Below are 55,686 nucleotides of genomic sequence, written 5' to 3'. Positions count from 1 at the left end.
ATGACCCAAAGGCGGCTGCGCGACAGATCGGTCATGGCTGCACCCCGACCGGCGCTGCCGGATCGGCCAAGGGGCCGTCGGAGGTGATGACATGGGCGGTGTCCGGCACGGTTTCATTGCCGTGGTGTCGCAGCACGCGCAGGAATTCCAACCGCTCGTAATCCGCCGCCAGCCGCACGCGCAGCCGCCCGCCCGGATCAGCGGCGACTTGACCGATCAGGATGCCCGCCGGGAACACGCCGCCATCGCCAGAGCTGATTACCCGGTCGCCGGGGCGGACCAGCTCGCGGTTCTCGATGAAGTCCAAGGGCGGCGCGGCGCTGTTGTCGCCCGCCACGATGGCGCGTTGGCCCGAAGGCTGGATCGTCGCGGGAATGCGGCTTGAGGCATCGGTCAGCAGGATCACCCGCGCGGTGTTCTTGCCCACGCCCGCGATGCGGCCCACAAGGCCGATGCCGTCCATCGTGGCCCAGCCTTCGACCAGCCCGTCGCGCGCACCGACGTTCAGAAGCACCGATTGTCGATAGGGCGAGCCGCTGTCGGCCAGCACCGTGCCGGTGATGAAGGTCAGCCGCGGGTCGAGCCGCACGTTGTTGAGGTCCAGAAGCCGGGCGTTCTCTTGCTCTAGCTGAAGCGCGGCCTCTTTCCACGCCTGCATCTGCCGCAGTTCCGAGCGCAGCTCGCGGTTCTGTTCGCTCAGGCGCTGGTAGCTTTGGAAGTCGCGCAGCAGGTTGATGGTGCCGGTGACCGGGGCCATGGCCCAGTCGAGATTGGGCACGAAACGATCCGTCACTTGCGCGCGAAAGCGTTCAACGCGGGGGCTGTCGATGCGCCAAAGCAGGAAGATGCCGGTCAGCGCCAATACCAACACGACCAGCAGCAGCCGCCGCAGCGGGCCGGTGAAATCGCTGGAACTGGAACGGTCCTTGGCCATCTGTGCCGAAACTCCCACCCGGTCAGGCGGGGCGTCTTCGCCGCGTGCCGGGTCTGGCTAACTTGCCAGTGTTAACTGTCGTAGTCGATCGCGTGGCGCAGCTGTTTCTCGTATTCCAGCGCCTTGCCGGTGCCGAGGGCCACGCAGTTGAGCGGCTCATCCGCGACCGAGATCGCGAGGCCCGTCTGTTCGCGCAGCGCCAGATCGAGATCACCCAGCAGCGCGCCGCCGCCCGTGAGCATGACGCCCCGGTCGACGATGTCGGCGGCCAGATCAGGCGGCGTGGTCTCCAGCGCGGTCATCACCGCCTCGCAGATCTGCTGCACCGGTTCGGCCAGCGCCTCGGCGATCTGGGCTTGCGTGACTTCGATCTCTTTCGGCACGCCATTCAACAGGTCGCGGCCACGGATCTGCATCGAGGTGCCGCGCCCGTCGTCGGGCATCCGCGCCGTGCCGATGGAGGTCTTCACCCGCTCGGCCGTCGTCTCCCCGATCAACAGGTTCTGCTGGCGGCGCAGGTAGCTGATGATGCCCTCGTCCATCCGGTCACCGCCGACGCGGACCGAGCGGGCATAAACGATGTCGCCCAGCGACAGCACCGCCACTTCGGTGGTGCCGCCGCCGATGTCGACGACCATGTTACCAGTCGGGTCGGTGATCGGCATGCCCGCGCCGATGGCCGCGGCGATAGGCTCTGCAATCAGGCCGGCGCGGCGCGCGCCCGCCGACAGCACCGACTGGCGGATCGCGCGTTTCTCAACCGGAGTCGCCCCATGCGGCACGCAGACGATGATCTTGGGCTTCGAGAAGGTCGAGCGCTTGTGCACCTTGCGGATGAAGTGCTTGATCATCTCTTCGGCGGTGTCGAAATCCGCGATGACACCTTCGCGCATCGGGCGGATCGCCTCGATGCTGCCCGGGGTGCGGCCCAGCATGAGTTTCGCATCCTCACCCACGGCGAGCACTTTCTTGACGCCGTCCTTGACGTGATAAGCCACAACCGAAGGTTCGCTCAGCACGATGCCCTTGCCCTTGACGTAAACCAGCGTGTTCGCGGTGCCGAGGTCGATCGCCATATCAGAGGAGAACAGGCCGCGGAATTGATCGAGGATGGACATAGAGTAGCGGAGCCTTGCAACTATTCGGACAGGCCCGCCTGCATGGGTCCACGCGCGGGCTATTGGCTCTTATAGGGCGCACGGGGTCAGGGTGAAAGGGGCAAGACCGCAAAGGTGGCGCGATATTGCCGCCGCGCTATCATAGAGCGGAATATTTAGGGCGCAGCACAGGCAGAGGACGGCGATACCATGCAGAAGATACAGACACTTGGGGTGCATCACATCACCCTCACCGGGGCGGACCGGCAAAGCTCGATCGATTTCTGGGAGGGGGTGTTGGGGATGCCCTTCATCTTTGACCAGCCCAATCTGGATGACCCGGACGAGGGGCATTTGTATTTCGATCCCGGCGATGGTCGGCTGATCACGATCTTCACGAATGAGAACCGCAAGCGGGTGCACAACCGCACGCCGATGGATCCGGGCTGCGTGCATCATCTGGCCTTCGAGGTGGACCGCGCGATGTTCGATCAGGTGCCCGCGCGGTTGGAGGCGCGCGGCATCGGGCATTCCGGCGTGAAGGACCGCGGCTTCATGCATTCGATCTATTTTAAGGATCCGCTGGGGCTGTTGATCGAACTGGCCTGCTACACTTTCATCCCGCCGCGCGGGTCGAGCCATGCCGAGGTGATGCTGGAGGCCCACAAGCTGCGCGTGGCGGCGGGGGATGATCATATCCAGCGCCAGCATCTCGCGGATGCAGTGGTGAAGATCGTAGAGCGGGGGCAGGCGTCGCTGAGTGACGATCGTGGGGCGAAGAACCCGTATTGAGGGTGAGTGTGCCACCCGGGCCCGGAATCAAGCCGCAGGCGCCGGGCATCGCCTGCCCGCCCGTCACGCCAAAGGCGTGCCGATATACACTGGCGCACCTTTGGTGCGACCGGGGAGGCGATTTGTTGACGCTGGGTATGCCACTTTGAGGGTACGCCATGGCTGATCAATAAAGTGGTATGAACTAAGGTTTGGTTCGCCACCCCGCGGGCAGGCGATGCCCTACTTCCATACTGTTTACGTAAAAAGGCGGGGTTACCCCCGCCCTATAATTCAACTCACATCTTTATAATTAATCTCGCGCTTGTCCGTGCCGCCCTTCTCGCGCCGCACCAACAGGCGGTTCAGTGCGTGGATATAGGCTCGCACGCTTGCCACCACGGTATCGGTATCCGCCGACTGGCCGGTCACGATCCGGCCCTCTTCCTCCATCCGCACGGAAACCGTCGCCTGCGCGTCGGTGCCTTCGGTTACCGCATGCACCTGATAAAGCTGCAACCGCGCGGAATGCGGCACCAGCGCCTTGATGCAGTTGAACGCCGCATCGACGGGGCCGTCGCCGGTTTGGTTGGTGGTCTGCTCCGCACCGTCGATCTCAAGCACCATGTCGGCGGTCTGCGGGCCATCGGTGCCGCAAACGACCTTGAGCGATTTCAGGCGAATGCGGTCTTCCTCGGGGTCCGTCGCGGTCCGCATCAGCGCAATGAGGTCATCCTCGTAGATTTCCTTCTTGCGGTCGGCCAATTCCTTGAACCGCACGAAGACATCCTTGAGCTGGTTGTCCCCCAGTTCAAACCCGAGGTCTTCGAGCTTGGACCGCAGCGCGGCGCGGCCCGAATGCTTGCCCATGACGATGTTGGTCTCGGTCAGACCCACGTCCTCGGGGCGCATGATCTCGAAAGTTTCGGCGTTCTTCAACATGCCGTCTTGGTGGATGCCGCTTTCGTGCGCGAAGGCGTTCTTGCCGACAATGGCCTTGTTGAACTGCACGGCAAAGCCCGACACGGCGGCGACCCGGCGCGAGATGTTCATGATCTTGCGGCTGTCGATGCGGGTCTCATAAGGCATGATGTCATTGCGCACCTTGAGCGCCATGACGACCTCTTCCAGCGCGGTATTGCCCGCCCGTTCGCCCAGACCGTTGATGGTGCATTCGATCTGCCGCGCGCCGGCCTCGACGGCAGCGAGGCTGTTGGCCGTCGCCATGCCGAGGTCGTTGTGACAATGGGTGGCAAAGACGATCTCATCCGCACCTGGCACGTTTTCCAAAAGCTTCGCGATCAGATCGGCACTCTCGCGCGGGGCGGTGTAGCCCACAGTGTCGGGGATGTTGATCGTCGTGGCGCCCGCCTTGATGGCGATCTCCACCACCCGGTAGAGGTAATCAAGCTCGGTCCGCGTGGCGTCCATCGGCGACCACTGCACGTTGTCGCAGAGGTTGCGCGCATGGCTCACCGTCTCGTGGATGCGGTCGGCCATTTCGTCCTTGGTGAGGTTCGGAATGGCGCGGTGCAGGGGGGAGGTGCCGATGAACGTGTGAATGCGCGGCTGGGCTGCGTGTTTCACCGCTTCCCAGCAACGGTCGATATCGCCCAACTGCGCCCGGGCAAGGCCGCAGATCACGGAATTCTGGCTCTGCCGCGCGATCTCGGAAACCGCTTTGAAATCACCTTCTGAGGCGATGGGAAAACCGGCCTCGATGATGTCGACGCCCATCTCGTCCAAGAGCGAGGCGATCTCAAGCTTCTCGGCATGGGTCATCGTCGCCCCGGGGGATTGTTCGCCATCCCGCAAGGTGGTGTCAAAAATCAGCACACGGTCCTGTTTCGTCATATCTGTCATCCTGGGTTCTTTCTTTGCTGGTATCCTTGGCGCGCAACACATCCCTCTGAGCGGGCGCGCCGAAGGGCACGCTCAGAGGCGGATTAGGTGCAGCAAGTTGGCGCGCAGCAGGCCCGCGCAGTTGCGCGGCAGGGTCGGGATATGGACGGCCTGTGTCATGGGAGTAGTTATACGCCCGTCTTTTCAAATGAAAAGGGGGTGTTGCGGCTTTTGTTTGCCCCTGCGTCAGCGCCGCCTATCTGCCTATGAGCAAGGGAGATCAGGATGCAGCGACAAGTGATACCATGGGCGGCGGCATGAGAGTGCGGGTGCTGGTGATCGGGGCCAGCGGCGGGATCGGCGCCGCGCTGAGTGCGGCTTTGCGTGCGCGCGGCGATACGGTGACGCCCCTGTCTCGCGCGGGCGATGGGCTGGACCTGACGGATGAGGCATCGGTCAACGCCGCGCTGGAGGGGCTGAGCGGCCCTTTCGACGCGGTGATCGTCGCCACCGGCGCCTTGGAGATCGACGGGGCCACGCCAGAGAAATCGCTGCGCGCCGTTACGCAAAAGGCGATGCTGGATCAATTCGCGCTGAACGCGGTCGGCCCGGCGCTGGTGCTGCGCCACGCGGCCCGGCTTTTGCCCCGCGACAGACGGGCGGTTTTCGCCGTGCTCTCGGCGCGGGTCGGCTCCATCGGGGATAACCGGCTCGGCGGGTGGATCAGCTACCGCAGCGCCAAGGCGGCGGTGAACCAGATCGTGCATACCGCCGCGATCGAGTTGAGCCGCTCTCATCCGCAGAGCATCTGCGTCGCGCTGCACCCCGGCACGGTGGAGACGCCCTTCACGGAGAAATACCTTGGCCGCCATCCGGCTGTTCCGGCTCCCGAAGCGGCGGGCAATCTGTTGCGGGTGATGGATGGGCTGACCCCGGAGGAGAGCGGCGGGTTTTTTGACTGGGCCGGGAAGGCGGTGCCGTGGTGAGCCGTTTGATCTTGGTCTTGGGCGATCAACTCTCGCTAGACCTGTCGTCTCTGCGCGAAGCGGATAAAGCGCGCGATGTGGTGGTCATGGCCGAAGTGGCGCAAGAGGCGGAATATGTCCGCCACCACCCCAAGAAAATCGCGCTGGTCTTTGCCGCGATGCGCAAGTTCGCGCGTGCGTTGGAGAAAGACGGCTGGACGCTGCGCTATACCCCCTTGGACGATCCCGAGAATGCGGGTTCCATCGTAGGCGAATTGCTCCGCCGGGCCGAGGAGACGGGCGCGGGCGAGGTGATCGCGACCGAGCCGGGGGAGTGGCGTCTGATCAACAAGCTAAGCCACGCGCCGATCCCCACCCGGCTTTTGCCGGATGACCGCTTCATCGCCAGCCGCAAACGGTTCGAGGATTGGGCCGAGGGGCGCAAGGCGCTTAGGATGGAATACTTCTACCGCGAGATGCGCCGCGAGACGGGGTTGTTGATGGAGGGCGACGACCCCGCTGGCGGAAAGTGGAATTTCGACCACGACAACCGCAAACCTCCGAAGGAAGGGCTGGATATCCCCGACCCGCTGACCTTCGCCCCCGATGCCGAGGTTGAGGCGGTGCTGGAACTGGTGACGGCGCGCTATGGCGACAACTTCGGCGATCTGCACCCCTTTGACTTTGCCACGACGCGCGCGGAAGCCTTGCAGGTGCTGGCGCATTTCATCGCCCACGCCCTGCCGCGTTTCGGCGACTATCAGGACGCGATGCTGGAAGGGCAGCCCTATCTCTTTCATGCGCTGATCTCACCTTATCTGAACCTCGGGCTGCTGGACCCGTTAGAGGTCTGCCGCGCCGCCGAGGAAGCGTGGCAGGCGGGGGAGGTGCCGATCAACGCCGCCGAAGGGTTCATCCGCCAGATCCTCGGTTGGCGCGAATATGTGCGCGGCATCTATTTCCTCGAAGGGCCGGACTATGTGGCGCGCAACGTGCTGCGCCATGACCGGGATCTGCCCGGCTTCTACTGGGGTGCGGATACGCAGATGAATTGCCTGCGGCAGGCGATTGGCCAGACCCAGAAACACGCCTATGCCCACCATATCCAACGGCTGATGGTGACGGGCAATTTCGCCCTGCTGGCCGGGATCGACCCGCATCAGGTGCATGAGTGGTATCTGGAGGTCTACGCCGACGCCTATGAATGGGTCGAAGCGCCCAACACGGTGGGCATGAGCCAATTCGCCGATGGCGGGGTGATCGCCTCGAAACCCTATGTTTCCTCCGGGGCCTATATCAACCGCATGTCGGATTACTGCAAAGGGTGCAGCTATAGCGTCAGCATTAAGGCGGGGCCGAAGGCCTGCCCGTTCAACCTGCTCTACTGGCATTTCCTTGACCGCCATCGCGAGCGGTTTCAGGGCAATATGCGGATGAAGAACATCTATGCCACTTGGGACCGTATGGACGACGACCGGCGCGAGGCGGTCCTGCGGGATGCGGATAGATGGTTGCAGCGGTTGGACGCGGGCGAGACGGTCTAGGCCGTCTCTGCTTTCAAACGCGGGCCGGGAACGGCTGGCCCCTTGCGCGCCTTTGCCGCCGCGATCCGCCCTGCAATCCTCTGCGCGCTCTGCGGCGCGTGGCCCGCCGCCACGCAGTCATCAACGTTGCCGCCGTCCTCCAGCAGGATGCGCAGGATCGCGTCCTCGGCGCGGGCCTCTTCCGTGTCGCGGGTCGGGCTGGGCGCCGGTCCCTGCATCCATGCCCGCACCGTCTTGCTGCGCCAGTCGCAAAGCGCCCGCACCTCGGTTTGGTAAAGGTCTTTGACCGGGTTGAAATCCCCTGACACAGCCACAGTCCCCATGGCGGCGGCGGATTTGTTCTGTGCGGTGAGCAGCATTTCCCCCGCGTCATCGGCCAAGGCGCGCAGCATCAGGCCGCGCAGGGGAGGGGTGAGCGTCTCGGCGCTGACCTCTGCCCCGAGCGCGGCCAGTTCATCCCGCAGCGCGGCGTGCAGATTGTCCGACAGCGGCAGGGCAATCTGGCGGACATTCTCAGCCCCCAAGGCATCCCGCGCGATTGCCGCCGCGAGCGCGGTATCATTCCCCTCGGCCTGTTCGATCAGCACTTTGGAAGCGCCGGTTTTGGCAACATAGTCCCGCAGCCCCACGACCAAGGCGCGGTAGTCCCGTTCCAGCGCCTCCGGTTGCGGCGCGAAGGCGCTTTCAACGATCCGCCAGCCCTCCGGCCCGCGCTCCAGATCGACATGGGCAAGCGCTGTGTCGAAGGCAGGCATCTGCAATGCCAGCTTGCCGCCGGGGTTCAGCGCGAATGTGGCGCCGTCGAATACCGTCTCACCCTCGCCGCCGGTCATGTTGAGGTGGATCACCGGCAATTCCGTCTCGATCACCCGCGCGACCATGTGGTTGAGGCGCCGCTCCATCGCGCCGCGCAAATGGGGCGCGGCATGGGGGATCAGCAGCAGTTCGGCCCCCGTCTCGGCCTGCGTTTCGGCCACGTCGCCCGTCTCACCATCCGCGCCGATGGGAGAGCCGATGCGCAGCCCCGCCACCGCATAGGGGCCGCTGATCGGCGCGGGATCGAAGGCCGCGCGCGGTCGGGGCGCGTGTTGCAGCACCCTTTGCGCGATCTTTCCACCTTGCAGGATGAGGTATGCGTTGTGGAGCTTGCCCGCCGCGACCCACGGCGCGCCAAGTGCCAAGGCGGGGCCATCGGCGCAATGCGCGGCCAGCGCTTCAAGCTGGGCCAAGACATCGCGCTGAAAGGCGGGGCTTTGTGACAGCCCTTGCGCGTCATGCCCGGTCAGGAAGAGTTCGGGCAGGGCGACCATCTGCGCGCCTGCATCGCGCCCGGCCTGCCATGCGTCGCGGGCCAATGCCGCGTTGCCGGTCAGATCACCGGCCGTGGGGTTCAACTGCCCGAGGGTGAGGCGGAAACGGTCTGACATGGCAAGGCTCCGGGCTGGCTGGCATCGGGTGGGTCTAGCAGATCGGACCGGGGGCGAAACCCCCGTGCGCAGAGCTGACCCGCAGCACCGGGTGCGCGGGATCCGCCCAAACCGGCGTGCCCCTCTTGCAAACACGTTGCCTCTGCCCTCTATCACCCGTAACCTCGGGCCAAATGCCACTTAACGAGATCGGGAATTTCCGCCCATGTTGCACCGCAGCCTGCCCCTCTGTCTGATCGCCCTTCTGGCCACGCCGCTTGCGGCGCAGGACGGGCAGGTGCTGACCAAGGAATATGACGACGGCGGCATCTATGAGGGCACCTTTCAAGGCGGTCTTCAGCATGGCACCGGCACCTATAAGCTGCCCAATGGCTATGAATACTCCGGCGAATGGGTCGAGGGGGAGATCAAGGGCGAGGGCGTCGCACGTTTCCCCAATGGATCGGTCTATGAGGGCAATTTCGCCAAGGGCAAGCCTGACGGTCTGGGCAAGATCACCTTTGCCGATGGCGGCACCTATGAGGGCGAATGGGAAGCGGGCGCGATCATGGGGCAGGGCGTGGCGATCTACGCCAATGGCGTGCGCTATGAGGGCGCGTTCCGCAACGCCAAACACCACGGCAAGGGCGTGATGCAAAGCCCCGGTGGCTATGAATACAAGGGCGATTGGGTCGATGGCGTCAAACAGGGCGTTGGCACGATCACCTACCCCGATGGCGCGGTCTATGAAGGGGAGATCGAAGCCGGCAAGCGCAGCGGCGAAGGCACGCTGACCATGCCGGACGGGCTGGTCTATGTGGGCAAGTGGAAAGACGGCCAGATCGACGGCACCGGCACGCTGACCCAACCCAACGGCGACGTCTACGAAGGCACGCTGGTCGCGGGCCGCCGTGAGGGCAAGGGCAAGGTCACCTATGAAAACGGTGACACCTATGAGGGCGATTTCAAGGATGACCGCCGCGACGGGCAGGGCACCTTCACCGGCACCGATGGCTATGTCTACACTGGCTCTTGGGTGGCCGGGCAGATCGAAGGCGAGGGGCAGGTGACCTATCCCGACGGGTCGGTCTATGTCGGCACCTTCCGCAATGATCTGGCCGATGGCACGGGCAAAATCACCTATCCCGATGGCTCCACCTATGAGGGCGAATGGGTCGCCGGGGTGATCGAGGGCGAGGGCATCGCCACCTATACCAACGGCGTGGTCTATGAAGGCGCGTTCAAGGACGCCCGTAACCACGGCCAAGGGGTGATGACCTATGCCGATGGCTACCGCTATGAGGGCGGCTGGCAAGACGGCCAGCGCCACGGGCAGGGCAAAGCGACCTATCCCGATGGCACCGTTTACGAGGGGGCCTTCAGGAACGGCCAGCGCCACGGTCAGGGCAAGATCACCATGGCCAGCGGTTTCGTCTATGAGGGCGAGTGGACAGAGGGTGAGATCGAAGGGCAGGGTGTTGCGACCTATGCCAATGGCGATGTTTATGAGGGCACCTTCAAAGCGGGCAAGCGGCAGGGCAGTGGCACCATGCGCTATGCCAGCGGCGAGGAAGCCTCGGGCGAATGGGAGAATGGCGCGCTGAGTGATGAGGCTGGCGAGGCCGAAACCTCGGAGGCGGCGGAGGCGGCTTCGGAAGAGGCTGGCGGTGAGGAAGCGGCCACCGAAACACCCGCGCCCGACGACAGCACCGGCGCGGATACGTCAGAGGCCACGCCCGCGCAGACCGGCACCGCAGCAGACGGGGGCTGACCCCCGCCTTTGCTGGACAACGCCCGCGCCCTGTGGCAAGCCCGCGCGCAACAGGAGTACGCCAGATGTCCAACCCCACAATCACCCGTTTCGCCCCGTCCCCCACTGGCTATATCCATGTGGGCAACCTGCGCACCGCGCTGATGAACTACCTCATCGCGCGCAAGGCGGGCGGCACTTTCATCCTGCGCATTGATGACACCGATCCCGAGCGCAGCAAGGAAGAATATGTCGACGGCATCAAGCAAGACCTCGAATGGCTGGGTCTTGAGTGGGACCGGGTCGAGCGTCAGTCCGAGCGGCTGGACCGCTATCACGCCGCCGCCGATGACCTGCGCGCCAAGGGCCGTTTCTACGAGGCTTTCGAGACGCCGACAGAGCTGGACCTTAAGCGCAAGAAACAGCTCAACATGGGCAAGCCGCCGGTCTATGACCGCGCCGCACTGAACCTGTCGGACGAAGAGAAAGCCGCCCTGCGGGCCGAACGCGGCGATGGGGTCTGGCGCTTCAAGCTGGATCACGCGCGGATCGAATGGGATGACGGCATCCTTGGCGATATCTCCATCGACGCGGCCTCGGTCAGTGACCCGGTGCTCATCCGTGGCGACGGGCAGATCCTTTATACATTGGCGAGCGTTGTGGACGACACCGAGATGGGCGTGACCCATGTGGTGCGCGGCTCGGACCATGTGACCAACACCGCTACGCAGATCCAGATCATGGAAGCGCTCGGGCAGGGTGCTGTCCCCTCCTTCGCGCATCACTCGCTGTTGACCGGCCCGCAGGGCGAGGCGTTGAGCAAGCGTTTGGGCACATTGGCGCTGCGCGATCTGCGCGAGCAGGGGGTACAGCCCTTCGCGCTTCTGAGCCTGATGGCGCGGCTCGGGTCCTCCGATCCGGTGGAACTGCGCACGGATATGGCAGAGCTGATCGACGGCTTCGACATCAACCGCTTTGGCTCGGCCCCGACGAAATTCGACGTGGCTGACCTCTTCCCGCTGACTGGGCGCTACTTGCAGCAATTGCCGCTGGTAGCCGTGAAAGACGACATCACAGCGCTTGGCGTGCCGGAAGGCAAGGCCGCGCAGTTCTGGGCCGTGACGCGCGAGAATATCTCGACCCTGAAAGACCTCGGCCCCTGGTGGGCCATGTTCCGCGACGGGGCAGAGCCGGTGATTGCCGAGGAAGACCGCGAATTCGTGGCGCAGGCCATGCTGCTGCTGCCCGAAATGCCTTTCGATGAGACCACTTGGTCCAGTTGGACCGCAGCGGTGAAGGAAGCCACGGGCCGCAAGGGGCGCGGGCTGTTCCGGCCACTGCGTCTGGCGCTGACGGGTCAGGAGCATGGGCCGGAGATGGCGCAGGTGATGCCGCTGTTGCAGGTGGTGAGGGCGCACGGCTGATTGGCGGGCGGGAGCGCTTGGGGCGACTTCCCGGGGGCGCTGCCCCCGGACCCCCGAGGGTATTTGAGAAAGGATGAAGGAAGTTTTGGGGGGGGCGTGTTTTGGCCCTTAGAAGTTCCTTGCGGCGAAGGTTGTTTCGGCGCGTTCTTTGATCTGCACTGACAGGCGGTCCATGTGGTGGTCGACCACGGCGGTTTCCGCCTCTGTCAGCGTTTGGTGGCGCGGGTAGAGCGGGGCTGCGCGGTCGTCGAGGATGGGCGTGTCCCAGCCGTCGGTCGTGTCGAAAAAGCGTGCCGCGCCCTCGGTGCCGAATTCGCGCAGGAAGCCTTGGACCACCACATCGAGATAGCTGAGCAGGATGACGTGATCGCCGTGGGTCACCGCGATGTCGGCGGGGATGGCGTAATGGGCGATGTCGGGGGCGGGGGTCAGGTCATGCACCACCGCGCCGCCTGAGGCGTGGCGTTCGTAGCTGTATTCGCGTTTGTCCAGCGCCGCCCAATCCGCGCCCGGCACGGCGGCGATCAGCCCGTCGATGCGGGTGGCGGGGTGCTGCACCACGGAAAGATAGACGATATCGCGGCCTTCGGTGCGGACCCATTGGCGGCGCCAACCGTCGAGCTGCGCCGGGCGGGCGTCGGGGTAGCTATGGGTGTTGCGGTTCACGAGGCTGCCGTAGCCGAAAAAGTAGGGGGTCATGCGCGAAAGGTCCTGTATTTGTCGCGCGCACCAAAACATGTGTTGCATCGGCTCACAAGCATGCTTGACGCAGAGGTATGCCCCAGCATACGAAAGGCCCAATCGTCACGGGAGAATCGGTTAACACCGATGCCGAAGGAGCAACCGCCCCGGAAACTCTCAGGCCCCAGGACCGTGATGTGACCAAGACTCTGGAGAGGGGCGCGGATGCGCACGCCGAAGGGATAACGATCTCAGGCGGAAGGACAGAGGGGGCATCAGGCGCAGCATTTGCGGCGCCAAGGTGCCGGCATGGTCAAAAGGTCATCCGGAAGCGACAGGAAAGGCGAACCGGATGAGCGATCTCAAGCAGACGGCATTGCATGATTTGCATGTGGAATTGGGGGCCAAGATGGTGCCCTTCGCGGGCTATTCCATGCCCGTGCAATACCCTCTTGGCGTGATGAAGGAACATCTGCACACCCGTGCCGCCGCCGGGCTTTTCGACGTGAGCCACATGGGGCAGGTCGTCGTCCGGGCGAAGTCTGGCAGCTATGAGGATGCGGCCTTGGCGATGGAGCAGCTCGTGCCGGTCGATGTGCTGGGCCTTGGGGAGATGCGCCAGCGCTATGCCATGTTTACTGATCCCAATGGCGGTATTCTCGACGATCTGATGCTCGCGAACCTCGGCGATCAACTCTTCGTCGTGGTCAACGCGGGCTGCAAGGACGACGACATCGCCCTGATGCGCGCGAACCTGTCGGAGACCTGCGAGGTCGAGGTGCTGGACGACCGCGCGCTGCTGGCGTTGCAGGGGCCGCAAGCCGAGGCCGCACTGGCGCGGTTGCAGCCCTCGGTGGCGGATATGAAATTCATGGATGTGGCGCGGGACGTCGATCTTGATGGGATCACCGTCACCCTGTCGCGGTCGGGTTACACCGGGGAGGACGGCTACGAGATTTCCGTCGCCAATGGTGACGCGGTGGCGCTGGCGCAGAAGCTTTTGGCGATGGAGGAGGTCGAACCGATCGGCCTTGGCGCGCGGGACAGCCTGCGGCTGGAAGGCGGGCTTTGCCTTTATGGCCACGACATCGACACCACCACCACGCCGGTCGAGGCGGCGCTGAACTGGGCCATCCAGAAGGTGCGGCGCGAGGATGGCGACCGCGCGGGCGGCTTCCCGGGCGCGGGCGTGATCTTGCAACAATTGGCCGACGGCGCGCCGCGCAAGCGCGTGGGGTTGCTGCCCGAGGGGCGCGCGCCGATGCGCGAAGGGGTCGCCATTTATGATGCCGCCGAGGGTGGCAATAAGGTTGGCCGCGTGACCTCGGGCGGCTTTGGTCCGACGGTTGGCGGCCCGGTTGCCATGGGATATGTCAGCGCCGAGCATGCAAAGGTCGACACCGCGCTTTGGGGCGAGGTGCGCGGCAAGCGCTTGCCACTGACTGTCACGAAAATGCCGTTCGTCGCGGCGAACTTCAAACGCTGAATCTACACAGGGAACTCCATTATGAAATTTACCGAAGAGCATGAATGGCTGCGCGTCGAGGGTGACGAAGTGGTCGTGGGCATCACCAATCACGCCGCCGAGCAGCTGGGCGATGTCGTCTTTGTCGAACTGCCCGAGGAAGGCACCACCGTCAGCAAGGATGACGAGGTCGTCGTGATCGAATCCGTGAAGGCGGCGTCGGACATCCTCGCGCCCATCGATGGCGAGATCACGGAAGTGAACTCTGCGCTCACCGACAACCCCAGCATGGTCAACGACGACCCGCAGGGCGAGGCGTGGTTCTTCAAGATGAAGGTCTCTGACGCCAGCCAGATGGACGACTTCATGGACGAAGCCGCCTATCAGAAATTCATCGGCTAAACCGCCGCGCGCGCCGGGGGACCGGCGATGCTGATCACCTGCGTCGCCCCATGGGCGGCGCGCCACAAACAGGGGGCGCCCTGCCGCGCCGTGACGAGGAACCCGACATGAGCTTCAAGCCCACCGATTATCTGCCCTATGATTTCGCCAATCGGCGTCACATTGGCCCGTCCCCTTCCGAGATGTCTCAGATGCTCGATACCGTGGGCGCCGAGAGCCTTGATGCGCTGATCGACGACACGCTGCCGAAAGCGATCCGCGCGAAAGAGCCGCTGGATTTCGGCAAGGCGATGAGCGAGCGCGAAGTGCTTGAGCACATGCGCCGCGTGGCGGGCAAGAACAAGGTGCTCACCAGCCTGATCGGCCAAGGCTACCACGGCACCGTCACGCCCCCGGCGATCCAGCGCAATATCCTTGAGAACCCGGCGTGGTACACCGCCTACACGCCCTACCAGCCCGAGATCTCGCAGGGCCGTTTGGAAGCGCTGCTCAATTTCCAGACCATGGTGAGCGACCTCACCGGGCTGGAGATCGCCAACGCCTCGCTGCTCGATGAGGCCACGGCCTGCGCCGAGGCGATGACCATGGCGCAGCGCAGTTCGAAATCGAAGGCCAAGGGGTTCTTTATCGACGTGAACTGCCACCCGCAGAACATCGCGGTGATGAAGACCCGGGCCGAGCCTCTGGGCATCGAGGTCATCGTCGGCGAACCCGAGGAGATGGAGGCCGAGAAGGTCTTTGGTGCGATCTTCCAGTATCCCGGCACCTACGGCCATGTGCGCGACTTCACCGATCACATGGCGGCGCTGCACGAGGTCAAGGCCGTGGGCATCGTCACCGCCGACCCGCTGTCGCTGACCCTGCTGAAAGAGCCGGGCGCCATGGGCGCGGACATCGCCGTCGGCAGCACGCAACGGTTCGGCGTGCCCGAGGGCTATGGCGGCCCACATGCCGCTTACATGGCCTGTAAGGATTCCATGAAGCGTGCCATGCCGGGGCGGATCGTCGGGGTTTCCATCGACGCCCATGGCAACCGCGCCTACCGCCTGTCGCTGCAGACCCGCGAGCAGCATATTCGCCGTGAGAAGGCCACGTCGAACGTCTGCACCGCGCAGGCGCTGCTGGCCGTGATGGCTTCGATGTATGCCGTGTTCCACGGGCCGGAAGGCCTCAAGGCCATCGCGCAGCGCATCCACCGCAAGACCGTGCGTCTGGCCAAGGGGCTAGAGGCCGCGGGCTTCGAGGTGCAGCCCGATGCCTATTTCGACACGATCACCGTCGAGGTCGGCCCGCTGCAGGCCGCGGTGATGAAATCCGCCGTGGACGAGGGCATCAACCTGCGCCGCGTGGGCGAGACCCGCGTCGGCATTACGCTCGACGAGCGCACCCGCCCTGACACGATCGAAGCGGTTTGGCGCGCCTTCGGCATCCGTCAGGCGGATGACGATTTCACGCCCGAGTACCGTCTGCCCGAGGGGCTGCTGCGCACCAGCGATTACCTCACGCATCCGATCTTCCACATGAACCGGGCCGAGACCGAGATGATGCGCTACATGCGCCGCCTCGCGGACCGTGATCTGGCGCTCGACCGGGCGATGATTCCGCTCGGCTCCTGCACCATGAAGCTGAACTCGGCTGCCGAGATGATGCCGGTGACATGGCGCGAGTTCTCGCTCATCCACCCCTTCGTGCCCGCCGATCAGGCGCTTGGCTACCGCGAGATGATCGACGATCTCTCGGACAAGCTGTGCGAGATCACCGGCTATGACGCGATTTCCATGCAGCCGAACTCCGGCGCGCAGGGCGAATACGCGGGCCTTCTGACCATCGCCGCCTATCACCGCGCCAAGGGCGAGGGGCACCGCAACATCTGCCTCATCCCGATGAGCGCGCATGGCACCAACCCGGCCTCGGCCCAGATGGTGGGCTGGAAGGTCGTGGTGATCAAGACCGCCGCCAACGGTGACATCGACCTCGATGATTTCCGCGCCAAGGCCGAACAGCACAGCGAGAACCTCGCCGGTTGCATGATCACCTACCCCTCGACCCACGGCGTGTTTGAAGAGACCGTGCATGAGGTCACCAAGATCACCCATGACCACGGCGGTCAGGTCTATATCGACGGGGCCAACATGAACGCCATGGTGGGCCTGTCCCGCCCCGGTGATCTGGGCGGCGACGTGAGCCACCTGAACCTGCACAAGACCTTCTGCATTCCGCATGGCGGCGGCGGCCCCGGCATGGGCCCGATTGGCGTGAAATCGCACCTGATCGCGCATCTGCCGGGCCACCCGAACGAGGAAGGCGCCGCTGTCTCTGCCGCGCCCTATGGCTCGCCTTCGCTGTTGCCGATCTCTTGGTCCTACTGCCTGATGATGGGCGGGGACGGTCTGACGCAGGCGACCCGCGCCGCGATCCTGAACGCCAACTACATCGCCAAGCGGCTCGAAGGGGCTTACGACGTGCTCTACAAAGGCCCGTCGGGCCGGGTGGCGCATGAATGTATCATCGACGTGCGCCCCTATGAGGAGACGGCGGGGATCACCAACGAGGATGTCGCCAAGCGTCTGGTCGACTGCGGCTTCCACGCGCCGACGATGTCTTGGCCGGTGGCGGGCACGCTTATGGTGGAGCCGACGGAGTCCGAGACCAAGGCCGAGCTGGACCGTTTCTGCGATACGATGCTGGCGATCCGCGAGGAGATCCGCGAGATCGAGGAAGGCCGCATGGACCGCGCTAACAACCCGCTCAAGAACGCGCCGCACACGGTGGAGGATCTGGTGGTGGAATGGGGCGACCGGCCCTACAGCCGCGAGCAGGGCTGCTTCCCGCCCGGTGCCTTCCGCGTCGACAAGTACTGGCCCCCGGTCAACCGCGTCGACAACGTGCATGGCGACCGGAACCTGATCTGCACCTGTCCGCCGCTGGAGGATTACGCCGAAGCGGCGGAGTAAGGTTCAGATCCAGAAACCACCTAAGGGCGCGGGATCACTCCTGCGCCCTTAGCATATCTGCGGGCCGCGCGTTCAGCGCCTTCAGCGCAAAGCCCAGACCGGCCAGCACCGTGGCCAATACCCCGCCCGCGATGATCAGCAGCGCATTGGGCCAGACCACGGCGAAATCAGTCTCCATAACAAAATGGCTCACCGCCCAGCCGCCAGTGATCCCGGCCAGCAGCGCCACCGCTCCGGCAAAAAGGCCGAGCAGCGCGGCGCGCAGCACAAAGCTGGTGGCGATGGCGCGACGCGAGGCGCCCATGGTTTTTAGCAGCGCCGCCTCATAGCTGCGCGCGCCGGTGCCTGCGGCGGCGGCCCCGATCAGCACCATGAACCCCGTCGCCAGCGTGGCCAAGGCGCCAAAGGAAATGGCCGAGGCGAGCCCGGCCAGCACCGCCGCGACCCGGTCGATCGCATCGCGCACGCGGATGGCGGTGATGTTGGGGTATTCGCTGGCAAGATCGCGCAGGATCGCGGCCTCCGCCTCGGGTTCGGCATAGACGGTCGAGATGAAACTATGCGGCGCGCCTGCAAGGGCGGCGGGGTTCATCGTCAGCACGAAACCGATCCCGGCGGTCGAGAAATCGACCTCGCGAAAGCTGGTGATCGTGCCGGTGATGTCGCGGCCAAGGATGTTGACACTGAGCGTATCTCCCAGTTCCAGCCCGATCTCTGCGGCCTCTTCGGCGGCAAAGCTGATCTGCGGATCGCCGCTGTAATCCTGCGCCCACCATTCCCCCGCCGTGATCCGCGTGTCTTCGCCCGGCTGCGCGGCATAGGTCACCCCGCGGTCGCCGCGCACGACCCAGTGATCGCCCGCGACCTCACGCGCGGGGCGTTCGTTGATCTGGGTGATCACGCCGCGCAGCATCGGGGCGCTTTCGATGCGCGATACGGCCGGATCGCCCTCAAGCCGCGCGGTATAGCCGGGCATCTGGTCTTTCTGGATGTCGACGAAAAAGTAGGAGGGCGCCACATCAGGCAAGTTGCCCGAGATTGCCCGGCGCAGGTTGCCGTCGATCTGCCCCACGGCAGCCAGCACCGAGAGGCCGAGGCCAAGCGCCAGCACCACCGCCGTCGCCCCTTCGCCGGGGCCGCCGATGGCCGCCAGCGCCCACCGCAGGCGCGGATGGCCCCGCGCCCGGCGGGCCGCAGCACGGGCCAGCAGACGCAAGAGCGCCGCCGCCAGCGCCAGCACCACCAGCGTCACGGCCAAGCCGCCCAGCGTCCAAAGCGTGAGCGACCACGAGCCGTTGAACCAACCCGCCAGCGCAAGCAGAGTGGCGAGCAGCAGCGCCATCGCGACAAGGTAGGGCGCAGCGGGCCAAGGTGATTGCCGTTGCCAGTCGTCGCGGAATAGGGTCGCGGCGCGGACATCGGCGCTGCGCGCGAGCGGCCAGAGGGTGAAGAGGGCGGCGGTCAGCAGCCCGTAGAGTGCGGCCTCAATCAATGGGGCGGGGTAGATGGTGAAACGCGCGGGCAGGGGCAGGCTTGCCTCGATCAGCGGCGCAAGCAGCAAGGGCAGCCCCGCCCCGATCAGCAGGCCAAGGGCGACCCCGACCATGGCCAGAATGCCGACTTGGATGAAATAGGTCTGAAAGATCGTCGCGCGGGATGCCCCCATGGCGCGGAAGGTGGCGATGACGGCGGTCTTGCGTTGCAGATAGGCCCGCACCGCTGCCGCCACGCCGACCCCGCCGACGGCGAGGCCCGAAAGCCCGACAAGCACCAGAAAGGCGCTCAGCCGTTCGACGAAACGCGCCACGCCCGGCGCGCCGTTGCGGGCGTCGGTCCAGCGCATCCCGGCATCGGCAAAACGCGCCTTGGCCTCGGCTTCGAGCGGGGCGAGGGCGGTGCCCTGGGGCAATTCGAGACGGTATTTGCTGTTGAAAAGCGTGCCGGGGGCAAGCAGGCCGGAGCCTTCGAGCGCCGCGCGTTTGACCAGTGTGCGGGGCCCAAGGGAAAAGCCGCTGGCGGCGGAATCCGGTTCGCGTTTGATTAGCGCGGTCAGGGTGAACTCCGCCTCGCCAAGCGCGAAAGTGTCCCCGGGGGAGAGGGCCAGCCGATCCGCCAGTGCCCGTTCCATCACCGCGCCGGGCAGGGCAGTGGCCTCGGGCGAAAGGGCATCTTCCAACGGCAGGGCGGGGTCCAGAACCATCTCGCCGATCAGCGGATAGAGGTCATCGACCGCCTTCACCTGCGTGAGCGCGCGTTCAGAGGTCTCGCCCGCGCCGGTGACGGCCATGGAGCGAAACTCGACGATCTCGGAGACGCGCGTGGCGCGTTCGGCCATCCAGTCGCGCTCTTCGGGGGTGGCGAAACGGTAGGTGAAATCAAGCTCGGCATCGCCGCCCAGAAGGGCCGCGCCCTCGGCCTCTAACCCGGCTTCGATCGCCGCGCGGACGGTCCCGACAGCGGCCAGCGCGGCCACGCCAAGCGCAAGACAGGCCAGCAGCAGGCTAAAGCCGCGCAACCCGCCGCGCATTTCCCGGCGGGCGAAACGGGCGGCAAGGCGCAGGCTCATGCGAGGCGCCCGTCGCGAAGTTCCACCACCCGGTCGCAGCGCTGCGCCAGATCATCGGCATGGGTGACCAACACCAGCGTCGCGCCATGGCGGTCGCGCAGTTCAAACAGCAGGTCCATGATCGCGGCCCCATTGCGGCTGTCGAGACTGCCTGTCGGCTCATCCGCCAAAAGGATCGCGGGGCGGGGTGCTGCGGCGCGCGCCAGTGCCACGCGCTGTTGCTCGCCGCCCGACATCTGCGCGGGATATTGGTTGATCCGGTGGCCCAGCCCCACGGCCTCAAGCTCGGCCCGGGCGCGGTCGAAGGCGTCATCGGCACCGGAAAGCTCAAGCGGGGTGGCGACATTCTCAAGCGCGGTCATGGTGGGGATGAGGTGGAAAGACTGAAAGACGATCCCCATGCGCCCCTGCCGGAATCGGGCCAACCCGTCTTCGCGCAGCGCGCTCAGGTCATGGCCGAGGGCGGTGACCTTGCCGCCGGTGGCGCGCTCCAGCCCGCCCATGACCATCAGAAGCGAGGATTTGCCCGACCCGGAAGCGCCGGTCAGCGCGATGCTCTCCCCTTGCTGGACCTGCAACGAAATGCCGCGCAGAATATCGACGGGGCCGGCATTGCCCTTGAGGCTCAGCGTGACATCTTGAAGGTCATAGACAGGGTCGCTCATCGGGTCGCCTTTGGCTTGGGATACGTGATGGATATGGAGGTCCGCGAAGGATGCGCAAGGTATTGATCTGTTTTGCCTTTATTTTAGGCAGCGCGGCGCAGGCCGAGGAGGTGGTGATCGCAGCCCTCGGCGACAGCCTGACCCAAGGCTACGGGCTGCCCGCCGAGGAGGGGTTCGTGCCGCAATTGCAAGGCTGGCTGGATGCCGAGGGGGTCGAGGTCAAGATCCTCAACGCGGGCGTGTCGGGCGATACCACCGCTGGCGGGCTGGCGCGGGTCGACTGGACCCTGACGCCTGAGGTCGACGCGATGATCGTGACGCTGGGGGGCAACGACATGCTGCGCGGGCTGGACCCGGCGCAGGCGCGCGGCAACATCGACGGCATCCTTGCGGCTGCGGAAAAGGCGGAGGTGGAGGTGCTCTTGGTCGGCATGAGCGCGCCGGGCAACTACGGGGCAGGCTATAAGGCGGAGTTCGAAGGGCTCTACCCCGATCTGGCCGAGGCTTACGGCACGCTGTTCTACCCGGACTTCTTTACCGGCCTGCTGGCCGAGGAGAAGAATGCCGCCAGCGCGCGGAGCGAGACGGTGCAGCGCTATTTCCAAGGCGACGGCATCCACCCCAATGCCGAAGGCGTGGCGCTAATCGTGGAAGACATCGGCCCTGCGGTGGCAGAGCTTGCCGCCCGCGCCGCCGAGCGCCGCTAACAAAAACGGACGCCGCAGCGTCCGTTTCGATCCTCGTGATGTGGCCCATTCAGGCCAGCGCGATGTTGCTCGCGCTTTCGCGGCCATCGCGGCCCGCTTCGACGTCAAAGCTGACCTTTTGGTTGTCGGCCAGCCCGGTCAGGCCTGCACGCTCCACTGCGGAAATATGGACAAAGATGTCTTTGCCGCCCGCATCCGGTGCGATGAAGCCATAGCCTTTTGTCGTGTTGAACCATTTTACGGTGCCAGTAGCCATGCCCCGTGTCTCCCTCTCTTTGATCTGCCCGCAACATGCGGCAGCGCGGCTCGGTCGAATTCGTGATCGCTGGAGCCTTAGGGCAGCCGGGTCGAAAAGTCTTCGCGTCGCAGTTGTGATATTGGAATCTCTATTTTTAAAATCAAGGATTTTTACGGGGCGAGGGGCCGCAAGCAAGGAAGCGCCCATGAAATATCACCTGCCTGTTACAAAACTGGCAGGCATCTCGGGATTTTTCGGAAGGCGCGTCTTTCAAAAATTTACCAGTTGATAAAAAAATGATTCCATGAGAGCGTTTTCAAAACACCAAGAAAACGACAGGGATTTTGATATGGCACGAGATGTGTTTGAGCCGGGGATCGTTCAGGGGCGGTTAGAACCGCAGAGCTATGCCGAGGGGTTTTCGGATCTTCACCCGCCCTTGGACGAACATGAGGCGCTGGTCGCGGCGGACCGCTGTTACTTTTGCCACGACGCGCCCTGCATGACGGCCTGCCCAACCGACATCGACATTCCGCTGTTCATCCGGCAGATCGCCACCGGCACGCCCGATTCGGCGGCCAAGACGATCCTGAGCCAGAACATCCTCGGCGGCATGTGCGCCCGGGTCTGCCCGACAGAAACGCTTTGCGAAGAGGTCTGTGTGCGCGAGGTGGCCGAGGGCAAGCCGGTGTTGATCGGCCAGTTGCAGCGCTATGCGACGGATCATTTGATGGCGCAGGGCGTGCATCCGTTTGAACGGGCCGCAGCCACGGGCAAGCGTATCGCAGTGGTGGGCGCGGGGCCTGCGGGTCTGTCCTGCGCGCACCGTCTGGCGATGCTGGGCCATGATGTTGAGATCATCGACGCGCGGCCCAAGCCCGGCGGGCTGAACGAATATGGCATCGCGGCCTATAAGACCCCGAACGGCTTCGCGCAGGCCGAGGTGGATTGGCTGATGCAGATCGGCGGGATCACCTTCCGGCATGAGGTTGCCGTGGGCCGGGATGTCACCCTTGATGAACTGAAAGCCGATTACGATGCGGTGTTCCTCGGCATGGGGCTGGTCGGCGTCAATGCCCTCGGGGCCGAGGGCGAGGATAAGGCCGGGGTTGCCAATGCGGTCGATTTCATCGCCGAACTGCGGCAGGCCAGCGATATCTCCGGCGTGCCGATTGGCCGCGATGTGGTGGTGATCGGTGGCGGGATGACGGCGGTGGACGCGGCGGTGCAGGCGAAGCTGCTGGGCGCGTTGAATGTGACGCTGGTCTATCGCCGCGGGCGCGACCGGATGAATGCAAGTGTCTTCGAGCAAGACCTCGCCGCCTCCAAGGGGGTGCGGATCGTGACCCATGCGGTGCCGATTGCCGTGCATGGCAATGGATCGGTGCGCGAGATCGAGTTTGAATATGTCGATGAGGCGATGAAGGGCACCGGCCAGACCCTGCGCCTCCAAGCGGATCAGGTGTTCAAGGCCATCGGTCAGACGCTGTTGGGCGAGGGGCTGCCCGAACTCGACGGGCGCAAGATCAAAGTCGACGGCACCGGGCGTACCAGTCTGGAAGGCGTTTGGGCCGGGGGCGACTGCGCCAGCGGCGGCGATGACCTGACGGTGACCGCCGTGGCCGAGGGCCGCGACGCGGCGATGGACATTCACACCACATTGATGGGGGCGGCGGGCTGAGGCCGCGCCGAAAGGGAGACATAACATGGCTGATCTGAGAAGCGATTTCATCGGGATCAAATCCCCCAACCCGTTCTGGCTGGCCTCCGCCCCGCCGACGGACAAGGAATACAACGTGCGCCGCGCCTATGAGGCGGGCTGGGGCGGGGTGGTCTGGAAGACCCTTGGCTCCGAAGGGCCGCCGGTGGTCAACGTCAATGGCCCGCGCTACGGCGCGATCTGGGGCGCGGACCGGCGGCTTCTCGGGCTCAACAACATCGAGCTCATCACCGACCGCCCGCTGGAAGTGAACCTGCGCGAGATGAAGGCGGTGAAACGCGACTACCCCGACCGCGCGCTCATCGCCTCGATCATGGTGCCTTGTGAGGAGGAGGCGTGGAAAGCCATTCTGCCGCATGTGGAAGAGACCGGCGCCGATGGGATCGAGCTGAACTTCGGCTGCCCGCATGGCATGGCTGAGCGCGGCATGGGCTCTGCCGTGGGGCAGGTGCCGGAATACATCGAGATGGTCACCCGCTGGTGCAAGATGTACACCCGCATGCCGGTGATCGTGAAGCTGACGCCCAACATCACCAACGTGATCTACCCTGCCGAGGCCGCCAAGCGCGGCGGCGCGGATGCGGTGAGCCTGATCAATACGATCAACTCGATCACCTCGGTCGATCTGGACCTCTTCGCGCCTGAGCCCACGATCGACGGCAAGGGCACCCACGGCGGCTATTGCGGCCCGGCGGTCAAACCCATCGCGCTCAACATGGTGGCCGAGATTGCCCGCAACCCTGAGACCCACGGTCTGCCGATCAGCGGCATCGGCGGCGTCACCACATGGCGCGACGCGGCGGAGTTCCTTGCCCTTGGCGCAGGCAATGTGCAGGTCTGTACGGCGGCGATGACCTATGGCTTCAAGGTTGTGCAAGAGATGATCTCGGGCCTGTCGGAGTATATGGACGAGAAGGGGCTGACCTCGGTCGACCAACTGGTGGGCCGCGCGGTGCCGAACGTGACCGACTGGAACCAGTTGAACCTGAACTACGTCGCCAAGGCGAAGATCGACCAAGATCTCTGCATCTCCTGCGGTCGTTGCTTTGCGGCTTGCGAGGACACCAGCCACCAAGCCATCGCCATGTCCGAAGACCGCACCTTTACCGTGATCGAAGAGGAATGCGTAGCTTGTAACCTCTGCGTCAATGTCTGCCCGGTCGAAGACTGCATCTCGATGGAGGAACTGGCGGCGGGCACCACCGACCTGCGCACGGGCAAGACGGTGACGCCGGATTATGCCAATTGGACCACGCACCCCAATAACCCCTCCGTCCACGCGGTCGAACCGGCGGAGTAAGACAAGACCCGCCGCGCCCCGCGTTCAAGATTTTCTGCGTGGCGGGGTGGCGGTATCGGCAGCGGGGGGCGGTATCTCTGCCACCTCCCGCCGCGCCACGATCAGCGCCATTGCCGCATCCCGGGCCATCTCTTCGCGGGTGACGGGCGGCGCGCCCTCTGGTTCATCGGACGCTGCCGGATTTGCGCCCTTCGCATCCCGCGCAGCCCCTGCGCCCTTTATATCGCCTACATTCATCACTGCCCCTTTACCTTGGAAGGAGCCCGCACCCGCGGGTAGACTGGGGTCTCATGTGTTAACGGGGGATTAAACGCAGGGCGCCACTGGCCGTTATGGTTAACCGTTTGGCGCTGGCGCGGGCTGGTCCAAAAGCGCGCCGAACATCGCCCGAAGATGGGCCTGCGCGCGGGGGCGGGGGTCGGTCTCGGGGCCGAGCAGGATTTGCGCCTGCGCCTCGAAATCCGCGTAGTGCTGGGTCGTCGCCCAGATTGAGAAGATCAGGTGTTGCGGGTCCAGCGCGGGCAGTTTGCCCGCCGCCACCCAGCCCGCGATCACGGCGCATTTCTCATCAAACAGGGGTTTGAGATGGCTGTGCAATTCCGGCTTGATCCGCGGGGCGCCTTGCAGGATTTCATTGGCGAAAAGACGGCTCTCGCGCGGCAATTCGCGCGACATGGTCAGCTTGCGTTCGACATAGTCCAAAATCTCGCGCCGGGGGTCGCCTTCGGGGTCCAGTTCCACCAGCGGGTCGAGCCATGTTTCCATCAGCTGCGACAGCAAAGTGACGTGAATGTCTTCTTTGCCATTGAAGTAATAGAGAATATTCGGTTTGCTCAGCCCAGCCTCGGCGGCGATCTGATCCAGCGTGGCACCCCGGTAGCCGTGTTTGGAAAAGACTTCGAGCGCGGCATCCAGAATCACCCGGCGGTTGCGCTGCTGGATGCGGCTGGGTTTCTTGGCGTTGCTTTCGGGCAAGGCAATGATCCTTGGTGCTGCTAAAAAAGGCGTTTGCCGGATCGGCGGTGGGTTGTTTCAAACCAGTTCTTGACAGAGCCTAACCTAATCGCAATCGTGGATTTACCAAATGGTAAAAAAACAACACAGCCCAAGCCGATGACAGAGGAGTGACCTATGCCCGCGCCCGGAGAGAACCTCAAGATTGATCCCGACCGTCTGTGGGATTCCTTGATGGAAATGGCCAAGATCGGCCCCGGCGTGGCGGGGGGCAACAACCGCCAGACGCTGACGGACGAAGACGCGGAGGGCCGCGCGCTGTTCCAAAAGTGGTGCGAAGCGGCGGGCTGCACCATGGGGCTCGACCAGATGGGCAATATGTTCGCCCAGCGGGATGGCACTGACCCCGATGCGCTGCCGGTCTATGTGGGCAGCCACCTCGACACCCAGCCGACGGGCGGGAAATACGATGGCATCCTTGGCGTGCTCGGCGGGTTGGAGATCATCCGCACAATGAACGATCTGGGCATCAAGACCAAACACCCGATCGTTGTGACCAACTTCACCAACGAAGAAGGCACCCGTTACGCCCCCGCGATGCTGTCGTCGGGGGTTTTTGCTGGCATCCACACGCAAGACTGGGCTTATGCGCGCACCGATGCTGAGGGCAAAAGCTTTGGCGACGAGTTGCAGCGCATCGGCTGGCGCGGCGAGGAGGAAGTCGGCGCGCGCAAGATGCATGCCTTCTTCGAGTTGCACATCGAACAGGGCCCGATCCTCGAGGCAGAGGGCAAGGACATCGGCGTCGTCACCCACGGGCAGGGCCTGAGCTGGACGCAGGTGACGATCACCGGCAAGGACAGCCACACAGGCTCCACCCCCATGCCGATGCGCCGGGACGCGGGGCTGGGCATGGCGCGGGTGTTGGAGAAGGTGAACGAGATCGCGCTCAGCCACGCGCCTCATGCGGTCGGCGCGGCGGGCCATATCGAGGTCTATCCGAACTCGCGCAATGTGATCCCCGGCAAGACGGTCTTTACCGTCGATTTCCGGTCGCCCGAACTGTCGGTCATCGAGGATATGGAGGCCCGTCTGCGCGAAGAGGGTCAAAAGATCGCCGACGATATGGATGTGCAGATCGAATTTGAAAAGGTCGGCGGCTTTGATCCCGTGGCCTTTGACGAGGGTTGCGTGACGGCTGTGCGCAACGCCGCCGAACGGCTGGGCTACAGCCATATGAACCTGATCTCTGGCGCGGGCCACGATGCCTGCTGGATCAACCGCGTGGCCCCCACGGCGATGGTGATGTGCCCCTGTGTTGATGGTCTAAGCCACAATGAGGCCGAAGAGATCACCAAGGATTGGGCCAAGGCGGGGGCGGATGTGCTGCTCCATGCGGTGCTGGAGACGGCAGAAATAGAGGGCTGAACACGCGGGCGGAGGTCGGGGGTGCTGCCCCGGCCCCCCGATGTGAACAGCCAGAAAGATGGGGAGAGAAAGATGAGCAAGGTAATCAAGGGTGGCATGGTCTGCACGGCGGACCGGACGTGGAAAGCCGACGTGCTGATCGAGGGAGAGAAGATCAAGCGCATCGGCGAGGACCTTACGGGTGACGAATACATCGACGCGGAAGGCGCCTATGTGATCCCCGGCGGGATCGATCCGCATACGCATCTGGAGATGCCCTTCATGGGCACCACGGCGGCTGAGACCTTTGAGTCCGGCACATGGGCGGCGGCGGTGGGCGGCACCACGATGGTGGTCGACTTCTGCCTGCCGGGCGCCGATGGCAGCATCAAGAACGCGATCAACGAATGGCACCGCAAGTCGGCGCCGCAGATCTGCTCGGACATCGGCTATCACATGGCCGTCACCGGCTGGGACGAGACCGTCTTTAACGAGATGAAAGACGCGGTCGACATGGGGGTGAACAGCTTCAAACATTTCATGGCCTACAAGGGGGCTCTGATGATCGAGGACGACGAGATGTTCGCCTCCTTCAAACGCTGTGCAGAACTCGGCGCGCTGCCGATGGTCCATGCCGAGAACGGCGATCTGGTGGCCGAGTTGCAGCAGAAGTATTTCGACCAAGGCATCACCGGGCCGGAGGGCCATGCCTATTCCCGCCCGCCCGAGCTTGAGGGCGAGGCTGCGAACCGCGCCATCACCATCGCCGACACGGCGGGCGTGCCGCTTTATATCGTGCATGTGTCTTGCGAGCAGACCCATGAGGCGATCCGGCGTGCGCGGCAGAAGGGGATGCGGGTTTACGGCGAGCCGCTGATCCAGTTCCTAACGCTGGACGAGTCTGAGTATTTCAACACCGATTGGGATCATGCCGCGCGCCGCGTCATGTCGCCGCCCTTCCGCTCGAAGGATCATCAGGACAGTCTTTGGGCCGGGTTGCAATCGGGCAGCCTACAGGTGGTGGCGACCGACCATGCCGCCTTCAGCACTGAGCAGAAACGTGCGGGCCGCGATGATTTCCGCATCATTCCCAACGGCTCGAACGGGCTGGAAGAACGTCTGGCCGTGCTCTGGACCGAAGGGGTGGAGACGGGGCGGCTCACGCCCAATGAATTCGTCGCCGCCACATCGACCAATATCGCCAAGATCCTCAATATCTACCCGCAGAAGGGCGCGATCGTTGAAGGGGCGGATGCCGATATCGTGGTTTGGGATCCGAAGATCACCAAGACGATCAGCCCCGCGAACCATCATTCGGTGCTGGATTACAACGTCTTTGAGGGCTTCGAAGTCAAGGCGCAGAGCCGCTATACCCTAAGCCGTGGCGAGGTGATCTGGGCTTGGGGTCAGAACAGCCAGCCGCAGCCCGGTCGTGGCCGCTTCGTGCCGCGCCCGGCCTTCCCGAGCGCCAACGTCGCCCTCAGCAAATGGAAGGAACTCAACAGCCCCAAGATGATCAAGCGCGATCCGCTGAACATCCCGGCGGGGATCTGAGCGATGTAGAACCGCCACGACAACCGGGTAAAGTGCCGCGCTAAAAGCGGCCGACCAACAGGGAAGTAAAATACGTGAATGACAGCCAGAGCGTGATCAGCGCCAGCAATCTTGACCTGACCTTTCAAACCAATGACGGGCCGGTCCACGCGTTGAAAGACGTGAACCTCGAGATCCATAAAGGGGATTTCGTCAGCTTCATCGGCCCCTCGGGCTGCGGCAAGACGACCTTTCTGAGGGTCATGGCCGACCTCGAGCAGCCCACGGGCGGCAGCGTGACCATCAACGGTGTCTCGCCCGAGGAAGCGCGTAAATCGCGGGCCTATGGCTACGTCTTTCAGGCGGCGGGGCTCTACCCATGGCGCACCATCGGCGGCAACATCCGTCTGCCGCTTGAGATCATGGGCGTGCCCCGGGCTGAGCAAAACCAGCGGGTGCAACGGGTGCTCGACCTCGTGGAGCTTTCGGGGTTCGAGAAGAAGTTTCCCTGGCAATTGTCGGGCGGGATGCAGCAGCGTGCCTCCATCGCGCGGGCGCTGTCCTTCGATGCCGACATCCTGCTGATGGACGAACCCTTCGGCGCGCTGGACGAGATCGTGCGCGACCACCTCAACGAGCAGCTCTTGAAGCTTTGGGCGCGCACCGAAAAGACCATTGCCTTCGTCACCCATTCGATCCCCGAGGCGGTGTATCTGTCGACCAAGATCGTGGTGATGAGCCCGCGTCCCGGACGGATCGCCGACGTGATCGAAAGTCCGCTGCCGCGCGAACGGCCTTTGGAGATTCGCGAGACGCCGGAATTCCTCGAGATCGCGCACCGCGTGCGCGAGGGGCTGCGCGCCGGGCATGGGGACGATTGATGCGTAACATTATCCCCGTTCTCACGGTCGTGGGTCTGTTGATCGTCGTCTGGTATGGCGCGGCCGTAGCACTCAACGCGCAATGGGCGCGGGATGTGGCGGCACGGGCCGACAAAACGCTGACATTCTCGGAATTGGTGGCCGACACCTGGTCGCAGGAGAAACCGAAACTGCCGGCGCCGCATCAGGTTGGCGCGGAACTGTGGAAGACCACGGTGGAGAAGAAGGTCACCTCGAAACGCTCGCTGATCTATCACACATGGGTCACCTTCAGCGCGACCTTTCTGGGCTTCGTCATGGGCACCGCGCTTGGCACGTTTCTCGCCGTGGGCATCGTCTTCAACCGCACGATGGACATGAGCGTGATGCCTTGGGTGATCGCGAGCCAGACGATTCCGATCCTCGCCATCGCACCGATGATCATCGTGGTCTTGAATGCCGTGGGGCTTTCGGGCCTGCTGCCCAAGGCGATCATCAGCATGTATCTGTCGTTCTTCCCCGTCGTCGTGGGCATGGTGAAGGGGCTGCGCAGCCCCGACCAGATGCAGCTTGACCAGATGCGGACATGGAACGCGAGCGGCTGGCAGACCTTCTGGAAACTGCGGCTGCCGTCCTCAATGCCCTATTTCTTTACCTCGCTGAAGGTCGGCGTCGCGGCCTCGCTGGTCGGGGCCATCGTGGGCGAGATGCCGACGGGGGCTGTCGCGGGCCTTGGCGCGCGCTTGCTGGCGGGCAGCTACTACGGCCAGACCGTGCAGATCTGGAGCGCGCTTCTCATGGCCGCAGCCCTTGCGGCGGCCATGGTGGGGCTTATCGGACTGGTGCAGCGGCTGACCTTGAAACGGATGGGGATGGCATGATGGGCTGGATTGTTTTTGCCATCGTCGCATGGGTCGCGGGCCTGTCGCTCAACGTCTGGCTGGCGCGGCAGCGGCCTTCGCGCGGCGCGTCGCTGGCGGCACCGCTGGTCTTTGGCATCACGCTGATCGCCGTTTGGGAGGGCGTGGTGCGCGGGTTCGAGATCAACCAAGTGCTTCTGCCCGCGCCTTCGGTGATCGCGGCGCGCATGGCCACGTCGCTCGATATCCTGTGGATCGACTTCGTGCAGACCGTCATCAAGGGGGCGCTGAGCGGCTATATCATCGGCTGCGGCGCGGCCTTCCTGACGGCGCTGGCGATTGACCGCTTTCCGTTCTTGCAACGCGGCCTTCTGCCGGTGGGCAACTTCGTGGCTGCGCTGCCGATCATCGGCATGGCGCCGATCATGGTGATGTGGTTCGGCTTCGGCTGGCAGTCCAAGGCGGCGATTGTCGTGGTCATGGTGTTCTTCCCAATGCTGGTGAACACGGTGCAGGGGCTGCAGGCCAGCGACGCCATGCAGCGCGACCTGATGCGCACCTATGCGGCGGGCTATTGGCGGACGCTTCTTAAGCTGCGGCTGCCCGCGGCGATGCCCTTTGTCTTCAACGGGTTGAAGATCGGCACCACCCTTGCCCTCATTGGCGCCATCGTTGCTGAATTCTTCGGCTCTCCGGTGCTGGGGATGGGCTTTCGCATCTCCACCTCGGTGGGTCAGCTTGCGCTTGATCTGGTCTGGGCCGAGATTGTTGTCGCGGCAATAGCCGGATCGGCGTTCTATGGTATCATGGCCCTTATCGAAGGACGGGTGACCTTCTGGCACCCCAGCCAAAGGAACTAGAGACGACCAACCAACAGGGAGATAAAAATGAAAACCATCACGAAGATCGCCGCGGGGGCCGCCTTGGGCCTCTGGGGGGGCGTGGCGCAGGCCGCCGACGACCTGACGCTACAGCTCAAATGGGTCACGCAGGCCCAGTTCGCGGGCTACTATGTGGCCAAGGACAAGGGGTTCTACGAAGAAGAGGGGCTGGACGTGACGATCAAGCCCGGCGGCCCGGACATCGCGCCGGTGCAGGTGCTTTTGGGCGGTGGGGCCGACGTGATGGTGGATTGGTTGCCTTCGGCGCTGGCCGCGCGGGAAAAGGGCGCGCCGATTGTGAACATCGCACAACCTTTCGCGAAATCCGGCCTGATGCTGACCTGTCTGAAAGAGCATGGCATCGAAAGCCCCGAGGATTTCCCCGGCCACACGCTGGGCACATGGTTCTTCGGCAATGAAATTCCGCTGATGAGCTGGATGGGCAAGCTGGGCTATCCCACCGATGGCTCCGACGGTGGGGTGACGATCCAGAAGATCAACTTCAACGTCGACCCCCTGCTGCAAAAGCAGGTCGAATGCGCCACCACCATGACCTACAATGAATATTGGCAGGTGATCGACGCAGGTCTGACACCCGAGGATTTGGTGGTCTTCAAATATGAGGAAGAGGGCATCTCCACGCTGGAGGACGGTCTTTATACCACCGAGGAGAACCTCGAAGACCCCGAGATGGTCGACAAACTGGCGCGTTTCGTCCGGGCCTCTATGAAAGGCTGGAAATACGCCGAGGAGAATGTCGAGGAAGCCGCCGAGATCGTGCTGGAAAATGACCAGACCGGCGCCCAGACCGAGAAGCACCAGACCCGCATGATGGGCGAGATCGCCAAGCTGACCGAGGGCAGCGATGGACGGCTGGACGAGGCGGCCTTCGACCGCAGTGCGGTGATCACCATGGAAGGTGGCATGATCACCAAGGCGCCAGAGGGCGCTTGGACCCATGATGTGACGGATAAGGCGCTTCAGTAAGCTTTGGCGTCTATGATGAGGGGAGGGGCCGGCGCTGCGCTGGCCCTTTTTCTTGGTGGGAAGGGCCAGCGCCTGCACGCGGGTCGGCGATCCGACGGAGCCTCGTGCCGCTTTATGGCTCAGCCGTGATGCGCCTTCGCAAGGTCGCACCCAGCCTCACCAAATCGCCTACCCGTCCGGGCGGGCAGGCGATGGCCCGGCGCCTGCGGCTTGATTCCGGGCCGGGTGTTGTCGAAAGGGGCCTTAGAGCACCGTGACCTTCGTCCCAATCGGCACCCGCTGGTACAGGTCGATCACATGCTCGTTCAGCATCCGGATACAGCCGTTCGACACGGATCGCCCGATGGAGTTCGGCTGCGTGGTGCCGTGAATGCGGAAATAGGTGTCCCGCCCGTTCTGGAACAGATAGAGCGCCCGCGCGCCCAAGGGGTTGCCGGGGCCGCCGGGCTGGGCGTCGGTGTTGCCGATGAAACGTTTGTAGGCCTGTGGGTCGCGTTCGATCATCTCATTGGTTGGCCGCCATGTTGGCCATTCCTTTTTCACGTCGATGGTCGCGGTGCCGGTGAACTCCAGCCCCGCTTTGCCGACGCCCACGCCATAGCGCATCGCTTGGCCCGGCGACGTCACGAAATAGAGGTAATGGCTGCGCGGCAGGATCAGCAATTGGCCGGGCGCATATTGTGCCTTGACCGGGACCATCTGCGGGGCGGGGTCATAGGCGGCGGTGCGGGCCTGCGCCATCAGGGGAAGGGCGGCTGCGGCCACGGTGCTGGTCAAAAAGGTACGGCGGCGCATGGCAGGCTCCATCAAATAATGCGTTTCGCCCGCATTTTGCCATGGAAGGCCATTTTAGCAAGGCTGGACATAAAAAAACCGACCTGCCGGTGTCAGCAGGTCGGTTCGAATTCTTGCATCAGGGCCGAAGCCCCCGGGCCTTAGGCCAGCGCGAGGTTGGTCGCGGATTCACGGCCGTCACGGCCAGCTTCGATGTCGAAGGTCACTTTCTGGTTGTCGGCCAGGCCGGTCAGGCCAGCGCGCTCAACAGCGGAAATGTGCACGAAAACGTCTTTGCTGCCGCCGTCGGGTGCGATGAAGCCGAAGCCTTTAGTTGTGTTGAACCATTTTACGGTGCCAGTGGCCATATCCGTAGTCTCCATATTGATGCCATCCGCGTTGGTGCGATGGCCCGGCGTGGTTGGTCTGGATCGATAGACTGAGCGCCGTATGAGGGAGACAGTGGGTCGAAAAAGATAACGTCTGCACCGTCTATATTGCACTCGGGGGGGATTCGTTCAAGGGGCATCGCATTTTGGCGGGTTTCGGCGGGTTCAGCAGCGCGAATTTCGGCAAATTCCCGCCACGAAGTTTCGTGATCCCCATATTTTACGGGAAACGCGCCAAATCTCACCGTCCCGAGTTTGCCGCAAACCGGTCTCATTACTGCCCGGCGCAGGTGGTTTTTTGCCAGAAAGCCCCAAGTGCGCCTGCCAGCGCCCCCCATGTGGAGTAACGAGACATGATGCGTATCCTTGCCGTAGACGATGACCCGGTCATCCTTGATCTGCTCACAGGTTGCCTGACCGAGAATGACAATTACGAGCTGACCTGCTGCGAAAGCTCGGAAGAAGCGCTGGAGATCATGCAGGAGTCGAACCGGCCCTTCGATTCCTTCCTGCTTGATATCATGATGCCGGGCATCAACGGGATTAGCCTGTGTGAGATGATCCGCGATGTGCCCTTTTACCGCGCCGTGCCGATCATCATGATCACCGCCAGCAAAGAGCCTGCGATGATGCAGCGGGCCTTTGACGCGGGTGCCACGGATTTCCTTTGCAAACCGTTGGATGGTGTCGAACTCAGCGCGCGTATCAATGCCGCCAGCATGCTCAACGCGTCTCTGCTGCGCGAGCGCGAGGCGCAGCATACGCTGGTCGAGTTGACGCAGATGATGCAGATCCGCTTTGACGAGGATTTCGACCTCGATGTGTCGGCCTGTAGCAACGTCTCCGCGCTTGAGAATTACCTGCTGCGCCTGCCGAGCGGCTGTTTCTCGATGAGCCTGTTTTCGATCTCGGTCGAGGGGGCGCGCGGCATCTATCGCGCGGTCAAGGCGCCGGCCTTCCGCCGCCAGATGGAGCAGGTGGCCCGCGCTTCGGTACATTCGCTGGAGGGCATGCGGTTTCATCTGGCCTATGCGGGCAGCGGGCGTTTCATCGGCGTGGTGATGAGCCGCGCGCGGTTGAACACGGCCTCTATGGCCGAGCGGATGCGCGAGCATCTGGAGAAGAACTGGGACGGCAAGGGCATGAATGGCGGGCTTGCCCCGTCCTTGCAGGTGCATTCGGTGACCGAGCAGCGCCTCTGGTCGGGTCTGTCGGCCAGCAATAAGCTGCGCGAATATCTGCAAAGCTGGGATCCGCTCCATGGTCTGGCGCGGCATGATGAGGATAACCTCTTTGCCCAGCTGGAGACGGCGATCGACGACGAACGCTGAGGGCAGGAGCCTTTGAAGGGATAGACCCGTCCGCATTGCGGGCGGGTTTTTGCGTTGGAGATAAGCGGTAAGGGCATCGCCCTCCCTGGGGGGGCGATCCGCTACCGCGCTGTTTGGCGGGCCGCTGCAAGATGTGTAGGTCTGGCAAGCTGTTGCAGCATTGCAAAATCGCCCTCCGTGGGGAGGGATCGCGATGCCCGGTGTGCCACCGGGCGGGGCTGTTGCGGCGTTGCGCAAAAGAAAAAGGGCGCCGGAAATCCGACGCCCTTTAGATCGCTCATTCGCAGTGCTTACCGCGCGAACTTCTTGTGCTTCAGGCGCTTCGGCTCCAGCGCATCGGCACCCAGACGGCGCTTCTTGTCTTCTTCGTAGTCCTCGAAGTTGCCCTCGAACCATTCCACATGCGCCTCGCCCTCGAAGGCCAGAATATGCGTACAAATCCGGTCGAGGAAGAAACGGTCGTGCGAGATGACCACGGCGCAGCCGGCGAAATCCACCAGCGCATCTTCGAGCGCGCGGAGGGTTTCGACGTCCAGATCGTTGGTCGGTTCATCGAGCAGCAGCACGTTGCCGCCCTCTTTCAGCAGCCGCGCCATGTGCACGCGGTTGCGCTCACCGCCCGACAGGAGGCCCACTTTTTTCTGCTGGTCGCCGCCCTTGAAGTTGAAGGACGAGCAATAGGCGCGGGAGTTCACCTCGGCGTCGCCGAGCTTGATCAGTTCCGCCCCGCCCGAGATCGCCTGCCAGACGGTGTCCTCGGGGTTCAGGTCGTCGCGGCTCTGGTCGACGTAGGACAGCTCAACCGTGTCGCCGTATTCGATGCTGCCCTCGTCGGGTTTCTCATGCCCGGTCAGCATTTTGAAGAGCGTTGATTTACCCGCGCCGTTGGGGCCGATCACACCCACGATGCCACCCGGCGGCAGCGAGAAGTCGAGCCCGTCGATCAACTGCTTGTCGCCCATGTGCTTCTTCAGGCCCTCGACCTCGATCACCTTGTTGCCGAGGCGCGGACCGTTGGGGATGACGATCTGGGCGCGGGAAAGCTTTTCGCGCTCAGATTGTTCTGCCATCTCGTTATAGGCCGCGATACGGGCCTTGGATTTCGCCTGACGGGCCTTGGCGCCTTGGCGCATCCATTCGAGTTCGCGCTCCAGCGTCTTTTGCTTGGATTTGTCCTCGCGGGCTTCCTGCGCCAGCCGCTTGGCCTTTTGCTCCAGCCAGTCTGAGTAGTTGCCCTCGTAAGGAATGCCGCGGCCGCGGTCGAGTTCGAGGATCCAGCCGGTGATGTCGTCGAGGAAGTAACGGTCGTGGGTGACGCAGAGGATGGTGCCCTTGTAGTCGATCAGGTGCTGCTGCAGCCAGGCGATGGTTTCGGCGTCGAGGTGGTTGGTCGGTTCATCGAGCAGCAGCATGTCGGGCGCTTCTAGCAGCAGCTTGCAAAGCGCCACGCGGCGCGCCTCACCGCCCGAGAGGTTTTCCGGCATCGCGTCGTCTGGCGGGCAGCGCAGCGCTTCCATGCTGACATCGATCTGGCTGTCGAGGTCCCAGAGGTTCTGCGCGTCGATGTCGTCTTGCAGCTTGGCCATCTCCTCGGCGGTCTCATCCGAGTAGTTCATCGCCAGTTCGTTGTAACGGTCGAGGATGGCCTTCTTCTCGGCCACGCCCTCCATCACGTTTTCGCGGACGGTTTTTTCGGGGTCGAGTTTCGGCTCCTGCGGCAGGTAGCCCACCTTGGCGCCCTCGGCGGCCCATGCCTCGCCCGAGAAATCCTTGTCTAGCCCGGCCATGATCTTGAGCAGGGTGGATTTACCCGCGCCGTTGACGCCGACGACACCGATCTTCACGCCGGGGAGGAAGTTCAGGTGGATGTTTTCGAATGTCTTCTTGCCCCCGGGATAGGTCTTGGAGACGCCGGACATGTGATAGACGTATTGATAGGCGGCCATTGGAGAATCCTTGCAACGCGTTTTGGGGTTTGCAGTGCAATATCGCCCGGGCGGGGCAATATCAAACACTCTGTACCGCGCAGGCACCTTGCCCGGCGGCGCTTTGCGTGGCGCGCCCGTGGCGCGCGCAGGCGGCATGGCTGGGCAGGCTATTGGATGGTTTTGCAAGGGTTTGGCAGGCGATCCGCGCAGTCGATCAGTGAAATTCGGTCGACTTTTCTGCCGTTTTCGCGCTAGAATTTATTCAATCTCCGGTTGGACGGTAAAAAACGCCTACCGCAGAGTAGGGAGGTTGAAGGCGGTTCTCACCGTTCGCGGTGCGCCGGTTTCAGCGCAACAACAGGGAAATACTCATGACAAAATCCACCATCGTTGTGGGTCTGGACGGGTCGGAGGCAGGCGCGCGAGCCTTGGCGTTTGCCCAGTCACAGGCCAAACAGATCGGGGATTGTTCGATCACCGTTTGCTTTGTGATCGAATGGTCGCCTTTCACCTTTCAGACCAAGGAAGAGAACGAGCAGCGTCACAAGCGGCGCGAGCAGGAGTTGCAGCGCGCCCATGACGTGGTGCTCGACCCTGCCGTGGCCGAGGCCAAGGCCGCCGGTGTCGAGGTCGAGGGACTCGTGCGGCATGGCGACGTGGCCGATATCCTCGAAGCGGTGGCCAAGAAGCGCGGCGCGGTTCAGATCGTCGTCGGGCGGGTTGGTGAGCGGGGCCTCAAGCGGCTCTTTGGTGGGGTGACGGGCCGTTTGGTCGCAGGCTCCAGCGTGCCGGTCACGATCATTCCCTGAAAGGAAACGCCATGAACAAGTTACTGACCTTTGCGATGGCGGCCTTTGCGTCATTGCTGCCGGGCCTTGCCGCCGCGCAAGAGGCTGCGGGCATCGACCAACGTATCAACCAGATCTTTGCCGATTACACCGGTTGGTATGTGTCCTTCATCTTTGCCCCGCTGCCGGGGACGAATTTCTCTTGGATCGCGCTTTGGCTGGTCGTGGGGGCGGTGGTCTTCACCGTCTATTTCGGGGCCATCCAGCTCAAAGGGTTCTGGCATTCGATCCAGCTTGTGAAGGGGGATTACTCCGATCCCGACGACGCGGGCGAGGTGAGCCACTTTCAGGCGCTGGCGACGGCGCTGTCGGGCACCGTGGGTCTGGGCAACATCGCGGGCGTCGCGGTGGCGGTCAGCATCGGCGGGCCGGGGGCGACCTTTTGGATGGTGATCGCGGGCCTGTTCGGCATGGCGACCAAGTTCACCGAATGTACGCTTGGTGTGAAATACCGCAATGAATTCCCCGACGGCCATGTCTCGGGCGGGCCGATGTATTACATCGTCAAAGGCTTCTCCGAGCGGGGCCTGCCGCTGGGGGGCTTCATGGCGGTGCTTTTTTCGATCTTCACCATCCTCGGCGCGCTTGGCGGCGGCAATATGTTCCAAGCCAACCAAGCCCATGCCCAGCTTGCAGGTGTCTTGGGTGACTATCCGGGCTGGATCACCGGGGTTGTTCTTGCGGGCGTGACCTTCGCGGTGATCGCGGGCGGTTTGAAATCCATCGCGCGGGTGACTGAAAAGATCGTGCCTTTCATGGGCATCTTCTATGTGCTGGTCTCGATCCTGATCCTGATCATCAACTGGGATATGATCGGCTGGGCCTTTGGCCAGATCTTCATGGGCGCCTTCACCGGCCTTGGCGTGGTCGGCGGCTTTACCGGCGCGCTGATCCAAGGCTTCCGCCGCGCGGCCTTCTCCAACGAGGCGGGCATCGGTTCGGCCGCCATCGCCCACTCTGCGGTGCGCACCAAGGAGCCGGTGACCGAAGGCTATGTCGCGCTTTTGGAGCCCTTCATCGACACGGTGGTGATCTGCACCATGACCGCGCTGGTCATCGTGATCAGCGGCGTGCTCAACCAAGACCCGGAAACCGGTCTCTACATCTGGAACGCCGAGGCGGGCCGGATCGCGACAGAAGGCGACGTGAGTGGCGTGGCCCTGACCTCGGCGGCCTATGCGCGGGCCTTCTCGTGGTTCCCGATCCTGCTGATGGTGGCGGTTGTGCTCTTTGCCTTCTCGACCATGATTAGCTGGTCCTACTACGGGCTCAAGGCATGGACCTATCTCTTTGGCGAGGGGGCGGCGAAGGAGTTGACCTTTAAGGTGATCTTCTGCCTCTTCATCGTGATCGGCGCGGCGGCGAGCCTTGGGCCGGTGATCGACTTCAGTGATGCGATGCTCTTCTCCATGGCGATCGTGAACATCATCGCCCTCTACTTCCTGATGCCGATCGTGAAGCGTGAGTTGAACAGCTATGTCGCGCGGCTGCGTTCGGGCGAGATCGTGAAGCACAAGTAAGGGCTTCGCATTGACAAAGGGCTGCAATGCCCCTCCTTTGGCCCCTGATTTCGGATCGGGGGCTATTTTCTTGCGCAATACCATGCCATTCGCCACCAAAGGGCAGGTCGTGGGCCTGTTGGGCGGGTCCTTTGACCCGGCGCATGAGGGCCATGCGCATATCACGCGCGAGGCGTTGAAACGGTTCGGGCTGGATCGGGTCTGGTGGCTGCTGAGCCCCGGCAACCCGTTGAAAGAGCATGGCCCGGCGCCCATGGCGCAACGCATGGCGCGGGCGCGGACGGTAATGGATCACCCCAGGGTCGAGATCACGGGGATCGAGGCGCAGCTTGGCACGCGCTACACCGCTCAGACGCTGGCGGCGCTGCGGCGGCACTATCCCGGCGTGCGGTTCGTCTGGCTGATGGGGGCCGACAACCTTGCGCAGTTCCACCTCTGGCAAGACTGGCGGCAGATCATGGAGACGGTGCCGGTGGGCGTGCTGGCGCGGCCCGGGCAGCGTATCTCGGCCCGGATGAGCCGGGCGGCGGCGCTTTATGCGCCCTACCGGATCGCAGGGCGGAACAGCCAGTTGCTGGGCCGGGCCACGGCGCCGGCGTGGTGTTTCGTGAATGTGCCGATGGTCGATGTCTCTTCCACCGCATTGCGCGCGGCGGGGGGCTGGCGTTCAGCGTAGCCGGGCCGAGGTGATGCCCGCGGTGATGATCACCGCAAGCCCCGCCCAAGTCAGCGCATCGGGCAGGGTGCTGAACAGGAACAACCCCAGCAGCACCGCCGCGATCAGTTGGAAATAGACCAGCGGCGCCAGCCGCGTGGCAGGCTCCCGGCGGTAGGCATAGAGCAGCAGCAGATTGCCCAGCATCGAAAACAGCGCGCTCGCGGTGGCCAGCCCCGCGACGGGCAGGGTTGCTGCGGGTAGGTTCATCAGACCCAGAGGCAGCAGCATCACCGCGCTCATCGCCAGTTGGGTAAAGGTCAGCGCAAGGGGCGGGGCGAGGTCAGACAGCCAGCGCGACATCGTGAGAAAGACGCCGTAGAACAGCCCCGCCGCCACGGCAAAGAGCAGCCCCGGCCCGCCCGTGCCACCGCCCAGCCCCGGGCGCACCACCAGCAGCACGCCGCAAAAACCCAGCAGGATCAACGCGCTGCGCAGCAGGCTGATGCGCTCGCGCAGAAAGATCGCGGCCAGCAGGTAGCTGATCATCGGCCCGATAAAGAAGGCGGCAAAGACATTGGCAATCGCCTCGGTCCTGAGCGCGGTTTGAATGCAGGTGATCCCCAAGGCCAAGGTACCCGCCCGCAGCCAGAGCCGCCAATCGCGCATCAGCCCCCATGTGCCACGGGGCAGGAACGGCAGCACCATCAGCGCCCCGATGGCAAAGCGCGACCATGCCACGAAGACCGGCGCGACCCCCATGCCAGAGGTCAGGATTTTACCCGCGCTGTCCCCTGCGGGGATCAGTGACATGGCGATGAACATGATCGGAATAGCGCGTTGCATGACGTTGGGTTAGCAGGTCGGCGGTTTTGTGCAACCGCGAAAGCTCCACCCTCGTCAGACCGGTTGTGGCCGAACGCCGCTTGGGGTTTATATCAAGCCCATGAGCCAGAGTTTTTCACGACGTTTCACGCGCCGCATTTTCCTTGGGACGGCTGCCGCTGCACTAACGGCGGCCTCTGCTTGGGCCGAGCCGCCGACCACTTCGTTGCGCCCCGTGGGGCGCGATGCCGACCTGTATAAACAGGCCATTCCCAATGTGTCCGAGATTATCGCCGAAAGCGGGATCACCGGCACGGTGGCCTTTGCCGTGGTCGATGTCGACACCGGCATCTGGCTGGAGGCGTCCAACGCCACCGATGGCATCCCGCCCGCTAGCAGCATCAAGGCGATCACCGCGCTCTATGCGCTGGATCAACTGGGGCCGGACCATGTGTTCGAGACGCGCCTTTTGGCGACCGGCGGTGTCGTCGATGGTGAGGTGCAGGGCGATCTGATCCTCGTGGGCGGAGGGGATCCGACCCTCGACAGTGACAATCTGGGGCAGATGGCCGAAGACCTGAAAGAGGCGGGCATCATCGGCGTGAAGGGCGGTTTCAAGGTCTATGAGGGCGCGCTGCCCGCGACCTTTGCGATTGACCCCGAACAGCCCGACCATGTCGGCTACAACCCCGGCGTCTCTGGCATCGCGCTGAACTACAACCGCGTGCATTTCGAGTGGAAGCGCAGCGGCGACGGCTATGACGTGACGATGGAGGGCCGCGCGGCGCGCTATGCCCCCGCCGTGCGGGTAGCCACGATGGAAGTCGTGGATCGCAGTGGGCCGGTTTATACCTACGAGAACCGGCCTGAGCGCGATGTTTGGACGGTCGCGGAGGGGGCCTTGGGCTCGGGCGGGGCGCGTTGGCTGCCGATCCGGCGGCCCGGTGTCTATGCGGGCGACATCTTTGCCACCATCGCCCGGAGCCATGGCATCAAACTGGGCGATGCGGATCTGATCGACACGCTGCCAGAGGGCGAGACCCTCGTCACCCACCGCAGCACCAAGCTACGGCCCATCCTCAAGGACATGCTGAAATACTCCACCAACCTCACCGCCGAGATGGTCGGCATGGCTGCCAGCGCCAAACGGTTGGGTGCGGTGCCGAGCCTGCGGGCCTCTGCCGCCGAGATGAACAAATGGGCGATTGAGGAACTGGGCATGGAAAACCCGGCGATGATTGACCATTCGGGGCTTGGCGATGACAGCAAGATGACCGTGCATGACATGGCCGGGGGGCTGGCGCGCATTCATGGCACGGGGCTGCGGCCAATCCTGAAACCGGTCTATCTGCGCGATGATCGGGGCCGCCCCGAGCGCGACAATCCGATTGAGATCGATGCGAAGACCGGCACGCTGAACTTCGTCTCGGCGCTGGCCGGGTTCTTGACCACGCCCGAGGACCGGGTGCTGGCCTTTACGATCCTGACCGCGAATATCGAGGAACGGGCCAAGATCAGCCGGGCCGAGCGAGAGCGTCCTCCGGGGGCGCGGGCTTGGAACGCGCGGGCCAAACGTGTGCAACGCGGGCTGTTGGAGCGGTGGGGCCTGTTGTATAACGTCGCCGTGAAGCCCGAGCCGGAGGGCGAAGCCGCGCCCGACACGCCAGCGGCGCCCGACCCTGATGCCGAAACCGAGGTCGGGGCCGAGCCGGAAGTCGCGCTGGAAGAGTCCTAACCCGCGCTCAGGTCAGGTGCCGCGCCCGCGCGCCGCGTTCGATCGCGGCGGCGTGGAGCCGGTCGATGTTAAGCTCATAACGGATTTCTTCGAGCAGCCGCAGCTCGGCCTCGTCCAGCGTGCCATCCGCGGCGGCCACGTCGCAGGCCAGCGCATAGGCCGTTTCATGCAAACGCTCCGGCAGGGCCTCGCGGATCAGGCCAAAGAGGGCATCCAACCCGTCCTCCTGTTCGAACAGGTCAAAGACCGTTTTGCCAATCGTCGAGACGCGATCATTGTCATAGCCCGAGAAGACCGGCAGCAGGTTCAGCGCGGATTCGATTTTGACCAGTTCGGCGGTGCGGATGTCCTCATCCGAGGCCGAGACCGCGATCATCAGCGCGACAAGGCTGTCTTGGGCGCTGAGCGAGAGGGAAGATGTGTCGGGCATCGCGGTATCCTTTGCACAGGTATGTTGCGGTGCAGAATATTGACCCTCAAGGAGTGAAGCAATAGGAACGGGCGACCCCGTGCGCATTGGGCGCAGGGACGCCAAAAGATGGATGATCTGACATGTCCGAGACCCGAGACGCGGCACTTAGCAGCAAAGCATGGCCCTTTGAAGAAGCGCGCCGGGTGCTCAAACGTTATGCCAAGAAGCCGCCCGAGAAGGGCTATGTGCTGTTCGAGACGGGCTATGGCCCCTCGGGCCTGCCGCATATTGGCACCTTCGGCGAAGTGCTGCGCACCACGATGATCAAGCGCGCCTTTGAAGAGATCAGCGACATCCCGACCAAGCTGGTGTGTTTTTCGGACGACCTCGACGGCATGCGCAAGGTGCCGGGCAACGTGCCGCAGCGGGAGATGCTGGAAGAGCATATGCACAAGCCGCTGACCTCCGTGCCAGACCCTTTCGGCACGCATGAGAGTTTTGGTCATCACAACAACGCCATGCTGCGCCGGTTCCTCGACACCTTCGGCTTCGAGTACGAATTCTATTCCGCGCGCGAATTCTACCGCTCGGGCCAGTTCGACGAAGTGCTGCTGCGCGCTTGCGAGAAGTATGACGAGATCATGGCGGTGATGCTGAAATCGCTACGTGAAGAGCGCGCGCAGACCTATTCAATCTTCCTGCCGATCCACCCCGAAACGGGCCGTGTGATGTATGTGCCGATGAAGGAGGTCAACGCCAAGGACGGCACGATCACCTTCGACGACGAGGACGGAAACGAGATGACCCTGCCGGTCACCGGTGGCAATGTGAAACTGCAGTGGAAGCCGGACTTCGGCGCCCGCTGGGCCGCGCTCGACGTTGACTTCGAGATGTACGGCAAGGAACACGCCACCAACACGGCGATCTACGACCGCATCTGCGAGATCCTCGGCGGCAAGAAGCCCGAGCATTTCAGCTATGAGCTGTTCCTCGACGAGAACGGGCAGAAGATTTCCAAGTCCTCGGGCAACGGCATTTCGATCGACCAGTGGTTGACCTATGCCAGCACCGAAAGCCTGTCGTATTTCATGTTCCTCAAGCCCAAGACGGCCAAGCGCATGTATTTCGACGTGATCCCCAAGGCGGTCGATGAATACCACCAGCAGCTGCGCGCCTATGAGACGCAGGACGTGAAAGCGCAGCTTAACAATCCCGTCTGGCACATCCACGGCGGCGACGTGCCGAAGTCGGACATGGTGGTGCCTTTCTCGATGCTCTTGAACCTCGCCTCCGTGTCGAGCGCCGAGGACAAGTCGCAGCTTTGGGGCTTCATCCAGCGCTACGCGCCCGAGGCCACGCCCGAGACCAACCCCGGCATGGATGCGGCGGCGGGCCACGCGGTGCGCTATTTCAATGACTTCGTGAAACCCACGAAGGTGTTCCGCGCGCCCACCGATCTGGAGCGCGAGGCGTTGGAAGACCTGCGCGACCGGCTCAAGGTCTGGGACGGCGGGCTGGATGCCGAGGCGCTGCAAAGCATGGTCTTTGCCGTCGGCAAGGAGCGTTTCGACCCGCTGCGCGACTGGTTCAAGGCGCTGTACCAAGTGCTGCTGGGCGCCGATCAGGGGCCGCGGTTTGGCGGCTTCATCGCGCTTTATGGCGTGGTAGAGACCGTCGCGCTGATCGACGACGCGCTTGCGGGCAAGCTGACCGGCGCGTGAAACTTTTGCCTCTGCCCTTGCGTGACTTAGATCATTCAGCAAGGGCAAGGGGGAAAGGCAATGCGCAAAGGGATGTTCACGTTTTTCGGAGGGCTGGTGCTATCGGCCCTCCTGAGCTTTGGCGCGATGGCGCAGCAGGCCGAGATCGAAGAGACGATCAACCGCCAGTTCGACGCTTTTCGCGCGAATGATTTCGCCGCCGCATTAGAATTCGCCACGCCGAATTTGCGGCGCTTTTTCCAAACCCCTGAGAATTTCCGCAGCATGGTGAGCAATGGCTACCCGATGGTGCAGAACCCGGCGGAGGTGCGGTTCCTCGACCGGCGCGCGGATGGGGCGCGTTTTTATCAGGTGGTGCAGGTGGTTGATCCTCAAGGGTTCACGCATCTGCTGGGCTATCTGATGGAGCGGACGGAGGCGGGCTGGCGCATCGGCGCGGTGCAAATCCTCGACGCGCCGGGGGCCAATGTCTGACCATTGTTGCGCCGCCCCCGCGCGGCGGGGCAAATGCGGGTTAATACATCGTTGATACTTCCCTGACCTCGCGGTTCGGCCCTCGCCGAGCCTGAGCAGTTGAGCGGCGCGCCCCGGTGGGAGGTGCGGACCGGGGAAAGGAAAAGCGATGAACAAGGCGATTACCGATGGCGTGGTGTTGATGCCCACCCCCTTTGCGGCGGGGCTGGATGTCTGGTCGAGCGGCGATGGCACGCCGGGGTCGTACACCTATGAGCACGCGGCCAATGCCGCCTTTGTTCCCGCGGATCAGGACTTTGGCGGGGCGTTGGAACTGCTGAAGACGCAGGCCACGCAGCGGCTGCGCTACATGGGGCAGACCCCGCTGCTGCCGGGCTGCTATCTGCGGGTCACGGCGCGGGTGAAGGCGGTGAGTGGCAACCTGCCGACGGTGCGGATCGCGGGCTATCCGGCGCAGGCTGGCGGGGGCCGGGTGAGCGGCGTGACGGAGGCCGGGCCGGCGGTCACGCTGACGGCCTATGGCGAGGTGGTCGAGGTCAGCGCGATCATCGGCAGCGGCGACCGCGGCGGGGTCGATATGGTCTGGGGCACCGGGGCCGTCTATGGGCATTTCGGGCTGGACCTGACCGGGCCGACGGGCGGCGTGGTTCGGATCGACGATATCGTGATCGAGGATGTCACCTCGGTCTTTCTGCGGGACATGTTGGCGCAGGTCGATGTGCGCGACTTTGGTGCCGTGGGCAACGGGGTGAGCGACGACACCGTCGCCTTCGAGGCGGCAAATGCCGCGGCGGCGGGGCGCACGGTGCTGGTGCCCGCGGGGAACTACCTGCTCAACGGGGATGTGACCTTTGACACGCCGGTCAAATTCGAGGGCCATGTGACCATGCCGGTGGGGGCGGTGCTGCTGCTGCGCCGCAATTTCGACCTGCCCAGCTATATCGAAGCCTTCGAGAATGAAGAGACTGCTTTTCTGAAAGCCTTTCAGGCGCTCTTGAACAACGCGGATCACGACTCGCTCGATATGGGGGGGCGCAAGGTGAATGTGACCGGGCCGCTCGACATGCAGGCGGCGGTGCCGGACAAGACCAGCTATGCCACCCGTCGGGTGATCCGCAACGGCCAGCTTGAGGCCGCGTCGAGCAGCGCTTGGGACACGGTGGTGGTGACGTCGCAGGCGCGCTACGCGGCCTCGGACGCGCGCAAGCTGACCAATGTGACCAATATCGCCAATGTGCCGGTGGGCGCGCTGGTCGAAGGGGCCGGGGTGGGGCGCGAGATCTATGTGCGGTCCAAGAATGTTGCCACGCAGGAGATCACGCTCAACGCGCCGCTTTACGATGCGGAGGGGACGCAGAATTTCACTTTCCGCAAGTTCCAATACATGGTGGATTTCAGCGGCTTCGCCTCGCTGTCGAAATTCGTGCTCGATGATATCGAGTTCCAGTGCAACAACCGCTGCAGCGCGATCAACCTCGCGCCTCGGGGCTGATCTTTCACCTGCGCGACTGTTTCGTCAGCCGCCCGAAAGACCGCGGCGTCACCTCTATCGGCGGGGGCTGTCAGGGCATGTTGATTGACCGCTGCCAGTTCCTGTCGGCGGAGGATGCGCTGACGGTGCCGAACCGGACCTCCATCGCGCTTAACACCAACGCCAACGACGTGAAGCTGCGCGACTGCCGTGCCACCAAGTTCCGTCATTTCGCGCTACTGGCGGGGGGCAACAGCATCGTGACGGGCAATCACTTTTTTCAGGGGGATGCGGTCGACAACGGTGTGCGCTCGGCGGGGCTGATCCTTGCTTCGGCCCATACCAGCGCGGTGGTGACCGGGAATTACGTCGACAATTGCTTTATCGAATGGACGAATGAGCAGGACCCGACCCCGGCCTTCACCACGGGCTATTCGTTCAGCGCGCTCAGCATCAGCGACAATATCTTTCTGTCCGGGGAGGTGGCCCCGTGGTTCAGCTATATCGTGGTAAAACCGCATGGTGCGGGGCATTTCCTGAGCGGGGTGACCATCACCGGCAACCGGTTCCGCAGTCTTAACGGCAGCATCGACCGGGCCGAGCGGGTGGATACGACCTTTGCCGATCTTAACCTGTCGCGATGCAAGAACGTGGTGATGAAGGGCAATTCCTTCCATGCGGTGACCACGCAGGTCGAGAATATGGCCGAGATCGAGTTCACCCAGTCTACCCCGTCAGAGACTTGGGTGATCGATACCGCCGGGCATTTGCCGTTCGAGGGGCAAGCGCTCAACAGCGATGCGGTGGTGGCCCATGGGGCGATCCGCAACGGCAACAACGTGGCGCAGTTCGACATGCCTTATGTGAAACACGCCGAAGGGCCGGACCGGGATCAGTTGCATGTAGTCTGGCCGACGCCGGTGAAGGGCAAGGTCTCTGTCATGGTGCGGATGGACAACCGCTGATAATGGCGCTGCGCTGAGCTATGAAGCGGCCCTGCCGGAGATCGGCGGGGCCATTTGTCTTAGAACTCCCGCCAGAGGCTGAGGGTGAGGGCCGAATTTTCCGGCGCGTCGAAGGGGATTTCGCTGCCCAATTGCAGGCGGTATTTCGTGAAGCTGGGCGACAGAACGATGGAGGGGGCGAATTTGGCATAGGTCTCACCCCCGGTGTAGGTCAGAAAGACCTGCGCCATTCCGGTGGTCACGGGGGTGAAGTCGAGGCCCACGGTGCTGTCGATCTTGATGACCTCTTGCGAAAAGCCGAACTCCCACCTTGCGGAGGCATCGACGGTCAGCCAGCCATTCCGTTCGCCTAAGGTAAAGCCGCGGCCCCAAGACAGCCCGGCCCTAAGGTGGGGGGATATGAAGTCCCCCGACCAGCTTGCCCCGGCGCCAATGTCATAGGCCCAGCGGCCCGTCTCGCTCGGCTCTCCCAAGGGGAAGCGCAGGAAGACGGTGGCATGGCCGCTTTGCAGGCCAAAACGGCTTTGTGCGGTGTTGAGGTCGAAGCCGAGGGTGAGCCGCTCGCGCAGCCCGTATTCGATATAGGTGCTTTGGGAGAGGTCGTAGAAGTAAGTCACCGAGAAGGAGCTTGAGATAAAGGTCGTGCCTTCCTCGCGCAGCCACGGCCCGGCGTGGGCGGCGGTAGGGCTCAACTGGCAGGCCAGCAGGGTAAGGCATAGGGCAGATCGCATGGCAGGCTCCTGCTGCGATCTTGGTTAATGGCGGTTAACAAATCGTTGCTAGCCGGGAAGGTGAAAACCCGGCGCCGAGGGCACCGGGTTTCGCAGTTGCAATGTCAGGGTCGCCCGACGTGGGCTCAGACGTGGGCCTTGTTGCCGCGGGGGCCTGCGATGAGCCAGACGATGAAGCCCAGCACCGGCAGGATGATGATGCCCAAGACCCAAGCGATCTTGGCCGCGCCCGAGGCGTTGGAGGTGACGACCTGATAGATGGCGTAGATGTCGGCGATGAGGATGATGAGCCCTAAAAGTCCATATTCCATTGTTTGATCCCTCTCGAATGCGTGCGTGTCTATTGAGTGATCAACTCAAGGGCGCGCGCAATTGTTCCCGGACCACGCCGCGCCGGGGCTAAGCCGATCCCCGCCAGTCTGCCCGTATTGCGGGAACCGGCGCCGCCTGCCTTGGGTTTTGTTGGTACAGCAATCATGAGAGGAACAAGCCATGACTGACACGACAGCACCCGCATCGCTGGTTTCTTCGGACAACGTGAACGGCACCGCCGTTTTCGGCGCAGATGGAACCGAAATCGGCCATATCGACCACCTGATGATCGACAAGAAATCCGGCAAGGTCGCCTATGCCGTGATGGGCTTTGGCGGCTTTCTGGGGCTCGGGGAAGAGCATTATCCGGTGCCGTGGAACGCGCTGAACTATGACCCCTCGCGCGATGGTTTCATGACCAACATCGACGAGGCAACGGTCAAAGGCGCGCCGGAACGGACCGAGCAGTGGCACAGCGACCGCGCGTGGCAAGAGCGGACGTTCGATCACTACGGCGTGCCTTATTACTGGATTTGATAGGCGCTCGGAGTGGTTAGGGGAGGCGATGACGCCTCCCTTTCGCTGCGGCGATAGTCTGCGCAGCCCATTGTTTTCGCGCAGCGGATCGGGTCTGATGAGAGTGCGGCTGGTTTGGCCGTGATTGGAAAGGAACCTCGATGCGCCGGATGATTGCCCTCGGCCTGCTGCTGACCCTTGGGGCATGCGGCGTGCCATTCGTACCCTTCATTTGATTTAGGAGAACCCTTCGATGGAAGCCTTTTTTGATACACTTGGCGCGGTGGCGCTGATCGCGCTCGTGGTGGTCGGGCTTGCCGCCGGGGCCATTGCCGGGGCCGTGGCGGGCCGGAATCGTATTCTTTACCTTGTTTTAGGGGTCGTCGGCGCCGTGGCGCTGCCCTTCATCCTTGCCGCGCTGGGCGTGACGGTGGTGGCCGCGGGGGGCTTGCTTTTGCTGCTGGTCGTCGCTGCGATCGGTGCTGCGCTGGTGTTGGCCTTGGTGGCGGCGCTGCGACGGTAGCTGCGGCGGTTTGGTGCTGGATTGTGTAAGGGCCACCCCGAGTAGGGCGGCCCTTTTTCTTTAGCGTTTACGGCGTTTTACATTGCCGCCGCGCATTCCGCCGCGGCCAGATGTGCTGCGGCCCGAGGCTTGTTGCGCGGCATCGACGGCGCGGTCGACCGCCTGTTGACGCGCCATCGGATCATCGGCGACGGCAAGGTCCACGGCCTCCAGCCGTTTGACCTCGTCACGCAGGCGTGCGGCCTCTTCGAACTCTAGGTTCTCGGCTGCCTTGCGCATATCGGCGCGCAGCCCGTCGAGCACGGCTTGCAGGTTGCCGCCCGCCATCGGCTTGTCGACCTTGGCGGTGACGCGGTTCATGTCCACGTCGCCCTTGTAGAGCCCGGCGAGGATGTCTTCGACGTTCTTCTTCACCGTGGCGGGGGTGATGCCGTGTTCCTCGTTATAGGCGATCTGCTTGGCGCGGCGGCGCTCGGTCTCGCCCATTGCGCGCTCCATCGAGCCGGTGATGCGGTCGGCATACATGATCACCCGGCCTTCGGCGTTCCGCGCGGCGCGGCCGATGGTCTGGATGAGTGAGGTTTCCGAGCGCAAGAAACCCTCCTTGTCGGCATCGAGGATGGCCACCAACCCGCATTCGGGAATGTCGAGCCCCTCGCGCAAAAGGTTGATCCCGATCAGCACGTCGAAGGCGCCGAGGCGCAGGTCGCGCAGGATCTCGATCCGCTCGATCGTGTCGATGTCGGAGTGCATGTAGCGCACGCGGATGCCCTGTTCGTGCATGTATTCGGTGAGGTCTTCGGCCATGCGCTTGGTCAGCACGGTGCAAAGCGTGCGGTAACCGTCGGCGGCCACTTTGCGCACCTCATCAAGCAGATCGTCGACCTGCATCTCCACGGGCCTGATCTCGACCTTGGGGTCCAAAAGGCCGGTGGGGCGGATGACCTGTTCTGTGAAGACACCGCCCGATTGCTCGATCTCCCATGCCGCCGGGGTGGCGGAGACAAAGACCGATTGCGGGCGCATGGCGTCCCATTCCTCGAACTTGAGCGGTCGGTTGTCCATGCAGGACGGCAGGCGGAAGCCGTGTTCGGCCAGCGTGAACTTGCGCCGGTAGTCGCCCTTGTACATGCCGCCGATCTGCGGCACCGAGACGTGGCTTTCATCGGCGAAGACGATGGCATTGTCGGGGATGAACTCGAAGAGGGTGGGGGGCGGCTCGCCCGGGGCGCGCCCCGTCAGATAGCGCGAGTAGTTCTCGATCCCGTTGCAGACGCCGGTGGCCTCCAGCATCTCGATATCGAAATTGGTGCGCTGCTCCAGCCGCTGCGCCTCCAGCAGCTTGCCGTCGGCGACAAGCTGGTCGAGCCGGGTGCGCAGCTCCTTCTTTATACCCTGAATGGCCTGCTGCATCGTCGGCTTCGGCGTCACATAGTGGCTGTTGGCGTAGACGCGGATCTGGTCGAAGGTATCGGTCTTCTCACCGGTGAGCGGGTCGAACTCGGTGATGCTTTCCAATTCCTCGCCAAAGAACGACAGCCGCCAGGCGCGGTCGTCGAGGTGCGCGGGGAAGATCTCCAGACTGTCGCCGCGTACGCGGAAAGAGCCGCGCTGGAAGGCCGCGTCGTTGCGCTTGTACTGCTGGGCCACCAGATCGGCGATGACCTTGCGCTGGTCGTACATGCTGCCCGCTTTCAGGTCTTGGGTCATCGCGCCATAGGTCTCGACGCTACCGATGCCGTAGATGCAGGAGACCGAGGCCACGATTATCACGTCGTCACGCTCCAAAAGCGCGCGGGTGGCGGAGTGGCGCATCCGGTCGATCTGCTCGTTGATCTGGCTCTCTTTCTCGATGAAGGTGTCGGAGCGCGCGACATAGGCCTCGGGCTGGTAGTAGTCGTAGTAGGAGACGAAATATTCCACGGCGTTGTCGGGGAAGAAGCCCTTGAACTCGCCGTAAAGCTGCGCCGCCAGCGTCTTGTTGGGCGCGAGGATGATGGCGGGGCGCTGCGTCTCTTCGATGACCTTGGCCATGGTGAAGGTCTTGCCCGTCCCGGTGGCGCCCAGAAGCACCTGATCGCGCTCGCCCGAGTTCACCCCTTCGGTCAGTTCCTTGATCGCCGTGGGCTGGTCGCCCGCCGGGTCGAATTCGGTGACCAGTTTGAACTTATGGCCGCCCTCCAGCTTGGGGCGGTTGCGCACGTCTGGTGCGGGGTTTGCCAGCATCGGCATCCCCTCGGTCTTGTCGGAATGGGCATAGGGCATCGCGGGTATCCTTCGTCAAGCTTCCCATAGGTGCCCTCTTTCACGCGGGGTTCAAGGGGCAGGGGGCCGCGAAGGGCGCTTTTGCCGCTACTTCATCAGCCGTTTGCGATTCTGTCGCACCTTGCGGGCCAGAGGGGCGAGCGAGGCGTCCATGATCTGATCGGGGCGTTTGCCCAGCATCATGGCCTGCGTCCCGGCGGTGAAGGCTTTGACCATGGCCGGGCCTTTCTCGGCCACCATGCGGTTGTTCTCACCGGGGCGGGCGGGCAGCGCGCCTGCCATGCCCAAGAGGCGCAGCGACATCACGATCTGGGTTTCCACCGCGAGGGCGGCGATCTGGCTCTGCAGGGCGAAGAGGGCGAAGGGGGTCATATGGAACACTCCAATGGGGTGGTCTTGATGTAGTCTCTGCACCGCAGCATGGTAGGGTTTATTTGCGCGGGGCTGCATTCCCTTGCCCCTTGGCACGGAATATTAGATAAAGCCCGAGGTTATTGAAGCGAGAGTCCCGAAATGCGCGCACGTATCTACCAACCCGCCCGTACAGCGATGTCCTCCGGCACGGCAAAAACCCGTGTCTGGCTGCTTGAGTTTTCGCCCGCGGAAGCGCGCAGGGTCGATCCGCTGATGGGCTGGACATCTTCCGATGATACGCAAAGCCAAGTGCGCTTGCAGTTCGACACCCGCGAAGCCGCCGAAGAATACGCCCGCGATCATGGCATCGACGCGCAGGTGCAACTGCCCAACAAGCGCAAGCCCAACGTCCGCCCCGGCGGCTATGGCGAGAATTTCGCGACCGGCCGCCGTGGGGCGTGGACGCACTGAGGGTGTTGTAAATCGGGATAGAGTTATCTCGGAATCGGGGCATAGATTTCGCGGACCTCTCCCTTTTTCAAGATGCTGAGCGTCCTGAGCGCAGTTGCGCTATATGTAGTAGCTCGGTAATGGTGCGGACTTCTTGTCGTTCTAAGGCTGCATGACCTGCTCGATCTGAGGTTATTCTTAATTAGACTCAGGGTTTGGGTGGAGTAGTGTCGGTGTTTTTACGGGCGTAGTTATGCCAAAACCCGTGAATTCGCCTGCCAAAGGTCGGGACTTGTGTTGCCAAGAGTCCGTTAAGGATTGAAATCACTGGGTTTCTTGAGAACGCGTATCCAAGCCTGTTTGGTGCGAAAATGCTGCCGTGACAGTCCTGCTGGCAGGTCTCCCCTGAGTTCTCCGACATGAGCAAAAGTTCGGCCCGCTTCCCTTCCGGGAGGCGGGCCGATTTTCGTTGTCAGTTTCTGTTTTATGACGCCCATAGCCTCGCTGCCCGCGTGACAACGTGGGTTCTTTTCCTACAGTATTTCCGATCCACGGTGTTGGTAGTCGGAACTCCGGGTCATCTATTCCCCAAGGCGGCGCATGTTGGGTAATTTTGACGCGCTACATGAGAGCGTTTCGCGCCTGAGGCAGATGGAGACAGGACATGGTTTCCAGAGAACTGATCGGAAGGCGTAAGTTGGCGGTGTGCCGAACCCGACAGGAAAAAGGGCGGCTTTCGCCGTCCTTTTCCGAGGTGCCTGCGATTTCCTATGGGGGTCGCCAGCGTCGCAACGCACTCTGAATACGCGCGTAGGCCTGGATCGCTTCATGCTTTGAGTGATGCCCAAAACACGAGGGGCATCGATAGCTATCTCCGCTCGGCTCCTGGATCGAATACCCCAAAGCCAGAAATGCTTCCACGGCGATCGGAGTCATCGACAAGGATTGTGAGGCCATTCCAGTGACCGAAAGGCTAACGATTTTGCGGCCCCGTTGGGTGTACAGCCGATCAACCAGAAGGCGCGCCTTTGATACGGTAAACTTTTGGTTCAGCCAGAGCGTGATATCGCAAATATCTTGCTCTGGGCCAAACGTGTCAGGGTAATCCCTCAGACGCTTTTCCTTGATGATCTGCAAAACGCAGCGCAGATCATCGGGCATGGCGAAACTTCCTGTGGATTTCGCTGATCCGAGCGCCATGCCACCGCGCCATGTCGGATGCAGCGAAGTTGCGATCCAACCCAATGCGGTCGAGCGAGGATGGCGACTGATCCGCAAGGAAGCGGGTGATGTCGTGCACCGCGTCTTCGACAGCATCCGCGTCCGGGAAAGGATGGCTGAAGGCGCTATGCAGACGGCACAGCGCTTCGAAACCCGCCGGATCGTCGAGCGCGTCGAGCAGATCGCACAGACTGGCGCCATTTCGGCGCAGATGTTTTTGGGTCGCGGCGACCGCATCAAAGCGGGCTTGGCCGATATTCGTAGTGTTGGTCTTGAGCATGTCTGTCTCCCTTGCATGCGTGAACGGTGCTGGCGTGCCTATTCATCGGCGTCATCATCGCTGCGTTCGGGAGATCTCTGGCGGCATGTGCCTTTCAGTTGGTTTCGGTGGCTGGTGCTGGTGCTGGTGAAGAGAACATTGGTCGTTCTTTTGAGAGACGAAGAAATCTGCCGTGCAGGGCATTTTATTGTTCATGGTGCCGCATAGAAGATGCTCCTGTCCGCTCGGGCATCCTGCGCTGCGGCTCCAAAAAAGTTTCACCGGCCGCGCGCATTACGCGGCCGGTTTTGCATGTCAGGCGGCTTTCTGCAGCGGGAGGTAGAGCGCCTGTTTTTCCCACTTCCCATCCAGATCGCTGATGGCGATCAAGAGATCATAAAGCCGGTCCGTGAGCAGGCAGAGGTTTTCGACTTCCTGGCTGGCTGGATAAAGGAAGGCCCTGGTCGAAAAATCGGGTTCGTTAGCCTCAATGACAGGGTCCAGAGAAAGGAGGCGATGGAGATCGACCAACCTGCGCCGCATGGTGCGATCAAGACGGGGTGCCTCGCGCAGCATCGACATTAGGCGCAGAACGCGGGCTGTTCCAGCCTCGTCGGCGATCAGGCCCGCGGCATTACACAGGGCGGTTCCGTGCTCGGTGAAAAATGTACGGACGATGGCAATCTGGGGTTCTGTGGATAGGGTCTTCGTGGGGAGCGTGCGCAGCATGATAATCCTCCTATTTATTGCGCGTCTGCCGTTCGTGGCAGCATCAAGGCTGTCCGTGGCCCAAGAGAATGAGTCTGCGTTATGACCGGTTCGCTTCTGCTTCTTGAAATGGAGATTGGTCAATCATCCGCAGCACGAAGAAAAAACTTCGTTCTTTCTGAAATTCCGCCGCCGAAGGTCTCGAACCATACCATCCCGGTTTAAGCTGACGACGTGCAGCGAGGCTGGCCGGTCCCCAGGGCGCAGGAGGTCCAGAGAAGTCCCGAGGACGGTATGTTGAAGTTTTTCAGGTTTCGGTCAAAAAAGGCTCCCGTCTAACCGCAACCATGCCATTTCCTCTGTATGACAGACGGGCATGGAGATGCCATCGATGACCGCACGGTGAGCGAAGAGAAAGGAGAAGGCACAAATTCCAGATGATCTGGACGTTCAAAAACTCACATCTCTGCGGAAGCAGCGCGTTGCTGGGATTTGATCATTCCCCAGGGATGTTGGCATTCACTTGAGTAGAAGCCTTAACGTGCATCCGAGACGCCATCCCCTTTTCGTCTGTCAAAGAAGGCTGATCTTGGCGGCCTTCGAATTCCCGGCCACTGACGGGAGACGACCACGCGCGCGGTGGCGCTCGTTCTAACTGCGGCGGAAAACAAATTACTTTGACAGAGCAAGCTTTGAACTCCAACTTACCATGACCGAGCGGCCTGGGTTGCCGATGCGGACACGCTGGCGCGTGTGCCGCTGCGGTCGCAGGTTGCTTGCCGGGTTGCCTCGCGGCACCCGCATGCTTCTGGATCAAGCGGCCAATGGAGCGCTTGTGCTACGTGCATTTTCGGCCAGCGTGACTGATTGAAGTTACGTTGGAATTAACTGATTTATTACTTGTCCCAAAAACGTGGTGTGCTCCCTCTCGAGAGTGTAGCCCCCCAAAAAGAAAATAGGGGAAATGTGCGATTAAAACGCGCCTGCATGACATCGAACGGTAGGTGTAAGCCCTCGCCTGTTGAGCTCACCGTATCCCGCATGACTGCCAAGGATGAAAGTCACGAGGTCAAACGGCCCTTACCAGCCGTTCGCATGGCATCGCGCCGCTGCAGTGCAGCTTCCAGGAAGCGGACATCTAAAAAATATGTTCTGCATATGAGCTACTCCCCATCTCTTGGACAGGATCTGGCGTAAATTAAGCTACTCGTTGCACCTGCTGATCGGGTTGGTTGATATCATTTCTTTGCCAGTAGACCAGCGCCGGAGGCTGGCCGCCCAGGGCTGAATGCGGGCGCTGGTGGTTGTAGAAGCTCATCCATTTCCGGATGGCTGCCTTCGTCTCTGATCCTGTCTCCCAAGCATGCAGGTAAACGCACTCGTATT

General features: G+C 63.1%; 51 protein-coding genes, 1 pseudogene and 1 riboswitch (1 of these 53 only partly in view). Of the genes and pseudogenes, 28 read left to right on the top strand and 24 right to left on the bottom strand.

All coding sequences use genetic code 11. From position 1 onward, the window contains the following. The 3 genes from ACGYLQ_RS14360 to ACGYLQ_RS14350 all read right to left on the bottom strand — a co-directional run. Positions 1-35 carry the start of a rod shape-determining protein MreD gene (locus ACGYLQ_RS14360; protein WP_394443543.1) on the bottom strand. Its footprint begins 505 nt before the window's first position, so only the first 35 of its 540 coding nucleotides appear in the window; it begins with the start codon at positions 33-35; its stop codon lies beyond the left edge, outside the window. Beyond that, entirely contained in the window at positions 32-934 is a 903-nt protein-coding gene (gene mreC / locus ACGYLQ_RS14355; protein WP_067265288.1) for a rod shape-determining protein MreC, read from the bottom strand. The genes ACGYLQ_RS14360 and mreC overlap by 4 nt, the downstream gene beginning before the upstream one ends. Positions 935-1,005: 71 nt before the next feature. Further along, positions 1,006-2,052 (bottom strand): rod shape-determining protein, encoded by a 1,047-nt coding sequence (locus ACGYLQ_RS14350; protein WP_040700660.1) that lies wholly within the window; start codon positions 2,050-2,052, stop codon positions 1,006-1,008. Positions 2,053-2,241: 189 nt separating this feature from the next. On the opposite strand from ACGYLQ_RS14350, the gene ACGYLQ_RS14345 reads away from it, so the two are divergent. Continuing rightward, a complete protein-coding gene (locus ACGYLQ_RS14345; RefSeq protein WP_067265286.1) occupies positions 2,242-2,823 on the top strand; it encodes a VOC family protein in 582 nt (193 codons plus the stop codon). Between the two features lie 273 nt (positions 2,824-3,096). Here ACGYLQ_RS14345 and ACGYLQ_RS14340 read toward each other — a convergent pair whose 3' ends face one another. Beyond that, on the bottom strand, positions 3,097-4,665 hold the full coding sequence (locus ACGYLQ_RS14340) for a 2-isopropylmalate synthase (protein WP_394413779.1): 1,569 nt from the start codon (positions 4,663-4,665) through the stop codon (positions 3,097-3,099). 296 nt (positions 4,666-4,961) lie between these two features. Here ACGYLQ_RS14340 and ACGYLQ_RS14335 point away from each other — a divergent pair, with 296 nt between their 5' ends. After that, positions 4,962-5,630, top strand: coding sequence for an SDR family NAD(P)-dependent oxidoreductase (locus ACGYLQ_RS14335; RefSeq protein WP_394443542.1), 669 nt, complete (start codon positions 4,962-4,964; stop codon positions 5,628-5,630). Next, positions 5,627-7,153, top strand: coding sequence for a cryptochrome/photolyase family protein (locus tag ACGYLQ_RS14330; RefSeq protein WP_394443541.1), 1,527 nt, complete (start codon positions 5,627-5,629; stop codon positions 7,151-7,153). The genes ACGYLQ_RS14335 and ACGYLQ_RS14330 overlap by 4 nt, the downstream gene beginning before the upstream one ends. On the opposite strand, the gene ACGYLQ_RS14325 is transcribed toward ACGYLQ_RS14330, so the two are convergent. Beyond that, positions 7,150-8,580: a nitrilase-related carbon-nitrogen hydrolase gene (locus ACGYLQ_RS14325; RefSeq protein WP_394443540.1), complete on the bottom strand. Its 1,431-nt coding sequence runs from the start codon at positions 8,578-8,580 to the stop codon at positions 7,150-7,152. The genes ACGYLQ_RS14330 and ACGYLQ_RS14325 overlap by 4 nt on opposite strands. A gap of 205 nt (positions 8,581-8,785) precedes the next feature. On the opposite strand from ACGYLQ_RS14325, the gene ACGYLQ_RS14320 reads away from it, so the two are divergent. After that, positions 8,786-10,330: an MORN repeat-containing protein gene (locus ACGYLQ_RS14320; RefSeq protein WP_394443539.1), complete on the top strand. Its 1,545-nt coding sequence runs from the start codon at positions 8,786-8,788 to the stop codon at positions 10,328-10,330. Between the two features lie 65 nt (positions 10,331-10,395). After that, positions 10,396-11,733, top strand: coding sequence for a glutamate--tRNA ligase (gltX, locus tag ACGYLQ_RS14315; protein WP_394443538.1), 1,338 nt, complete (start codon positions 10,396-10,398; stop codon positions 11,731-11,733). Between the two features lie 108 nt (positions 11,734-11,841). On the opposite strand, the gene ACGYLQ_RS14310 is transcribed toward gltX, so the two are convergent. Continuing rightward, positions 11,842-12,432: a gamma-glutamylcyclotransferase family protein gene (locus tag ACGYLQ_RS14310; RefSeq protein WP_394443537.1), complete on the bottom strand. Its 591-nt coding sequence runs from the start codon at positions 12,430-12,432 to the stop codon at positions 11,842-11,844. 98 nt (positions 12,433-12,530) lie between these two features. After that, positions 12,531-12,617: riboswitch (glycine riboswitch) on the top strand. 149 nt (positions 12,618-12,766) lie between these two features. Here ACGYLQ_RS14310 and gcvT point away from each other — a divergent pair. The 3 genes from gcvT (at position 12,767) to gcvP (ending at position 17,235) form a co-directional block, all read left to right on the top strand. After that, entirely contained in the window at positions 12,767-13,900 is a 1,134-nt protein-coding gene (gcvT, locus tag ACGYLQ_RS14305; RefSeq protein WP_394443536.1) for a glycine cleavage system aminomethyltransferase GcvT, read from the top strand. 21 nt (positions 13,901-13,921) lie between these two features. Further along, positions 13,922-14,281: a glycine cleavage system protein GcvH gene (gene gcvH / locus ACGYLQ_RS14300; RefSeq protein ID WP_394399640.1), complete on the top strand. Its 360-nt coding sequence runs from the start codon at positions 13,922-13,924 to the stop codon at positions 14,279-14,281. 107 nt (positions 14,282-14,388) lie between these two features. Beyond that, the gene (gene gcvP, locus ACGYLQ_RS14295; protein ID WP_394443535.1) at positions 14,389-17,235 is read left to right on the top strand and encodes an aminomethyl-transferring glycine dehydrogenase; all 2,847 of its coding nucleotides are present in this window, start codon (positions 14,389-14,391) and stop codon (positions 17,233-17,235) included. Between the two features lie 34 nt (positions 17,236-17,269). Here gcvP and ACGYLQ_RS14290 read toward each other — a convergent pair whose 3' ends face one another. After that, positions 17,270-19,801, bottom strand: a complete 2,532-nt coding sequence (locus ACGYLQ_RS14290; protein ID WP_394443534.1) for an ABC transporter permease — start codon at positions 19,799-19,801, stop codon at positions 17,270-17,272. Continuing rightward, positions 19,798-20,466, bottom strand: a complete 669-nt coding sequence (locus tag ACGYLQ_RS14285; protein WP_067265258.1) for an ABC transporter ATP-binding protein — start codon at positions 20,464-20,466, stop codon at positions 19,798-19,800. The genes ACGYLQ_RS14290 and ACGYLQ_RS14285 overlap by 4 nt, the downstream gene beginning before the upstream one ends. Positions 20,467-20,516: 50 nt before the next feature. On the opposite strand from ACGYLQ_RS14285, the gene ACGYLQ_RS14280 reads away from it, so the two are divergent. Beyond that, positions 20,517-21,173, top strand: a complete 657-nt coding sequence (locus tag ACGYLQ_RS14280; protein WP_394443533.1) for an arylesterase — start codon at positions 20,517-20,519, stop codon at positions 21,171-21,173. A 49-nt stretch (positions 21,174-21,222) separates the two neighbouring features. Here the strand turns inward: ACGYLQ_RS14280 and ACGYLQ_RS14275 are convergent, their stop codons facing one another. Then, the gene (locus ACGYLQ_RS14275; RefSeq protein ID WP_067265254.1) at positions 21,223-21,429 is read right to left on the bottom strand and encodes a cold-shock protein; all 207 of its coding nucleotides are present in this window, start codon (positions 21,427-21,429) and stop codon (positions 21,223-21,225) included. A 331-nt stretch (positions 21,430-21,760) separates the two neighbouring features. Here ACGYLQ_RS14275 and ACGYLQ_RS14270 point away from each other — a divergent pair, with 331 nt between their 5' ends. Together ACGYLQ_RS14270 and preA are read left to right on the top strand one after the other, a co-directional pair. Beyond that, positions 21,761-23,092, top strand: coding sequence for an NAD(P)-dependent oxidoreductase (locus tag ACGYLQ_RS14270; protein ID WP_394443532.1), 1,332 nt, complete (start codon positions 21,761-21,763; stop codon positions 23,090-23,092). Between the two features lie 25 nt (positions 23,093-23,117). Continuing rightward, positions 23,118-24,431 carry an NAD-dependent dihydropyrimidine dehydrogenase subunit PreA gene (preA, locus tag ACGYLQ_RS14265; protein ID WP_322328972.1) on the top strand — a complete coding sequence of 438 codons (1,314 nt, stop codon included), beginning with the start codon at positions 23,118-23,120 and terminating at the stop codon, positions 24,429-24,431. A gap of 24 nt (positions 24,432-24,455) precedes the next feature. Here the strand turns inward: preA and ACGYLQ_RS14260 are convergent, their stop codons facing one another. Together ACGYLQ_RS14260 and ACGYLQ_RS14255 are read right to left on the bottom strand one after the other, a co-directional pair. After that, a complete protein-coding gene (locus tag ACGYLQ_RS14260; protein WP_394443531.1) occupies positions 24,456-24,668 on the bottom strand; it encodes a hypothetical protein in 213 nt (70 codons plus the stop codon). 99 nt (positions 24,669-24,767) lie between these two features. Then, positions 24,768-25,406, bottom strand: coding sequence for a TetR family transcriptional regulator C-terminal domain-containing protein (locus ACGYLQ_RS14255; RefSeq protein WP_394443530.1), 639 nt, complete (start codon positions 25,404-25,406; stop codon positions 24,768-24,770). A 156-nt stretch (positions 25,407-25,562) separates the two neighbouring features. On the opposite strand from ACGYLQ_RS14255, the gene ACGYLQ_RS14250 reads away from it, so the two are divergent. The 6 genes from ACGYLQ_RS14250 (at position 25,563) to ACGYLQ_RS14225 (ending at position 31,913) form a co-directional block, all read left to right on the top strand. Continuing rightward, positions 25,563-26,813, top strand: coding sequence for a Zn-dependent hydrolase (locus ACGYLQ_RS14250; RefSeq protein WP_394413740.1), 1,251 nt, complete (start codon positions 25,563-25,565; stop codon positions 26,811-26,813). Positions 26,814-26,885: 72 nt separating this feature from the next. Continuing rightward, positions 26,886-28,346, top strand: coding sequence for a dihydropyrimidinase (gene hydA / locus ACGYLQ_RS14245; RefSeq protein ID WP_271692325.1), 1,461 nt, complete (start codon positions 26,886-26,888; stop codon positions 28,344-28,346). A 74-nt stretch (positions 28,347-28,420) separates the two neighbouring features. Beyond that, a complete protein-coding gene (locus tag ACGYLQ_RS14240; RefSeq protein ID WP_394443529.1) occupies positions 28,421-29,206 on the top strand; it encodes an ABC transporter ATP-binding protein in 786 nt (261 codons plus the stop codon). After that, a complete protein-coding gene (locus ACGYLQ_RS14235; RefSeq protein ID WP_394443528.1) occupies positions 29,206-30,066 on the top strand; it encodes an ABC transporter permease in 861 nt (286 codons plus the stop codon). The genes ACGYLQ_RS14240 and ACGYLQ_RS14235 overlap by 1 nt, the downstream gene beginning before the upstream one ends. Next, positions 30,066-30,905: an ABC transporter permease gene (locus ACGYLQ_RS14230; protein ID WP_394443579.1), complete on the top strand. Its 840-nt coding sequence runs from the start codon at positions 30,066-30,068 to the stop codon at positions 30,903-30,905. The genes ACGYLQ_RS14235 and ACGYLQ_RS14230 overlap by 1 nt, the downstream gene beginning before the upstream one ends. Positions 30,906-30,932: 27 nt before the next feature. Continuing rightward, positions 30,933-31,913 (top strand): ABC transporter substrate-binding protein, encoded by a 981-nt coding sequence (locus tag ACGYLQ_RS14225; RefSeq protein ID WP_394443527.1) that lies wholly within the window; start codon positions 30,933-30,935, stop codon positions 31,911-31,913. A gap of 243 nt (positions 31,914-32,156) precedes the next feature. Here ACGYLQ_RS14225 and ACGYLQ_RS14220 read toward each other — a convergent pair whose 3' ends face one another. Together ACGYLQ_RS14220 and ACGYLQ_RS14215 are read right to left on the bottom strand one after the other, a co-directional pair. Next, the gene (locus ACGYLQ_RS14220) at positions 32,157-32,708 is read right to left on the bottom strand and encodes a L,D-transpeptidase (RefSeq protein ID WP_067265327.1); all 552 of its coding nucleotides are present in this window, start codon (positions 32,706-32,708) and stop codon (positions 32,157-32,159) included. 140 nt (positions 32,709-32,848) lie between these two features. Next, the gene (locus ACGYLQ_RS14215; RefSeq protein ID WP_067265226.1) at positions 32,849-33,055 is read right to left on the bottom strand and encodes a cold-shock protein; all 207 of its coding nucleotides are present in this window, start codon (positions 33,053-33,055) and stop codon (positions 32,849-32,851) included. A 374-nt stretch (positions 33,056-33,429) separates the two neighbouring features. Between ACGYLQ_RS14215 and ACGYLQ_RS14210 the strand changes: the two genes are divergently transcribed. Then, complete coding sequence (locus tag ACGYLQ_RS14210) at positions 33,430-34,407, top strand: PleD family two-component system response regulator (protein ID WP_394443526.1); 978 nt, start codon at positions 33,430-33,432, stop codon at positions 34,405-34,407. 290 nt (positions 34,408-34,697) lie between these two features. Here the strand turns inward: ACGYLQ_RS14210 and ettA are convergent, their stop codons facing one another. Continuing rightward, positions 34,698-36,353 (bottom strand): energy-dependent translational throttle protein EttA, encoded by a 1,656-nt coding sequence (gene ettA, locus ACGYLQ_RS14205; RefSeq protein WP_067265222.1) that lies wholly within the window; start codon positions 36,351-36,353, stop codon positions 34,698-34,700. 353 nt (positions 36,354-36,706) lie between these two features. On the opposite strand from ettA, the gene ACGYLQ_RS14200 reads away from it, so the two are divergent. The 3 genes from ACGYLQ_RS14200 (at position 36,707) to ACGYLQ_RS14190 (ending at position 39,379) form a co-directional block, all read left to right on the top strand. Next, positions 36,707-37,144, top strand: coding sequence for a universal stress protein (locus ACGYLQ_RS14200; RefSeq protein ID WP_067265219.1), 438 nt, complete (start codon positions 36,707-36,709; stop codon positions 37,142-37,144). A gap of 11 nt (positions 37,145-37,155) precedes the next feature. Further along, complete coding sequence (locus ACGYLQ_RS14195; RefSeq protein ID WP_394413727.1) at positions 37,156-38,703, top strand: alanine/glycine:cation symporter family protein; 1,548 nt, start codon at positions 37,156-37,158, stop codon at positions 38,701-38,703. 82 nt (positions 38,704-38,785) lie between these two features. Further along, on the top strand, positions 38,786-39,379 hold the full coding sequence (locus ACGYLQ_RS14190) for a nicotinate-nucleotide adenylyltransferase (protein ID WP_394443578.1): 594 nt from the start codon (positions 38,786-38,788) through the stop codon (positions 39,377-39,379). On the opposite strand, the gene ACGYLQ_RS14185 is transcribed toward ACGYLQ_RS14190, so the two are convergent. Next, positions 39,371-40,204 (bottom strand): DMT family transporter, encoded by an 834-nt coding sequence (locus ACGYLQ_RS14185; protein ID WP_394443525.1) that lies wholly within the window; start codon positions 40,202-40,204, stop codon positions 39,371-39,373. The two genes, ACGYLQ_RS14190 and ACGYLQ_RS14185, sit on opposite strands and share 9 nt — an antisense overlap. A 100-nt stretch (positions 40,205-40,304) precedes the next feature. On the opposite strand from ACGYLQ_RS14185, the gene dacB reads away from it, so the two are divergent. After that, positions 40,305-41,918 carry a D-alanyl-D-alanine carboxypeptidase/D-alanyl-D-alanine-endopeptidase gene (dacB, locus tag ACGYLQ_RS14180; protein ID WP_394443524.1) on the top strand — a complete coding sequence of 538 codons (1,614 nt, stop codon included), beginning with the start codon at positions 40,305-40,307 and terminating at the stop codon, positions 41,916-41,918. A gap of 7 nt (positions 41,919-41,925) precedes the next feature. Here the strand turns inward: dacB and ACGYLQ_RS14175 are convergent, their stop codons facing one another. Continuing rightward, positions 41,926-42,348: a tellurite resistance TerB family protein gene (locus tag ACGYLQ_RS14175; protein ID WP_067268129.1), complete on the bottom strand. Its 423-nt coding sequence runs from the start codon at positions 42,346-42,348 to the stop codon at positions 41,926-41,928. A gap of 122 nt (positions 42,349-42,470) precedes the next feature. On the opposite strand from ACGYLQ_RS14175, the gene ACGYLQ_RS14170 reads away from it, so the two are divergent. From ACGYLQ_RS14170 to ACGYLQ_RS14160, 3 genes and pseudogenes are all read left to right on the top strand, one after another. Next, a complete protein-coding gene (locus ACGYLQ_RS14170; protein ID WP_394443523.1) occupies positions 42,471-44,051 on the top strand; it encodes a lysine--tRNA ligase in 1,581 nt (526 codons plus the stop codon). Positions 44,052-44,111: 60 nt separating this feature from the next. Beyond that, entirely contained in the window at positions 44,112-44,525 is a 414-nt protein-coding gene (locus ACGYLQ_RS14165) for a DUF4864 domain-containing protein (protein WP_394443522.1), read from the top strand. Between the two features lie 148 nt (positions 44,526-44,673). Then, positions 44,674-46,961: pseudogene (locus ACGYLQ_RS14160) on the top strand (glycosyl hydrolase family 28-related protein). Positions 46,962-47,020: 59 nt separating this feature from the next. On the opposite strand, the gene ACGYLQ_RS14155 reads toward ACGYLQ_RS14160, so the two are convergent. Next, positions 47,021-47,692, bottom strand: coding sequence for a hypothetical protein (locus tag ACGYLQ_RS14155; RefSeq protein ID WP_394443521.1), 672 nt, complete (start codon positions 47,690-47,692; stop codon positions 47,021-47,023). 125 nt (positions 47,693-47,817) lie between these two features. Next, on the bottom strand, positions 47,818-48,003 hold the full coding sequence (locus tag ACGYLQ_RS14150) for a PLDc N-terminal domain-containing protein (protein WP_394412483.1): 186 nt from the start codon (positions 48,001-48,003) through the stop codon (positions 47,818-47,820). 181 nt (positions 48,004-48,184) lie between these two features. Between ACGYLQ_RS14150 and ACGYLQ_RS14145 the strand changes: the two genes are divergently transcribed. Both ACGYLQ_RS14145 and ACGYLQ_RS14140 read left to right on the top strand, forming a co-directional pair. After that, on the top strand, positions 48,185-48,541 hold the full coding sequence (locus ACGYLQ_RS14145; protein WP_067268120.1) for a PRC-barrel domain-containing protein: 357 nt from the start codon (positions 48,185-48,187) through the stop codon (positions 48,539-48,541). 232 nt (positions 48,542-48,773) lie between these two features. Continuing rightward, complete coding sequence (locus ACGYLQ_RS14140) at positions 48,774-49,043, top strand: GlsB/YeaQ/YmgE family stress response membrane protein (protein ID WP_394443520.1); 270 nt, start codon at positions 48,774-48,776, stop codon at positions 49,041-49,043. 60 nt (positions 49,044-49,103) lie between these two features. Here the strand turns inward: ACGYLQ_RS14140 and uvrB are convergent, their stop codons facing one another. Together uvrB and ACGYLQ_RS14130 are read right to left on the bottom strand one after the other, a co-directional pair. Next, positions 49,104-51,308: an excinuclease ABC subunit UvrB gene (gene uvrB, locus ACGYLQ_RS14135; RefSeq protein WP_271688990.1), complete on the bottom strand. Its 2,205-nt coding sequence runs from the start codon at positions 51,306-51,308 to the stop codon at positions 49,104-49,106. 87 nt (positions 51,309-51,395) lie between these two features. Continuing rightward, positions 51,396-51,680 carry an antifreeze protein gene (locus ACGYLQ_RS14130; protein WP_209217058.1) on the bottom strand — a complete coding sequence of 95 codons (285 nt, stop codon included), beginning with the start codon at positions 51,678-51,680 and terminating at the stop codon, positions 51,396-51,398. Between the two features lie 141 nt (positions 51,681-51,821). On the opposite strand from ACGYLQ_RS14130, the gene ACGYLQ_RS14125 reads away from it, so the two are divergent. Continuing rightward, complete coding sequence (locus tag ACGYLQ_RS14125; protein ID WP_067268114.1) at positions 51,822-52,133, top strand: ETC complex I subunit; 312 nt, start codon at positions 51,822-51,824, stop codon at positions 52,131-52,133. Between the two features lie 747 nt (positions 52,134-52,880). Here ACGYLQ_RS14125 and ACGYLQ_RS14120 read toward each other — a convergent pair. The 4 genes from ACGYLQ_RS14120 to ACGYLQ_RS14105 form a co-directional block, all read right to left on the bottom strand. Next, complete coding sequence (locus ACGYLQ_RS14120; RefSeq protein ID WP_394443519.1) at positions 52,881-53,273, bottom strand: hypothetical protein; 393 nt, start codon at positions 53,271-53,273, stop codon at positions 52,881-52,883. Further along, positions 53,263-53,613, bottom strand: a complete 351-nt coding sequence (locus tag ACGYLQ_RS14115) for a hypothetical protein (RefSeq protein ID WP_394443518.1) — start codon at positions 53,611-53,613, stop codon at positions 53,263-53,265. The genes ACGYLQ_RS14120 and ACGYLQ_RS14115 overlap by 11 nt, the downstream gene beginning before the upstream one ends. A gap of 294 nt (positions 53,614-53,907) precedes the next feature. Beyond that, on the bottom strand, positions 53,908-54,321 hold the full coding sequence (locus tag ACGYLQ_RS14110; protein WP_394443517.1) for a hypothetical protein: 414 nt from the start codon (positions 54,319-54,321) through the stop codon (positions 53,908-53,910). 1,177 nt (positions 54,322-55,498) lie between these two features. Then, positions 55,499-55,686: integrase core domain-containing protein (locus tag ACGYLQ_RS14105; protein WP_394443516.1), on the bottom strand; the 188-nt coding region annotated here is incomplete at its 5' end.

Source organism: Sulfitobacter sp. 1A12779, from assembly GCF_043557315.1.
Taxonomy (GTDB): Bacteria; Pseudomonadota; Alphaproteobacteria; order Rhodobacterales; family Rhodobacteraceae; genus Sulfitobacter; species Sulfitobacter faviae.
Note: the sequence above shows the minus strand (reverse complement) of the source record. Positions and strands in the feature narration are given on the sequence as shown.

Coding starts and splice junctions, on each gene's coding strand:
- mreC (WP_067265288.1), bottom strand. CDS start 934: ATGGCCAAGGACCGTTCCAGTTCCAGCGATTTCACCGGCCCGCTGCGG.
- ACGYLQ_RS14350 (WP_040700660.1), bottom strand. CDS start 2,052: ATGTCCATCCTCGATCAATTCCGCGGCCTGTTCTCCTCTGATATGGCG.
- ACGYLQ_RS14345 (WP_067265286.1), top strand. CDS start 2,242: ATGCAGAAGATACAGACACTTGGGGTGCATCACATCACCCTCACCGGG.
- ACGYLQ_RS14340 (WP_394413779.1), bottom strand. CDS start 4,665: ATGACAGATATGACGAAACAGGACCGTGTGCTGATTTTTGACACCACC.
- ACGYLQ_RS14335 (WP_394443542.1), top strand. CDS start 4,962: ATGAGAGTGCGGGTGCTGGTGATCGGGGCCAGCGGCGGGATCGGCGCC.
- ACGYLQ_RS14325 (WP_394443540.1), bottom strand. CDS start 8,580: ATGTCAGACCGTTTCCGCCTCACCCTCGGGCAGTTGAACCCCACGGCC.
- ACGYLQ_RS14320 (WP_394443539.1), top strand. CDS start 8,786: ATGTTGCACCGCAGCCTGCCCCTCTGTCTGATCGCCCTTCTGGCCACG.
- gltX (WP_394443538.1), top strand. CDS start 10,396: ATGTCCAACCCCACAATCACCCGTTTCGCCCCGTCCCCCACTGGCTAT.
- ACGYLQ_RS14310 (WP_394443537.1), bottom strand. CDS start 12,432: ATGACCCCCTACTTTTTCGGCTACGGCAGCCTCGTGAACCGCAACACC.
- gcvT (WP_394443536.1), top strand. CDS start 12,767: ATGAGCGATCTCAAGCAGACGGCATTGCATGATTTGCATGTGGAATTG.
- gcvH (WP_394399640.1), top strand. CDS start 13,922: ATGAAATTTACCGAAGAGCATGAATGGCTGCGCGTCGAGGGTGACGAA.
- gcvP (WP_394443535.1), top strand. CDS start 14,389: ATGAGCTTCAAGCCCACCGATTATCTGCCCTATGATTTCGCCAATCGG.
- ACGYLQ_RS14290 (WP_394443534.1), bottom strand. CDS start 19,801: ATGAGCCTGCGCCTTGCCGCCCGTTTCGCCCGCCGGGAAATGCGCGGC.
- ACGYLQ_RS14285 (WP_067265258.1), bottom strand. CDS start 20,466: ATGAGCGACCCTGTCTATGACCTTCAAGATGTCACGCTGAGCCTCAAG.
- ACGYLQ_RS14280 (WP_394443533.1), top strand. CDS start 20,517: ATGCGCAAGGTATTGATCTGTTTTGCCTTTATTTTAGGCAGCGCGGCG.
- ACGYLQ_RS14275 (WP_067265254.1), bottom strand. CDS start 21,429: ATGGCTACTGGCACCGTAAAATGGTTCAACACGACAAAAGGCTATGGC.
- ACGYLQ_RS14270 (WP_394443532.1), top strand. CDS start 21,761: ATGGCACGAGATGTGTTTGAGCCGGGGATCGTTCAGGGGCGGTTAGAA.
- preA (WP_322328972.1), top strand. CDS start 23,118: ATGGCTGATCTGAGAAGCGATTTCATCGGGATCAAATCCCCCAACCCG.
- ACGYLQ_RS14260 (WP_394443531.1), bottom strand. CDS start 24,668: ATGAATGTAGGCGATATAAAGGGCGCAGGGGCTGCGCGGGATGCGAAG.
- ACGYLQ_RS14250 (WP_394413740.1), top strand. CDS start 25,563: ATGCCCGCGCCCGGAGAGAACCTCAAGATTGATCCCGACCGTCTGTGG.
- hydA (WP_271692325.1), top strand. CDS start 26,886: ATGAGCAAGGTAATCAAGGGTGGCATGGTCTGCACGGCGGACCGGACG.
- ACGYLQ_RS14235 (WP_394443528.1), top strand. CDS start 29,206: ATGCGTAACATTATCCCCGTTCTCACGGTCGTGGGTCTGTTGATCGTC.
- ACGYLQ_RS14230 (WP_394443579.1), top strand. CDS start 30,066: ATGGGCTGGATTGTTTTTGCCATCGTCGCATGGGTCGCGGGCCTGTCG.
- ACGYLQ_RS14225 (WP_394443527.1), top strand. CDS start 30,933: ATGAAAACCATCACGAAGATCGCCGCGGGGGCCGCCTTGGGCCTCTGG.
- ACGYLQ_RS14220 (WP_067265327.1), bottom strand. CDS start 32,708: ATGCGCCGCCGTACCTTTTTGACCAGCACCGTGGCCGCAGCCGCCCTT.
- ACGYLQ_RS14215 (WP_067265226.1), bottom strand. CDS start 33,055: ATGGCCACTGGCACCGTAAAATGGTTCAACACAACTAAAGGCTTCGGC.
- ACGYLQ_RS14210 (WP_394443526.1), top strand. CDS start 33,430: ATGATGCGTATCCTTGCCGTAGACGATGACCCGGTCATCCTTGATCTG.
- ettA (WP_067265222.1), bottom strand. CDS start 36,353: ATGGCCGCCTATCAATACGTCTATCACATGTCCGGCGTCTCCAAGACC.
- ACGYLQ_RS14200 (WP_067265219.1), top strand. CDS start 36,707: ATGACAAAATCCACCATCGTTGTGGGTCTGGACGGGTCGGAGGCAGGC.
- ACGYLQ_RS14195 (WP_394413727.1), top strand. CDS start 37,156: ATGAACAAGTTACTGACCTTTGCGATGGCGGCCTTTGCGTCATTGCTG.
- ACGYLQ_RS14190 (WP_394443578.1), top strand. CDS start 38,786: ATGCCATTCGCCACCAAAGGGCAGGTCGTGGGCCTGTTGGGCGGGTCC.
- ACGYLQ_RS14185 (WP_394443525.1), bottom strand. CDS start 40,204: ATGCAACGCGCTATTCCGATCATGTTCATCGCCATGTCACTGATCCCC.
- dacB (WP_394443524.1), top strand. CDS start 40,305: ATGAGCCAGAGTTTTTCACGACGTTTCACGCGCCGCATTTTCCTTGGG.
- ACGYLQ_RS14175 (WP_067268129.1), bottom strand. CDS start 42,348: ATGCCCGACACATCTTCCCTCTCGCTCAGCGCCCAAGACAGCCTTGTC.
- ACGYLQ_RS14170 (WP_394443523.1), top strand. CDS start 42,471: ATGTCCGAGACCCGAGACGCGGCACTTAGCAGCAAAGCATGGCCCTTT.
- ACGYLQ_RS14165 (WP_394443522.1), top strand. CDS start 44,112: ATGCGCAAAGGGATGTTCACGTTTTTCGGAGGGCTGGTGCTATCGGCC.
- ACGYLQ_RS14155 (WP_394443521.1), bottom strand. CDS start 47,692: ATGCGATCTGCCCTATGCCTTACCCTGCTGGCCTGCCAGTTGAGCCCT.
- ACGYLQ_RS14150 (WP_394412483.1), bottom strand. CDS start 48,003: ATGGAATATGGACTTTTAGGGCTCATCATCCTCATCGCCGACATCTAC.
- ACGYLQ_RS14145 (WP_067268120.1), top strand. CDS start 48,185: ATGACTGACACGACAGCACCCGCATCGCTGGTTTCTTCGGACAACGTG.
- ACGYLQ_RS14140 (WP_394443520.1), top strand. CDS start 48,774: ATGGAAGCCTTTTTTGATACACTTGGCGCGGTGGCGCTGATCGCGCTC.
- uvrB (WP_271688990.1), bottom strand. CDS start 51,308: ATGCCCTATGCCCATTCCGACAAGACCGAGGGGATGCCGATGCTGGCA.
- ACGYLQ_RS14130 (WP_209217058.1), bottom strand. CDS start 51,680: ATGACCCCCTTCGCCCTCTTCGCCCTGCAGAGCCAGATCGCCGCCCTC.
- ACGYLQ_RS14125 (WP_067268114.1), top strand. CDS start 51,822: ATGCGCGCACGTATCTACCAACCCGCCCGTACAGCGATGTCCTCCGGC.
- ACGYLQ_RS14120 (WP_394443519.1), bottom strand. CDS start 53,273: ATGCCCGATGATCTGCGCTGCGTTTTGCAGATCATCAAGGAAAAGCGT.
- ACGYLQ_RS14115 (WP_394443518.1), bottom strand. CDS start 53,613: ATGCTCAAGACCAACACTACGAATATCGGCCAAGCCCGCTTTGATGCG.
- ACGYLQ_RS14110 (WP_394443517.1), bottom strand. CDS start 54,321: ATGCTGCGCACGCTCCCCACGAAGACCCTATCCACAGAACCCCAGATT.